This window comes from Burkholderia paludis (assembly GCF_000732615.1).
Classification (GTDB): Bacteria; Pseudomonadota; Gammaproteobacteria; order Burkholderiales; family Burkholderiaceae; genus Burkholderia; species Burkholderia paludis.
In genome coordinates this window covers 56,262-113,171 of the sequence record NZ_JPGL01000014.1, presented here as the reverse complement: position 1 = coordinate 113,171, position 56,910 = coordinate 56,262, and the positions used below count along the sequence as shown (strand labels likewise).

Here is a 56,910-nt window from a genome sequence, read left to right as displayed (position 1 = left end):
TGAGCGACGCCCTGCCGAGATTGACCGGCACGATCATGTTCGACTCGACTTCGCATTGTTTCGGCACCGGAATGCCCCCGCCGCCGCCGATCGTCAGGTTGCCGACGCCGGTATAGGTGATCGACTGCTTGCACAGGTTCGGCGGGTTCGGACGTTCGGGTACCGTCACGGCGCTGCCGAGCGATGCCGTCCCTTTCGGCAGCGCGAGCGCATACAGCACGATGCTCGGCGCACCGGGCAGGTCGTTGACCACGAGTTCGCCTTCCGGCAACCCGGCCGCCGAGCGGGTCAGCACGAGCTCCTGGAGAAAATAGGCCATCAGCGCATCGTCGGGGGCCGTCCCGTTCTTGACGATCAGCGTTTTCGCCACCGCCATCGGGTTGACCGCCTGGGTCAGCGTGCGGTTTTCCCCGTCGTTGCCGACGCCCGACCAGCGCAGCGCGATGCCGTCCACGTTCGTTTGCGCGGCGCCGGCCGGTATCACGGTGCCCGGCTTCCAGTGTCCGGCATTGACCATCTCGTACTCGGTCGAGGTTGCCGTGCCGTACTTGTACTGCACGACGAGCGACACCATCCGCTGGTAGAGCACCGCGCCGGCCGGCGTACTGTTCGTCAACCTCGTGACCTGCTTCCAGTCCGTCGCCTTGATGTTTTTGAACGTGCAGTCGACCGCCGTAGCGGCGGCAAACGCAGGGCCGGCTTGCCATATGCACGCCGCGCAGCAGGCTGCCGCGCCCAGGCGCGCGGGCGTCCGCCCCCATCGGTACGCTCGCCGTAGAATCGTCGTCATGCTGTCTCCCGTTTCCCGTTTCCCGTTGATGCCGGCGACGGGCGCCGCGTCGCCCGTCGCCAAGTGCGTTACTTCTCGATCACGCCCAGGTTGATGCCGGCGATCTGCTGCTGCGCGGCGGCGCCGACCGCATCGCTCCACCGGAACGTGCCGCGATTGACGCCGACGAGCCCGCCATACACCTGGCGCCACGAGGCATTGGTGCTGTTGTTGACGCGACCGCTCGCGGTCGAGATCTGGACGAGCCCCGCGTTCAGCCCGACGAGCCCGCCGAGCGTTGCCTGGCAACCGCCGCTGACCGTGCCCGACGACGCCGAGTTGGAGATCTCGCCGAGGTTGTCGCCGACGAGCCCGCCGACGACGCTGGACGTGTTGCCCAGGACGTTGCCGGTCGCGAGCGCGACGGCGATCACGCCCGACGTCGCGTTGGTGCCGGCAAAGCCGCCCACCGACGCATACGTCCCGCCGATCACATCGCCGCTCGCATCGTTGTTGGTCAATACGCTCTCGTTGTAGCCCGCGAAGCCGCCCGTCTTGCTGTAGTTGCCGCCGGTCGTCTTGCCGCGCGCGACCGAATGCTCGATCGTCCCGTTGAGGTGGCTTCCGACGAAACCGCCGACGTTGCCTTGCCCGCCGGCAACCGTACCGTGCGCCTCGGCGTGAGCGATCCACGCGTCGCGCCCCTGGTTGATGCCGACGAAGCCGCCCGTTGCACCGGACGACGCGCTGGTGACCGCGCCCAGTGCACGGCTGCCGACCACGGAACCCTGGTTCATCCCGACGAACCCGCCGATCGCCTGCGCGGACCGGCCGTCCACCACGCCCGTCGCCATCGAATCGGCAATCGCACCCGCGTTGTAGCCGACCAACCCGCCCGCCGTACCGCCGGTACCGCCCGTCGTGTTCCCGGAAGCCTTGCCCTGCACGACGCCGCCGGCCAGGTTCGTGCCGACCAGGCCGCCGACGTTGACGCCCGACAGGCCGGCGGCGGACGTCGAGCCGAGGCTCGTCCCGTTGCGGATCGTGCCGCCGCGGTTCACGCCGACGAGGCCGCCGAGCGACGCTGCGTTCGATGCGCCGCCCGATACGACGGCGTTCGCCGTGCTGTCGGAGATCGTCGCTTCGTCCGCGCGTCCGGCGGCCGCGGCATGCTCGCCGACGAGACCGCCGGCGGCGTAGGTCATGCCGTTGCCTTCCACCCTGCCGGCGAACGACGATTGCGCCACGCTGCCGCGATTGATGCCGACGACGCCGCCGAGCACGTTGCTGCGGCTCGCGCCGGCGCGCACCACCGTGTTGTCCGACACGACGACGTTCGCGATCTCGCCGCGGTTCTCGCCCGCCACCGCACCGATCGCGACCGGCCCGGGGCCCGCGGCCGCACCGACGTTCGACGACTTCACGATCAGGTTCGCGATGCGGCCCATGTTGAGGCCGAACAGGCCCGCGTACGGGCTGCCGCTCGTGATCGACAGCTTGCTGACCGAATGGCCGAGACCGTCGAACACGCCGTGGAACGGCGTGTCGGCGCCGATCGTCGTGAATGCGGTGTTGTAATAGCTGCCGACGAGGTCGTTGCCGAGCACGTACAGGCCGCCCAGGTTCGCGTTCATCGCCTGCAACTGCGCGAGGTTCTGGATCACGGTATAGAGAAAGCCGTTCGACTCGAACGCCACGCCCGCGCCGGACAGCGTGACGGAGGCGCCGTTGCCCAGCGAATACGTGCTGCCGTAGTCGAGCCTGAAACGGGCGTTCACGCCGGTCAGCGAGACCGGCGCGGCAATCCGCGCGCCCTGCGCCGCGTCGATCGTCACGCCGGCGTTCGCGCCCGTCGCCTGCAACGCGCCGTTCACCGCGACGTCGCCCTGCCGGCTCGTGAGCGTCAGTTGATTGCCGGTTGCCCAGGTCGCCGGGCCGTCGACCGACAGCTTGCCCTGCTCGGCGACGAGCTGGATATCCGTCATCCCCAGATTGCGTGAAAGCGTATCGGCGACGATCGTGCCCGGCCGGCTCGCGCCCGTCGTGACCGACACGTCGGACGACGCGATGCGCCACACCCCACCGCGTCCGTTGGTGGCGCGGGTGTCGACCGTCGCGCCGAGCGCGACCTTCATGTCCGCGCCGCGCGTGTCGATCGTGCCGCCGTTGCCGGGCGTCGACGCGCTGGCGTTCAGCGTGCCGGCAACGTTGACCGTGCCCGCGTCGTAGCCGTCCAGTGCGATCCGTCCGGCGGAATTCCTGAGCGTGCGCGCCTCGATGGCGCCCTGGTTGTTCACCACCGTCTGCAACAGCGTATCGGCGGTGCGCGCGCTCATCAACACCTGACCGCCGTCAGCCTTCAGCAGCCGTTCGTTGCTGGCCAGCGCGTTGACCGCACGCTCGTCGACCTGCAGGCTGAGCAGCTTCCTGCCGTCGAAATTCAGCGTGACGGCGCTGCCCGCCGCGAGTCCGACGGTGCCCATCTGGGCCTGGACGACCCCACGGTTCATCACCTGCGCGCCCAGCAGCGCAATCGCGCCGCCTTCGCTCGCGACGAGGTTGCCGCTGTTCTGCACGATGCTCGGCGACGCGCCGGAGAATCGGTAGTGCCCGGCGGCGAAATCGGCGTTCCCGATGTCGAGCGTCGACGCGACGAGGCCGCCCACGTTGACCTTCGCTCCGCTGCCGAACAGGATCCCGTTCGGGTTGACGAGGAACACGCGGCCGTTCGCGTCGATGCTGCCGTGAATCGCACTGCCTTGCTGCCCCGTGACCCGGTTCAGCGCGATCGACGACGCGGACGGCTGGTTGAACGTGACGCGCTGCCCCGCATCGACGTTGAACGACGACCATTCGGTCAGCAGCTTGTCGCCATGCTGGTTGATCGACATCTGCCGGCCGTTGTCGTAACGCAGGATGTCGGCACTCCCGGACACGACGTTCTCGCCGACCGGCAACGCATGCGCGGCGCTCATCGCACCGCCGGCGACACATGCGACGGCAAGCATCCTCGCGGTGCGCGTCGATGCCTTGCCTCGGCGACGCGCCCGTTCCCCCGCAACCTGCCAGATTCCCTGCCCGTTGTTCCATACCAGAGCGTAGGTCTTGTTCATTGTGAATTTGCCTTGTGATAGTTGATTCCCTGCCGGTATCCCCTGCAGGACGGGTATTGCACGGTTTGCCGGTTGCCTCGGCGATCAATGCGCATCGAGCCGCCCCCGGTGCTCGCGCGACCGGCCGCCGTCGTCGACCGCGTCGAAGACGATGTCGTCCGCCGGCGGGCCCGGCGGCGCATCGAGCGGAATCTCGGCGCGGCCGAACGGCTCGACGTCCACCGCGCCGCCGGCCAGCACGACGGGCCGCCCCTGCAGGACGACGCGCGTCAGCGTGACGTAGAACGGCGTCGGGTTCTTCGACACGAGGACGGGACGCGCCCGCGCGTCCGGATACGTCCAAGTCAGGCGATCCGGTGCGTCGCGCGGATCGCCGTCGATGCCGCGCGGCCGGTACAGCAGCTTCATGCGCAACCGGTACGCAATGCGCAGCATGTTGTCGGCCGGCCCGGCAGGCGGCACTTCGAGCAGATTGATCCAGAAGCGGGATTCCCGATCCGATGGCAGCTCGTCGCCCACCGCGCGCACGCGCACCGCCAGCGCGTGCTGCGGGTCGAGCCGCGCAAGCGGCGGCGCAACGACGAAAGGCACGCGCAGCCCGCTCGGATCGGCGTTCGCATTGCCGTCGTCGAGCCAGATCTGGACGAGGAGCGGCGTGCTGCCGGAATTGCGTGCGGTGATCGTTTCCGCACGCGCGCCGCCGGGATAAATGAAACGCGTGCCGACGACCGACAGCGCCGCCTGCGCGGGCAGGGAAACGATCGCGGGCGCGATCGCGGCGGCCGCGAGCAACGCGGCGCGAAGCGCACCGGACAGGAAGCGCCCGCCGCGCGGCATGGGCCGTCGCCGGGCCGGGAACGACGCGAAATGGAAAAAGACGACGCGCATCGACCTACGGCCTCCCGGCGGGAGCCGTCGCGGCCGACGGCGGCAGCGGCAGCGGCGGCAGCGACGCCGGCGAACGGCACACGCGCGTGAGCGTCACGTAGCCCGTGCCCGCGCGCTGCTCCGCCGGCACCGAATAGTCGATCGCACACTGCTGATCCTCGCGCGGGCCCCACTCGACCCGGATGTGCCCGTCGTGCTCGCCGCTGCGTACGAACAGGCGGCTGCCCTGACCGACTGCCCCGAGCAATGCGCCCGTCCGCGCATCGAGCGCGCGCGCGGCGAACGGCAACGGCCGGCCGTCCTCCATCGTCGTGTCGATCAGCAGCGCGCGCGCCTTCACCGTGTCGTAGGAAAGCAGCACGACCGCGCCGGCGCGGGGGGCGACGCTGCGCGAGACCGTCGTCATCTCGACGTCGTCGGGAATGTCTTTCGGATCGATGTCGATCCGGTTGAGCTGATAAGGCACGAGGCTCGGGACGATCGCATAGCCGGACCGGTTGACCCGGGCGTCCGACGTGCCGACCGACGCGCCCTGCGCGTCCGGCGCGCGCACGATGCCGACGGTCTCGCCCAGCGTCGGCCCGGGCGTCACGCCGCCCCGGTGTACGACCAGCCCGCCCGACGCGCTGAGCGACGCCTGCTGGTAGCCGCTGCCCATCCCGAAGTTGCCCGCGAGCGACGCCGTCGGCATCCGGTAGCCGACGCCGAAGCTGCCCGACGACGCGCGGTTGCTGCCGTCGTAGGTCGCCGACAGCGAGTACGAGCCGTCACCCTGTTCGCCGAAGCGCCCGGACACGCCGGCCATCGCACTGGTGCCCGCGCTGCTGTCGTGCGTGACGAGCGTGTTGAACGTCGGTGCGCGGCGCGCGTTCCGGTCGAGCGGAATCGACACGCTCACGCTCGCGAGCGTGTTGCCGGCCGGACGCCCGAACGACGACATGCCGGCGGACACGTTGCGCACCCGCTGCACCGACGCGTTCACCGTCACGTCGCGCCATTGCTTGCTGTAGCCGAGCGTGAAACTGAGCGTCTGGCCGCGCCCCGTCCAATAGCTGAGCGACGAGCCGTTCAGATAGACGTTGCCGGCCTGCCCGACCTGCTGGCTGAGGTTGAGATCGACTCGGTTGCGCAACCGCGGAAACGCGTCGGTGGATAGCCCCTGGGCGGTCCTGCCGGCCAGTTGCAGCGCATCGCTCAGGCCGAGATAGCCTTTGGTCGAATAGCGGTACGCGAGCAGCGAGAAGTTCGTGCCGCTGTTCGGCAAATTCTTGCTGTACGACACGCGGATGCTGGAGCCGTTCATCCGCCCGGCGCCGGCGGGCTGCGCCCGCGCGACCGTGACGTCGGCCGCGATGCCGCCGATCGGCGTGTTGAACGCGATGCCCGTCAGCACCGACTGGTAGCGTCCGGCAAATGCGCCGCCGCCGTATGCGGTCACCAGGTTGTTGATCCCGCGCTGCACGGTGAACTGGCCGACATATTGCGCACCGCCGCCCGCACTGGAACCGAAATCGATTGCACGGCCCGCCATCGCACTGAATCGCGTGCTCCCCGGGCGCAGCAACTGGACCGTCGTCGCGAACGGCACGACGAAGCTGTGCGCGTCGCCGTTCGATTCGGTCACCGTCACGTTCAGGTCGCCGCCGTAACTCATCGCCTGCAGGTCGTCGAGCTCGAACGGCCCCGGTGCGACCGTCGTTTCGTACACGAGATAGCCGCGCTGGCGGATCGTCACGCGCGCATTGGATTGCGCAACGCCGCGCACGACGGGCGCGTAGTAGCGCAGCGTGTCGGGCAGCATCCGGTCGTCGCTCGATATCTGGATGCCGCGAAACGATACGGCGTCGAACAGATCGCCGCTCGTCGAGCTTTCCCCGACGAGCAACTGCGCCCGCCATGCGGGCAGATCCGTCTGCGCATAGACGTTGCCGCGCTGATAGCGCATCGCTCCGCGCTGCGACCAGGTGAAATTGCCCGTATGGCGAATCCGGAACGGCCCGGCGTTCGCGCCCATCGTCAGCCCCGTATAGAGCTGCGCGAACTCGTAGCCGCTGGCGCGCGTCGTAAACGCCATCGCGTTGTAGTTCACGAGTGCGGCCGGCACGCCGTTCGTCCAGGTCGACGGATCGACGTAATTGCTGCGGCTCGCGAGCCGCATGTAGAACTGCGGAACGACCAGATACAGTTTCTGTTCGTCCTGGTCGAACGACAGCTCGGCCCCGGGCACATGGCGGGAGATTGGCTCGCAAAGCAGCCCGTCCGGCATCGGCTCGGGCGGCGCATCGCGATCCTGGCCGCGCTCGCTGCGCGCCAGATCGACGCCCGCGCGCTGCAGGATCGCGCGGTCGTAGCATGGCCGGACGCGGCCGTCGCCGGCGCGCCGGAACGTAATCTCTTCCACGCCGCGCCATTGCCCGTTGACGACGAAATCCACGCGGCGCAGCCCTTCCACCAGCACGTTCGGACGCTCGTAGGGCGTCGTGTCGATCGGTGTGGCTCCGGCCCCGTGCATCAGCATCGATTCGTCGAAGCGGATCGCGTCGCCGGCCGGCCATGCGGGCTCCACCGCAGCCGGTGCGTCGTGGCCGGCGCTGTCGCGCGCCGGCGCGGCAGTCGCCGCGGCCGCACGCTCCACGAGCATGCCCGCGCTCGCGACCGCGACCGCCACCCGCGTCAGTGCCGATGCGATCGCCCGCCGACGCGAACGCGACCGACGGCGCGGCGCGGGTACCGGGGCGCACAAGGAAGGAATTGCCGGTAAGGTCTGCATGAAAAACCATGTTGTTTCGCATGCCGAATCAACAGACCGTCGTATCGACGCGTGAAACGGCATGTTGAATCGTGCCTCGGTGCGGTGCTGCCTGACGGCCTGCTCAGTCCGCCAGTTTTTTCGTTATCGTGGTGCGTCCGCCATAGTCGTCGATGACCATGTACCGCACGGTTGCAGCCTTGTTCGCCGATGTCGCGACACCCGGCAGCACGAACTGCGCGTGGCCGAACGGCGCGACCATTCCGCCACCTGCCGATGCGAACGTGCCGCCCGCATCGCTCTCCACCTTGCCGAATGACACGTAGTACGGCGTCGGGTTGGCCACTTCGAGCACGAGCTTGCGTTCGTGCCCGCCTGGCGCTGCCGCGACCGTCTTCCACACCAGTTGATCGGGCGCGGCGTCCACGCCGTCGGCGAGCGCCGTCGGTCGAAAGAAAAGCTTGATGCGCGTGCGGAATCCGAAGCGCAGCTGGTTGTCGCTATCCTTCTGGCTGGCCGGCACCTCGAGGACGTTCAGCCAGTAGACCGATTCGCGATCGCCGGGCAGCGACGCCGGCGTGTGCGTAATGCGCAGCACGGCGCCGCGACCGGGCTCGACGCGCTTCAGGGCCGGCGCGACGACGAACGGCACCTGCAATTGCTCGGGAGGCACGTCGACGCGGCCGTCGTCGATCCAGCTCTGCGCCAGTACCGGCTGCTCCGACGTGTTTTCGACGCGCACCGTCACGTCGCGCTCGCGCTCCGGGAAGACGATACGCGTGCCGTTCAACACAAGCGCCGCCTGTGCCGGCGCGGCACAGGCAGCCCATGCCATGACACAGCACATCACTACATGATTAATAGTACGAAATAACAGGGTCATGGCACGGGACATGGACTGCGGCGATCAGTAATAGGCCAGCGTGTAGCGGATGAACGAATTGCCCGACCCGGTCTTGATTCCGGCCTGATCGACCGTCGACACGTAGACGGCCGAATAGGTCAGGGTCGCCGTATTGTTCTTCACGGTCGCGACCTGCGCATCCGCCAGGTTTTGCGGCTTGCCGAGCCAGATCTTGCCGGCCTTGCCGTTGCCGGCGTCGCTGACCTGGATCTCCACGCCTTCGGCGGGCTTGGTTCCGACGAGCTTCAGGTTGCCGGTTGCCGGATTGACGTTGACCGACGCCGGGTCGAAATCGATCACGACCTTGGTGTCGTCGGTACAACCCGCGTTGCCGCCGATATTCAGCGCGAACGGCACCGGCGTGGACGTCGAACCGGCCGTGGCGAACGTGCTCGGGTTGATATGGTTGCCCAGCGATACTTCGCGGATGTTGTCCACGCCCGGCGCCTGGCCGTTGATGTTGCACGTGACGTCCGAGATGCTTCCCTCGAACTTGATCGTCCCGTCATATGCATGGGCAACCGTCGGGGCCAGTACGGCGCCGGCGATACCGGCCGCAACCCAGCACCGAAGAAGTTTCATCTTCATTTCCACGTTCCTATGAGATTGATTGGCTTGTGGCATACCGGCCGACAGGCGCAATGCCGCTTGCTTCATTGGCACGACGCGAGATGACGGCCGCATCGTCATTTCCAAGGCAGCGAAATCTTTCCCGCCCCTTCGAATATTGACGACCCCGCAATTCTATTTATCCAGACTTGAAATGAATATCGTACAAGTAAGAAATTAGTAAAGCATATCGCGCTTCCGCAGAACCGGATTCGATAAATCAATTTTCCCGCCTGCTATCGAAACGGTTTTCCGAGAAATCATGTCGCCCCGAAACGCCCGACCCTCATGCGCTGCGGGCAATCGACGAAGCCGACCAAGCATGAAGAAAAAGGCGCGTCAATATACGCAATGCCGGGAATTTTTCAGATCACCCGAAAAATCAGATTCCGACGTATACGTTTAGGACAAGACCTAATCCGATAACCGAAACTGTCGGTTTAAATATAAAGCGCCACTGACAATTCAAAAGAAACCGCACGCTTGCTCGACGTTTTAGCTATGTTTCGATGACTGCGATACACGGGAATAACTCGCACGGTTCAGTTTCCGTCGGTCCGAACGGCCGGAACCGGATGGCAAGTAAAAATCGCGGCGCGGGCCGGAGCATGCATGCGCGGCCGAACAACCGCCGGAATGGCGGCGCGTATCGGCGGGCGTGGAGGATGCGTGGAAGAAACGTGGCGCCGTGGCAGATGGCACGCGCAAAAAAAGACGCCCGCTGCACGCAGCGGGCGCGAATCCCAGTCAAGGAGGTGTCACACGAACTACGGGTTCAGATTACGGAATTCGTGCGTGACGGACAACGAATCGATTTCCATATCGATATGACGGGACCTGCTCAGGCCGGTATTTCCCGCGTCGAGCAATGGATGCCGCCGCCGCCCGACGCGATGCCGAGGATGTCGACCTGCACGATTGCCCGGCTCCCCGCGTACGGGCGGACGGCCGCGACCGCGGCCGCATCGGCTGCCGCATCGTTGAATTTCGGCATCACGAGCGCGCCGTTGCAGGTGTAGAAGTTGATGTAGCCGGCCGCGAAATGCGACATCTGCCGGTCGTTCAGCGTGGTTCCGGCGGACGTGCCGAAATTGACCGGCGGCACGAGTTCGACGATCTGCAGCGGTCGTCCGCTGGCATCGGTCTGGCCCGCGAGGCGCTGCCGGTTCGCATCCGTCAACGCGCGCTCGCCGGTCGAATTCGACGCGTCGTAGCAGCACGCGACCACACCGGGTGCCAGGAAACGCGCGTAAAAATCGACGTGGCCGTTCGTGATGTCGCTCTCGCCGGCCGGTGTCGCCACGCCATCGGCGCCCCCGGCGCCGCTGCCGCGCGGATAGGTCGCCGTGCCCGGCAACCAGATGATCTTGCGCACGCCGAGCGTGCGCTGCAATTCGGCGAGCACGGTATCCTTCGCGGTCGGCAACAGCGTCGCGCGCGCAATCGCGCCGTTCGGAATGTCGAACAGTTGCGGATTGCGATTCACGTGCAGCACGGCCGACTCGGTCAGGATCGCCGTGGCGTCGCCGTCGAATTCGATCGCGCCGCCTTCGAGCGTCAGGGTGCTCCGGATCAGCGGCACGCCTTTCGTCTGCGCCATCCACCCCGCCACCGCGCTGTCGCGGCCGAACGGCTGGAAGAACTTGCCCGCCTTCGACCGGTTGCTCGCCGCCGCGATCTCCGGCGGGATCGTCGTCCCCGGACTCAGGCCGGCGCCGTCGGTGTTCGCGTTGCCCCAGCCGTTGAAATTGAAGCCGACCGCGTTCAGCGCGTTGCCGTTGGCCGTGTCCCTGACGAACAGGCACCCCGTATCGCGCACCCAGAAATCGTTGAAACCGCCGTCGAGCGGCACGAGGTTGACCCCGCCCGTGCCGGCCGCGCGCGCCGCATAACGTGCATGCAGGTCGGGATTCGCGGCGCTCGCGGTCGCGAGCAGCGCGCGCGCCGCATCCAGATCGGCCGGCAGCACCAGCATGTCGACCGGTTCGGTCGCGCCGATCGCCTTCGCGACGTCCATCAGGTCGGCCCGGACGCGATCGATGCCGGCGTCAGTACTCTGCGGCGTGACCGGTGTCCAGATGCCGTCCGCGCCGGATGCGAACGCCATGAGCGTCGACGCGTGCGGCGCGTCTTCGGCCGGCAGCCGGTAGGCGGCTTGCCGCACCGCCGGCGTCGACGGCGCCGTACGTGGCGTGGCGGCCGCCCCGGAACCGTCACCGCCGCCGCACGCGGCCAGGCTGCCCAGCAGCGGCATGCCGAGCCACGCGGCCGAACGGCGGATGAAGCCGCGCCGGCCGGCATCCGGCAGGTGCCGCACCAGCATGCCCGTGCCCGCACGGGTGTGTTTCTTCGTCATGTATTCAACTCCTTGGCGCGGCCGGCGTGCACGCGTGCGCGCCGGCGTCCGTCCCTCGGGACGGATTCCGCATTATTTTCAGTAGTCCGTAAAGACAGGGCGAGAAAGGCGGCCGCCGGGCTGGTCACGCGGACCGGTCCGGGGCCGTGCTCAGGCCGGCTGCTGTTGCGTCGTGCAGTGGATGCCGCCGCCGCCCGCGGCAATGGCGTCGATGTTCAGCTGAATGACCTCGCGGCCGGGGAACAGGTCGACGAGCGTATCGCGCGTATTGCGGTCGGCGCGGCTGTCGCCGAATTGCGGCGCGATTACCGCGCGGTTGCACACGTAGAAATTGATGTAGCCGGCCGCGAACTCGTCGTTCTCGTACGTATGCCGGACGGTCTTCGGCCCCGGCAGCACGACGACCTTCAACGGCCGCCCCTTCGCATCGGTGGATTTCCGCAGGATCTCCAGATGCTGCCGCGTCACCGCGTGATCGTACGACGACGGGTCCGTGTCGAGCCCGGCCACCACGACGCCGGGGCTCGTGAAGCGCGCGTAGAAGTCGGTATGCCCGTCGGTGATGTCCTTGCCGGCGATGCCGGGCAACCAGATGATCTTCTTCAGCCCGAGCAGGCGGCTCAGCTCGGCCTCGCACTGTGCCTGGCTGACGCGCGGATTGCGGTTCGGATTGAGCACGCAGCTGCGCGTAATGATCGCGGTGCCCTCGCCGTCCACCTCGATGCCGCCGCCTTCCAGCACCAGCCGCGTGTCGACCAGCCGCGCACCGGCGCGTTCGGCCACGAACGGCGCGACCTCCGCGTCCCGGTCGTGCTCCTGCTTGTTGCCCCAGCCGTTGAAATTGAAGCTCACGCCGCCGAGCTGGCCCGACGCGTTCTTCACGAACACGGGCCCCGTGTCGCGCATCCACAGATCGTCGACCGGATGCTGGACGAGTTCGACCGACGCGCCGCACAGCCGCGACGCGATCGCGTAGTCCTGCTCCCGCACCAGCATCTTCAGCGGCTCGTGCGCGGCGATCGCCTTCGCGACGGCCGCGAGATTCTCGCGCACCGCCGGCAGCAGCCGCGCGCCCCAGATGTCCTCGCTCGGGCCGAACGCCATCCAGGTCGCCGTGTGCGGCGCGCCCTCGTCCGGCATATGCCAGATCGCGCCCTGCTGCGCGTGCGCGGCGCGTCCGAGCAAGCCGCCCAGCGCGCTGGCGGCCAGCGCCGCACCCGATACGGACAGGCCGCGTTTCAACAGTTGACGTCGTGTGGTCATGGCATTCCTCTTTCTCTTGCCGGTTGCTTCGGTTGCTTCGGTTGCTTCGATGGTTTCGGGGCGGGCCGTCACGGTCGCGCCGTCTTGAAACCGAGCCAGGTCCGGCCCTCCAGGCGCATCACGGCCGGCGATTCGGCGATCGGCGTGAACAGTGTGCGCCGGGTGGCCTCGTCCGGATAGACGCCCGGATCGCGAACCAGCGCCGGGTCCATCAGCTTCAGCGCCCCCTGGTTCGCATTCGCGTAGCGCGTCGCGTTCGAGATCTTCGCGACCACGTCCGGACGCAGGATATAGTTGATGAACGCATGCGCGTTGTCCGGATGATTCGCGGACGCCGGGATCACCATCGCGTCGAACCACATCAGGCTGCCGATGCGCGGAATGTCGTACACGATGTCGCGCTTCGGGTCGCTTGCCTTCGCCTTCTGCGCGGCCAGGTTGATCGCGCCGGAGAAGCCGATCGTCACGCACAGCTCGCCGTCGATCAGCTCGTTGGCGTCGGACGAACCGACGAATTCGCGGATGAACGGCCGGACCTTCATCAGCATCGCCTGCGCGGCCGCGTAATCCTGCGCGGACGGGTGCATCGGATCGCGGCCGATGTAGCGCAGCGCCAGCGGCAGCACCGTGCTCGCCGAGTCCTGCAGGCCCAGCCCGCACCGGGCCGAGACGCGCGCCGCGAGCGCCGGGTCGAACAGCAGGTCGAGGCTGTCGGCCGGCATGTCCTTGCCGAGGATCGCGCTCACCTTCGCGCGGTCGTAGCCGACGCCGACGGTGCCCCACATGTACGGCACGCCGTACTGGTTGCCGGGATCGGATTGCGCCATCTGCTTCAGCAGCGAGGGATCGAGATACTTCAGGTTCGGCAGGCGGCTCTTGTCGAGCTTGCGATAGACGCCGGCCTGTATCTGCCTGGCCATGAAGTCGTTGGTCGGCCACACGAGGTCGTACCCGCTGTTGCCGGTCAGCAGCTTCGACTGCAGCGTCTCGTCGCTGTCGTACGCGTCGTAGCGCACCTTGATGCCGGTTTCCTTCTCGAACGACGACACCGTATCCGGCGCGAAGTAGTTGCTCCAGTTGTACAGGTTCAGCACCTTGTCCTCGTCGGCGCGGGCCGCGCCGGCCAGCGCGCACAGCGCGAGGCCCGGTGCCGCGAAACGCAGCCATCCCTTCCGTTTCATCGCGGCCCCCTTATCGATAGCAGGACGATACGCCGTCGCTGGTCAGCAACGTGCGATACATCTCCGGGCGGCGATCGCGGAAGAAGCCCCACGATTGCCGGTCGGCGCGTATCGCGTCGAGGTCGAACGCATGCACGAGCACGGCTTCGTCGGTGCGGTTCGCTTCGGCCCGCTTCTCGCCGGTGTGATCCGCGATGAAGCTCGAGCCGTAGAACACGCCGGTCAGCCCCTGCTGCTGCGGATTGTCGTTGCCGAAGCCGACCTCGCGGCCGATCCGGTTCGCCGCCACGACCGGCACCATGTTGGCCGCCGCATGGCCCTGCATCGTGCGCTGCCAGTGGCCGGCCGAATCGAACGCGCTGCTGAACGGCTCCGAGCCGATGATGGTCGGAAAGCACAGCAGCTCCGCGCCCATCAGCGCGAGGCTGCGCGCCGTCTCCGGATACCACTGGTCCCAACAGATGCCGATGCCGATCCGGCCGAAGCGCGTGTCCCACACCTTGAAGCCGGTGTCGCCGGGCGTGAAATAGAACTTCTCCGTATAGCCGGGCCCGTCCGGGATATGCGTCTTGCGATAGACGCCGAGCACGCGCCCGTCGGCGTCCGCCACGGCGACCGAGTTGTACGCGGCATTGCCCGCGCGCTCGAAGAAGCCGATCGGCAGCACGATGCCGAGTTCGCCGGCCAGCGCCGCGAACCGGGCGATCTGTGCGTTGCCTTCGAACGGCTGCGCGAGTTCGAGATGGCGCACGTTCTGGTCGAGGCAGAAGTACGGCATCGCGAACAGCTCCGGGCACAGCACGAGATTCGCGCCCTGCGCGGCGGCCGCGCGGATCAGGCGCTCCGCGGTGGCCATGTTGTCTTCGAGATGCCAGCTGCCCGACGCCATCTGCACGGCGGCGACGGTGATGTGTTTGGACGGCACGGCGAGTGCTCCCCGGTAGAACCGTAAGACCGCTGACGAAAGGCCGCTCAGTGCGGGATGGAAGGCTGCTGCTGCGTCGAACAGTGGATGCTGCCGCCGCCGATCGACAGCGTCGGGATCGGCAACATCTCCACCTTGCGCCCCGGGAACGCTCGACTGAATGCATCGTGCGCGGCCCGATCCTGTTCGACGCCGAACGCGGTCACGATCACGGCGCCATTCACCAGAATGTAGTTCGCGTAACAGTCGCAGTAGCGCTCGGAGCCGAAGCGTTCGCCGACGATCGGCGACGGCAGGTCGAGCAGCTCGAACCGGCGCCCGGCCGCATCGGTTGCGAGTTCCAGCGCACGGCGGTTCTCGCGCATCACGCGGTAATAGTCGCCCTGCTCGGGCAGCGCGGTCTGGCACAGCATCCGGCCGGGCGCGACGAACGACGCGATGCCGTCCACGTGCCCGTTCGTCTCGACTTCGTCCGGATTGCCGGGCAGCCATACGATCTTCTCGACGCCCAGCATGCGGCGGAGCTCCGCCTCGATCTCCGCGCGGCTCAGGTGCGGGTTGCGATTCGGATGCAGCAGGCAGCTCTCGGTGGTGACCAGCGTGCCTTGCCCGTCGACATAGAACGAGCCGCCCTCCAGCACCATGTGCGAGTTGAAGATGTCGGCGCCGGCCGCGCGTGCGATGTCCTGCCCGGCCTGCTGGCAACCGTCGTACGGCTGGTATTTCTCGCCCCAGCAATTGAAGCGGAACACGGCCGCGCCGAGCCCGTGTCGCTCGCTGACGAGGAAGACGGGCCCGCAATCGCGCAGCCAGTTGTCTTCGGCCGCGACCGGCAGCACGTCGACGCTCGCGCCCACCCGTTCGCGCGCGGCGTCGGCCTGACTGTGATGCACCGCCACCACGCAGCGCTGATAGCGGGCGATCGTCCGCGCGACCAGCGCGAATTCATCGCAAACCTGCGCGTAGTGGCTTCCCCACAGCGTTTCCCGATCGTCGAGAACCGGCCATCCGAGCCAGGTGGCGTCCATGGATTCCCATTCGGCGGGCATCCGGTAACCGCGCTGGCGAGCATCGAAGCGACCCATCGATCAGCCTCCGTTGTGATTGATGGCCGATTGTGCGTCAGGTTAAACTTGATGAATATTGATATTTTTTGGCTTAATTAATCAATTCACCTCATATCTCGATGCAACGCGTTCCGTCCCTCAAGTTGCTGACCGGCTTCGAATCCGCGGCACGGCTGGGCAATTTCTCGCGCGCGGCCGACGAGCTGCACCTGTCGCAATCGGCGATCAGCCACCAGATCCAGCAGCTCGAAGCCCAGCTCGGGCAACCGCTGTTTCGCAGGCGCGGCCGCGGCGTCGAGCTGACCATTGCCGGCGAGATCCTGCAGCGCAGCGTGCAGCGCGCGATGGACACGTTGCGCGGCGGGCTCGACCGCATCGCCACCTATCTGAACCCGGGGCTCGTCGTGCTGGTGTGTCCCGCGCCGCTGCTGCACGGCTGGCTGCAACCGCGCCTCGATGCGTTGCAGCAGGCCCTGCCCGACCTGTGCCCGCTGCTGTCGACCGACGAAACCGCGCGCTATGTCGACGAAATCGACGTCGACATGACGATCGGCACGCGGCCGATGCTGCAGCCCGGCCTGATCGATATTCCGTTCATGCGGGACGAATGGGTGACGGTGTGCGCGGCACCGCTCGCGGAGCAGCTCGACCGCCTGCCGCGCGCCGAACATCCGCGGCACGCGGGCGTCGTCTGCCTCGAAGCGAGCCTGACCGACGAGCGCATGGCGACGGTGTTTCGCGAGCAGTTGTCGGCGTTCCGGATGCAGGCGATCTACGACGACCAGCGGCTCGTGCTGGACGCCGTGCTGCGCGGCCGCGGCCTCGCGTGCCTGCCGCGCCTCGTCGCGCAGGCCGGCATCGACCAGCACGCGCTCGCCGTGCTCGACGACTACCCGCGCCTGCCCGGCACCACGTGGTGGCTGTCGCGCATGGAAGGCCCTTCGCGCTCGCCGATCGTCGAGCAGATGTTCGACTGGCTGGTCGAGCAAGGCCGCCGGTCGAGCGTGGCCGACCCGGCGCCCGCTTCCGGGCTGCCGCCGCTCGCGTAATCGCATGCCCCAAAAAAAACGTCCCGCCGGGCGGGCGGGACGTTCGTCATGACTCGGTGGCGCGCAATGCGCGGCCGATCACGGCTCGTGGCGCAGATACCCTTCCTTGCTCGGGTCGCGCATCCGCCACGACACGATGAGCGAGATCGCGCACAGCACGGTCACGTACCAGTAGAAGGTCTCCTCGCTGCCGACCGACTTGAACCACAGCGCGACGTATTCGGCCGAGCCGCCGAAGATCGCGTTCGCGACCGCATACGACAGGCCGACACCCATCGCGCGCACTTCCGGCGGGAACATCTCGGCCTTGATCAGGCCACTGATCGACGTGTAAAAGCTGACGATCGCGAGCGCAACCGTGATCAGCACGAACGCCGCGACGGGGCTCGTCACGTCCTTCAGCGCGTGCATCAGCGGCACCGTGCCGATCACCGCGAACGCGCCGAACAGGATCATCGACGTACGGCGGCCGATCCTGTCGGACAGCGCGCCGAACACCGGCTGCATCAGCATGTAGACGAGCAGCGCGACGGTCATCACGTTGCTGGCCGTCTTCGCATGCATGCCGGCCGTGTTCACGAGGTACTTCTGCATGTAGGTCGTGAACGTGTAGAAGATCAGCGAGCCGCCGGCCGTGAAGCCGACCACCGTGAAGAACGCGCCCTTGTGCTGCCACACGCCGCGAATCGTGCCCGCGTGCTTCTTGTCGCGCGATTCGTTCGTCGACGTCTCGTCGAGCGACTTGCGCAGGTACAGCGAAATCAGCGCGGCCGCCGCGCCGACCACGAACGGAATGCGCCAGCCCCACGCCTTCAGTTCGTCGGACGACAGCGTCTGCTGCAGGATCACGAGCACCAGCAGCGCGCACAGCTGGCCGCCGATCAGCGTCACGTACTGGAACGACGCAAAGAAGCCGCGGCGGCCCTTCAGCGCCACCTCGCTCATGTAGGTCGCGCTCGTGCCGTATTCGCCGCCCACCGACAGCCCCTGGAACAGCCGCGCGACCAGCAGCAGCGCCGGCGCGAGCGCGCCGATCTGCGCATAGGTCGGCAGCACCGCGATCACGAGCGAACCGCCGCACATCATCAGCACCGAGATCATCATCGCGTTGCGGCGGCCATGACGGTCGGCGATGCGGCCGAACAGCCAGCCGCCGATCGGACGCATCAGGAAGCCCGCCGCGAACACGCCCGCCGTGTTCAGCAGCTGCGTCGTCGTGTTGCCGCTCGGAAAGAACGCCGGCGCGAAGTACAGCGCACAGAACGAGTAGATGTAGAAGTCGAACCACTCGACGAGGTTGCCCGATGAGGCGCCGACGATGGCGAACACGCGCCGCCGGGTGTCATGCGCGGACAGCGCAGCTTGGTCGGTCTGGACGTCCATGGGTTGGTCTGTTCCTTATAGTACTTTCTGGGCGAGACGGCCGAGGCCGCCGCGTACGGTCGACGTGGCACCGGTTCCGGCGCACGGCGCTACGGAATTTTAGCGAAATGTAAAGTAACAGACTCTCCGGGTTCGTCCGGATGCAGAAAAATTTTCTCCTGCCACGTGTTCGTCATATGAAAACGCCAGCCCGCAGGCTGGCGTTCCATGCAAACTGTCCGGCGGAAGACGCTCAGACGCGCACCTCGGGCGGCACGTAGCGGCACTCGTAGCGCTTGCGCACGGTGCCGGCCTCGTCGACGCTTTCCAGGAACACGTCGAACTGCCAGAGCCGCGCCATGTGCTTGAGCACTTCGTCGCTGTCGTTCGACAGGTGGCGGTTGTCGGTCATGAAGTGGCGCAGCGTGAGGCTGCGGTCGCCGCGCGTGTTCACCGCCCACACCTGGATGTTCGGCTCGCGGTGATGGATGTCGTACTGCCTCGACAGCGCCTGCCGCACGTACTGGTAGCCGGAATCGTCGTGGATCGCCGACACCTCGAGCGAATCTCGCATGTCGTCGTCGAGCACCGAGAACAGCCGCATTTCGCGGATCAGGTTCGGCGACAGGTACTGCGCGATGAAGCTCTCGTCCTTGAAGTTGCGCATCGCGTAGTGCATCGCGGGCAACCACGGCGTGCCCGCGATCTCCGGGAACCACTTGTAGTCCTCGTCCGTCGGCGCTTCGCAGATCCGCCGGATGTCGCTCATCATCGAGAAACCGAGCGCATACGGGTTGATCCCGCTGTAGTACGGCTTCGTGACCGGCGGCTGGTAGACCACGTTGCTGTGCGAATGCAGGAACTCCATCATGAAGCCGTCTTCCAGCTTGCCCTGGTTGTACAGCGTGTTCAGCAGCGTGTAGTGCCAGAACGTCGCCCAGCCTTCGTTCATCACCTGCGTCTGCCGCTGCGGATAAAAATACTGGCCGATCTTGCGCACGATGCGGATCACTTCCCGCTCCCACGGCTCGAGCAGCGGCGCGTTCTTCTCCGCGAAATACAGCAGGTTCTCCTGCGGCTCGGGCGGATAGCGGCCTTCCTGCTCTTCCATCTGCTCGGGCTTCTTACCCGGCAGCGTGCGCCACAATTCGTTGACCTGCGACTGCAGGTACGCTTCGCGCTCGCGCCGCAGCGCGGCCTCCTTCGACAGCGACGGCTTCTGCGGACGCTTGTAGCGGTCCACGCCGTAGTTCATCAGCGCATGGCACGAATCGAGCAGTTCCTCGACGCGATCGAGGCCGTAGCGCTCCTCGCATTCCGCGACGTAGTTCTTCGCATACACGAGATAGTCGATGATCGCGTGCGCGTCGGTCCACAGCCGGAACAGGTAGTTGCCCTTGAAGAACGAATTGTGCCCGTACGCCGCGTGCGCGATGACGAGCGCCTGCATCGTCATCGTGTTCTCTTCCATCAGATAGGCGATGCACGGATTCGAGTTGATGACGATTTCGTACGCGAGGCCCATCTGGCCGCGGCGGTAGCTCTTCTCGGTCGACAGGAAATGCTTGCCGAACGACCAGTGACGGTAGTTGACGGGCATCCCGACCGACGCGTACGCATCCATCATCTGCTCGGCGCTGATCAATTCGAGCTGGATCGGGTAGATGTCGAGTTCGTATTGTTCGGCGACCTGCGAGATGTGCGTGTCGTACTCCTCGAGCAATTCGAAGGTCCAGTCGGACGGGCACGGCAGCGGCTTGCGTTCGGCAACGTTCATACGCGCTTCCTTTTGCCCGGAACCGGGCAAGTCGGCGGCCGGCGGCGACGGTTCGGCCTGCGCGCGTTGCTGCGATGCGGCAGGGCCGGCCGTGTCGTCGCCGGAAGGGCGCGGCTCGTAGCCGCGCGACTCGTTGTGCAGATGGCGCGTCGTCATGACATTTCCACCTGCTTTTCGAACAATTCGCGAAACACCGGGTAAATGTCGGCAGCCGATTCGACTTTCTTCATCGCCAGATGCGGCTGCGACAAGGCCAGTTGCGCGTATTCCAGCCACAGGTTCTGCTCTTCCGGCGCGACCTGGATATACGCGAAGTAACGCGTCTTCGTGAGGATATCCTCTTCCAGGATTTTGCGACACTTCGGCGAGTCGTCGGTCCAGTTGTCGCCGTCGGACGCCTGCGCACCGTAGATGTTCCACTCGGTCGGCGAGTAGCGCTCGTTCATCACCTTGCGCATCAGTTCGAGCGCGCTCGACACGACCGTGCCGCCGCTCTCCGTCGAATGGAAGAAGGTGTCCTCGTCGACTTCCTCGGCGCGCGTGTGGTGCCGGATGAACACGACCTCGATGCGCTCGTAGTTGCGCTTGAGGAACAGGTAAAGCAGGATGAAGAAGCGCTTCGAGAGATCCTTGCGCTGCTCGTCCATCGAGCCCGACACGTCCATCAGGCAGAACATCACGGCCTGGCTCGACGGTTGCGGCTGCTTCACGCGGTTGATGTAGCGCAGGTCGAACGGATCGATGAACGGAATCCGCCAGATGCGCCCCTTCAGGTGATGGATCTCGGCCTCGAGCACCGCGATTTCCGCGCGACGGTCTTCCGGGTCGCTCTGCAGCGCTTCCAGCTGCGCCTCGAGCTCGCGCAGCTCGTTGACGAGCGGCGAGCCGAGCGCGATGCGCCGCCCGAGCGCGCTGCGCAGCGAGCGCACGACGTCGATGTTGTTCGGCGTGCCTTCCGCCGACCAGCCCGCGCGCACGTTCTTCCAGCTCGGCACCGTCAGCAGGTGCGTCTTCACGAGGCGCGGCAGTTCGAGATCGTCGAAGAAGTACTGCATGAACTCGTCGCGCGACAGCTCGAACACGAAGTCGTCCTGCCCGTCGCCCTCGTTGCTCGCCTGGCTGCCGCCGCCGCCCGCGCCGCCCTGCGGGCGCGGGATCTTGTCGCCGCGCACGTAGTCCTCGTTGCCGGGGTGCACGTGTTCGCGGCGCCCGCCCGGCCCGTGCCGGAAACTCGGCTCCGCGATGTCCTTGCGCGGGATCGTGATGCTCTGCGTGCTCTGGATGTCCTTGATGCTACGGTCGCGCACCGCGTCCGACACGGCGCGACGAATGTAGTTCTTGACGCGACGCAGAAAGCGTTCGCGGTTGGCGATACTCTTGTTTTTGCCGGCCAGCCTGCGGTCGATGATTTGATGAAGCACTCCCGGTCTCCCGCTCGAATGTCGATATGCCGGGACGCTCGCCGCACATGCCGTCTGCCGTCATGCGGGCGGCGTCTCTGAAGACGCCCGCACGGCACCGCCGTACGGGCGCGGTACCGCGCGCGTCATGAGGACTTGCGCACGCGCAGGTACCAGTCGCAAAGCAGCCTCACCTGCTTCGGCGTATAGCCCTTCGCGACCATCCGGTTCACAAAGTCCTCATGCTTGCGCTGCTCCTCCGCCGAACCCTTTGCGTTGAACGAAATCACCGGCAGCAGTTCCTCGGTGTTCGAGAACATCTTCTTCTCGATCACGACGCGCAACTTCTCGTAGCTCGTCCACACGGGATTCTTGCCGGCATTCGCCGCCCGTGCGCGCAACACGAAGTTCACGATCTCGTTGCGGTAATCCTTCGGATTGCTGATTCCCGCCGGCTTCTCGATCTTCTCCAGCTCCGCGTTCAGCGCGGCGCGGTCGAAGCTCTCGCCGGTATCGTGATCGCGGAATTCCTGGTCCTGGATCCAGAAGTCGGCATACGTGACGTAGCGGTCGAAGATGTTCTGGCCATACTCCGAATACGACTCGAGGTACGCCGTCTGGATCTCCTTGCCGATGAACTCCGCGTAGCGCCCGGCCAGCACGTCCTTCACGAAGGACAGGTACTTCTGTTCGGTTTCCGGCGGGAACTGCTCGCGTTCGATCTGCTGTTCGAGCACGTACATCAGGTGCACGGGGTTGGCCGCGACCTCGCTCGAATCGAAGTTGAACACGCGCGACAGGATCTTGAACGCGAAGCGGGTCGACACACCCGTCATCCCTTCGTCCACACCCGCGTAGTCGCGGTATTCCTGATACGACTTCGCCTTCGGATCGGTGTCCTTCAGGTTTTCGCCGTCGTACACCTGCATCTTCGAGAACAGGCTCGAATTCTCCGGCTCGTGCAGGCGCGACAGCACCGAGAACTGCGACATCATCTTCAACGTGCCCGGCGCGCACACGGCCTCGGCCAGCGACGAGTTGCGGATCAGCTTCTCGTAGATCTTGGTCTCTTCCGACACGCGCAGGCAGTACGGCACCTTCACGACGAAGATCCGGTCGAGCAGTGCCTCGTTGTTGCGGTTGTTGCGGAACGCCTTCCATTCCGACTCGTTCGAGTGCGCGAGGATGATCCCGTCGAACGGAATCGCGCCGAAGCCCTCGGTGCCCTTGAAGTTGCCTTCCTGCGTGGCGGTGAGCAGCGGGTGCAGCACCTTGATCGGCGCCTTGAACATTTCGACGAACTCGAGCAGGCCCTGGTTCGCGAGGCACAGGCCGCCCGAGTAGCTGTAGGCGTCGGCATCGTCCTGCGCGTACTGTTCGAGCTTGCGGATGTCGACCTTGCCGACCAGCGACGAGATGTCCTGGTTGTTTTCGTCGCCTGGCTCGGTCTTCGCGATGCCGACCTGCCGCAGGATCGACGGATAGCGGCGCACCACGCGGAACTGGCGGATGTCGCCGTTGTATTCATGCAGGCGCTTGACGGCCCACGGACTCAGGATGCTCTTCAGGTAGCGGCGCGGAATGCCGTACTGTTCCTCGAGGATCGGGCCGTCTTCGTCGTAGTCGAACAGCCCGAGCGGCGATTCGTTGACGGGCGAGCCCTTCAGCGAATAGAACGGCACGCGCTCCATCAGTTGCTTCAGACGCTCGGCGATCGACGACTTGCCGCCGCCCACCGGGCCAAGCAGATACAGGATCTGCTTCTTCTCTTCGAGCCCTTGCGCGGCGTGACGGAAATACGCGACCACCTGCTCGATCACTTCCTCCATTCCGTAGAACTCACGGAATGCGGGATAGACCTTGATGACCTTGTTCGCAAAGATCCGCGACAGGCGCGGCTCGTTGCGGGTATCGATGTGTTCAGGTTCCCCGATTGCTTCCAGCATGCGTTCACCAGCCGTCGCGTACGCGGATGGATCGTTCTTGCAGAGCGCGAGGTACTCCTCCAGCGAGAGCTCTTCCTCTCGCGTCTTTTCGAAGCGGTTCGCGAAGCTGCTGTAAATATCCATGCTACCTCCCTCGCCTGAGTCTGAAGACGTGCCTGCCTTCGTACGACTGCGCAGAAGCAAGCGCGTTCGAATTCATCCTAAACCCTTTCTTATTTTTTTTCACGAACTCTTCGTATGAAGTTCGTCATTCTCGACAACACCGCTTGGACAACGCATTTCGTCGCTTTACAATCGATCTCCCGAGCCGCAGAAACTGCATCCGCCGCGTCTCGTCGAACACCGGAACGTCTTGTGCGTTGGACACATCCGACGTCGTCGCTTCTCCCCTTCTTCCCTATACGTTCGAGCGACCGTTTGCGACGACACGTTGCGCACGCCGTTACAATTTTTTTTCGCACACCCCTTACGGAGATACCCGTATCACGGTTGCGAAAACATCGGGCGCACCTGTGCACATCTCTGTCGAGACCTGTCGCGCGATGCACGCGACGATGCGCGATCGTCAATCATGCGCATCGCGCCGTCACATTTTTCTGTCGCGAAAACAACAACGCCCGCATGTCGCGGGCGTCGTTCGTCACCAAATGGGGATAGATGCGCGGCGCGCGCGAATCAGAAGGTTTCCCAGTCGTCGGCGCCGGCCGTCGCCGCAGCCTGCGCGGGCGCTGCGGGCGCAGCGACCGGCTTGCGTGCCGGCGTCGCCGCGGCCACGCGTTTCGGCGCCGCATCGCGATCCTCGCGCGCTGCCGCCTGAGCGGGCGCCGCAACCGGCGCAACGGGCGCGGCAGGCGCACGCGCCACGTGACGCGCCGGGACCGGTGCCGCGGCGCCCGGGCGCGCCGCCTCGTCGACGAGCTGGAACACCGCGGCCGTTTCGCGCAGGCGTCCGGCCTGTTCGTCGAGCGACTGCGCGGCGGCCGCGGCTTCCTCGACGAGCGCCGCATTCTGCTGCGTGACCTCGTCCATCTGCGCCACCGCGCGCGCCACCTGGTCGATCCCGCCGCTCTGCTCCTCGGACGCGGCCGCGATCTCGCCCATGATGTCCGTCACGCGCTGCACGGCGCCGATCACGTCGCTCATCGTGCGTCCGGCTTCGTCGACCAGCGTCGACCCCGAGCGGATGCGCTCGACCGACGCATCGATCAACACCTTGATCTCCTTGGCGGCGGTCGACGAACGCTGCGCCAGGCTGCGCACCTCGCCCGCGACGACCGCGAAACCGCGACCTTCCTCGCCGGCGCGCGCGGCTTCGACGGCCGCATTCAGCGCAAGAATGTTGGTCTGGAACGCGATTCCCTCGATGATCGCAATGATGTCCGCGATCTTCGCCGAGCTGTCGTTGATCTCACCCATCGTGCCGACCACCTGACCAACCACCGTATTGCCCTTGTTCGCAATCTCCGACGCATTCGCGGCCAGCGCGCTCGCCTGGCGCGCATTGTCCGCGTTCTGCTTCACGGTGCCGGTCAGCTGTTCCATGCTCGACGCGGTTTCCTGCAACGCCGCGGCCTGCTCCTCGGTGCGCGACGACAGGTCGATGTTGCCGGCCGCGATCTGGCGCGCCGCGGTCGCGATCGATTCGCTGCCGCCGCGTACGGTACGCACCGTGTCGACGAGCCCGCGCTGCATCTTCGCGAGCCCCTCGAGAAGCTGGCCCATCTCGTCGTGCCGCTCGACGACGATCGGCCGGCGCAGGTCGCCGGCGGCGATCGCGTCGAAATGCGTGAGCACGTCGGTGATCGGACGGTCGATCGCGCGGCTCAGCGTCAGCCACGACGCCAGCGCGGCGCCGAAGCCCGCCACCAGCGCGACGATCGACAGCACCCGCAACAGGTCGTATACCGATTCCGCGCGATCGAAGCGGGTTTGCGCATCGGTGAACTGGAAGTTGCGCAGCGCCTCGCTCGCGGTCGCGAGGTCGTTGTAGCGCACCTGGAGCTGCTTCGCGCCGTCGCCGATCTGGTCGTGCTGGTTCGCCCCGACCACGCTCGCAAACGCGTCGCACTCGTGCTGCAACGCCTGACGCTTCGCGGCAACATCCTGCGCAAGCCGGTCCTCTTCCGGGCCGCGCGGCAACGCAAGGTACTTCTGCCACCAGGTATCGGACTGCGCGCGCATCGCGCGGCTTCGCTCGATGGCCTCGGCCGCATCGGGCGTGCCGGCCAGCAGCGCTGCGCGGTCGAGCGCCAGGCGCTCGCGGGCGGCGTAGACCTCGGCCACCGAGACGTCGACCGCGCTGGGCATCTGGTTCGTGAAGATATCGCGCGTCGCGTCGTTGGCGCGTGTCATTCCGTACACGCCGAGCGCACCGATCACGCCCAGGAGTACCGCCAGAAACGCCATCGTGAAACCGATGCGCGCACGAATCGTCAGGTTTTTGAACACCATCATCCTTCCTGTGTTGCGTCGTGATAACGGGACAGGCCCGTCGCGTCGAAGAATTGCTCCGCTCGGTGCATTTACGACAGCACACTGCACAACTTGATGGTGTTTACGCGCTTTTTAAGAATTATTCGTCTGTTTATTACAATTGTCTGAACAAAAATTCGCGCTTTCATGAACGGCGAACGCGACACGACGGCACGCCGGCCGTCTGCGGCGACGGGCCGGTCGCGCCATGTGATCAGGCCCTGTCAGGCCAGCTCGGCCAGTGTCGGAATCGACGGCTGCGCGCCCGCTCGCGTGACCGACAGCGCCGCCGCGCGTTGCGCGAAGCGGATGGCCGTGTCGATGTCCGCGCCGGCCGCGAGCCGTGCGGAAAAGGCGCCGATGAAGGTATCGCCCGCCGCCGTCGTATCGACGGCCTGTACGGCCGGGGCCGGATAGTGCCGTGCGGCGCCGTCGGCCGTCAGCGCCAGCACGCCGCGCGCGCCGAGCGTGACCAGCACGTTGCGCGCGCCGCCCGCCTGCAGCGCCCGCGCCGCGATCTCCGCCTCCGCCGGATCGCGCACCGGCAGCGCGGTCAGCGCGGCCGCCTCGACCTCGTTCGGGATCAGGTAATCGACGAGCGGCAGCCAGCCGTCCGGCAGCGGCGCGACGGCCGGCGCCGGATTGAGCACCACGGTACGGCCGAGCCGACGGCCGGCCGACAGCGCCGCGAACACCGCGTCCGGCGGCGTCTCGAGCTGGCAGATCAGTACGTCGGCCGACGCCAGCGCGGCTTCGTGCCGCGCAACCGTGTCGGCCGTCACCTCGCCGTTGCCGCCCGCAACGATCACGATCGCGTTCTGGCTTGCATCGTCGACGACGATCAGCGCAACGCCGGTCGATGCCGACGGGCTCGTCGCGAGCCCCGTGCAGTCGATACCCTCGGCTTCGAGGCCCGCACGCAGCGCGGCGCCGTGCGCATCCGCGCCGACGCAGCCGATCATCGCGACCTGCGCGCCGAGCCGCGCGGCGGCGACGGCCTGGTTGCCGCCCTTGCCGCCCGCAGCCTGGGCGAACGCATGCCCGGCGAGCGTTTCGCCCGGCAGCGGCAGCCGCGACGCGCGAACGACGAGATCCATGTTGAGACTGCCGACCACCGTCACGCGGCCGGCGCCTGTCGCGGGCGCCGTCATGCGCGCCCGCCCGGGGCCGGCGGTTCGCGGTAGATTGCCGTCGATTCGCGCAGCACGAGGCGCGGCGACACGACGCGACGGCGGCTCGGCGCGGCCGTCGATCCGCCGCCGATCCGCTCGATCAGCGTCTGCGCGGCCATTTCGCCGAGCGCGCGCACCGACTGGCCGACCGTCGACAGCGCCGGATACGTGTAGCGGGAAAACTCGATGTCGTCGAAACCGATGATCGAGCAGTCGTCGGGCACGCGCATGCCGCGCTCGGCCGCCGCGCGCAGCGCGCCGACGCCCATCAGGTCGTTGCCCGCGAAGATCGCGCTCGGCCGCACCGATTCGAACAGCCGCGACGCCGCGTGATAACCGCCGAGGCACGAGAAATCGCTCTCCGCGATCGCGCCCGGCACGATGTCGATCCCGCGCTCGGCCATCGCGCGGATGAAGCCGTGCACGCGCATCGCGCTGACGGCCGTGTCGGTCGGCCCCGTGATGCAGCCGATCTTCGCGTGTCCGAGTTCGAGCAGATGGCGCGTCGCCAGGTACGCGCCGCGCTCGTGGTCGATCTGCACGAGGTCGGCGGCGAGCCCCTCGATGTTGCGATCGACGACGACGAGCGGCGCATGGGCGTCCGCGAGCGTCTCCGCCAGCACCGCGTCCTCGCCGGCCGACGCGACGATCAGCCCGTCGATCCGCTTTTCCTGCAGCACGCGCAGGTAGTTGCGCTGCTTCACGGGATCGTCGTCCGAGTTGCAGAAGAACACGCAATAGCCGTTGGCCGCGCACTGATCCTCGATGCCGCGCGCAAGCTCCGCGAAGTACGGATTCGTGCTGTTCGGCACGACGAGGCCGATGGTCGCCGTCGCGCGCGCCTTCAGCGAGCGCGCCACGGCCGACGGCACGTAATTCAGCTCGCGGATCGCGCCTTCGACCTTCGCACGCACATCCGCGGACACCGGCCGCGAATTGTTCACCACGTGCGAGACGGTCGTAAACGACACGCCCGCCATGGCCGCCACATCCTTGATCGTCGCCATTTCCCGTTTCTCTCTGGTCTGTTCTGTCTGACTTTCTACCGCACGCGCGTGCGCCGGCTGCGATATGTATCGAGCACGACCGCCACCACGATCACTGCACCAGTGATGATCCGTTTCGTCGGCTCGTTCGCGCCGATCTGCGCCAGCCCCGCGGCCAGCACGGAGATGATCAACACGCCGAAAAACGTGCTGATCACCGAGCCGCGCCCGCCCATCAGGCTCGTGCCGCCGATCACGACGGCGGCGATCACCTGCAGTTCGAGGCCCACGCCCGCATTCGGGTCGGCCGCCTCGAGCCGCGAAATCTGGAACAGCGACGCAAGCCCCGCGAGCGCGCCCATCAATGCGAATACGAGAATTTTATACGGCCTCGGGTTAACCCCTGCAAGTCGCACCGCTTCCTCGTTCGTGCCGATCCCGACCAGGTAGCGTCCGAATACGGTGCGCGTCAGCACGAACTGGGCCGCGAGCATCACCGCGACCGCGATCAGGAACGCCGGCGAGATGCCCAGCGCGATCGGGTTCGACAGGAAATCGAACGCGTCGCCGATATAGGCCGTGCGCGAATTCGTCAGCTGGTACGCAAGGCCGCGCGCGGCCTCCAGCACGCCGAGCGACACGATGAACGACGGAATCCGCCAGCCGACCGTGACCGCGCCCGTCAGTGCACCCGTCGCGGTTCCGACCGCGATGCCGATCAGCGCGGCCGGCAGCGGCCCCCATTGCCATTTCAGCGCGGCGACGCTCACCATCGACGCGGCGAGCGCAAGCACCGAGCCGACCGACAGGTCGATCCCGGCGATGATCAGCACGAAGGTCATCCCGACCGCCATCACGACCAGATCGGGAATCTGGTTCGCGATCGTGCTGAACGTATCGTAGGTCAGGAAATGCGAGCTCAGCACCGAGAACAGCACGATCATCGCGGCCAGTGCGCCGGCGAGCCCGAGATAGTTCGACAGGCCGAGCCGCGTGCCGGACAGCATGCGCGCGCCGCGCCCGGTCGCGGTCTGCCGCGCGTCTGCGTCGGCCGGGGATACGGGAGGCTGGGTCATTGCTGTCGTCCTGTCGTCGAAGTGCCTGGAGCGGCGCCCGGCGCCTGCCCCGCGTCCGGATGCCGCGTGCCGTCCAGCGGCGTCTCGCGGCCGAAGCCGGCGAATGCCGCGGCCAGCAGCGCATCCTGGGTCCAGTTGCCGCGCTCGAACACGGCGGTCATGCGGCCGGCCGACATCACGCCGATCCGGTCGCAGATCAACATCAGCTCGCGCAGGTCGCTCGACACGACGACGAGCGCGCGGCCCTCGCGCGCGAGCGCACCCATCAGCGTGTAGATCTCGAACTTCGCGCCGACATCGATCCCGCGGGTCGGCTCGTCGAACAGCAGCACGCCCATGTCGCGCGCGAGCCAGCGGCCGATCACGACCTTCTGCTGGTTGCCGCCCGACAGTTCGCCGACCGTTTGCGTCGCGCCGTGCGTGCGGATCCGCAGCGCGTCGATCTGCTGCTCGGCGAGCGCGGTTTCGCGCGCGGTGTCGACGATGCCGCCGCGCGCGAGCCGGTCGATCTGACCGAGCGACACGTTCGCGGAGATCGACTGCGACAGCAGCAGCCCTTCGCCCTTGCGGTCCTCGGTGATCAGCGCGATGCCCTGCCTCACCGCATCGACGGGCGAACCGATCCTGACCGGCTGCGGCGGCTGGCCGACCGCGATCGTCCCGGCGTCCGGCGAATCGGCGCCGTAAATCAACCGGAGCAGCTCGGTGCGCCCCGCGCCGATCAGCCCCGAGATGCCGAAGATCTCGCCCGCGCGTACTTCGAGCGAGACATCGCGCACCGCCGTCCCGCGTGCGAGGCCCGACACGACGAGCCGCGGCGCGCCGATCCGGCGCTCGCCGAGATCGATGTGCTCGCCGAGCTCGCGCCCGACCATCAGCGTGACGAGCCCGTCGGACGTCGTCGCCGCCATGTCGCCCGCATGCACGAGCCGGCCGTCGCGCAACACCGCGACACGCTCGGCGACGCGCGCCAGTTCCTCGAGCCGGTGCGAGATATACACGATCGCGACACCGCGCGCCTTCAGCCGGTCGATCTGCTCGAACAGCAGCTCGACTTCGCGCGCGCTCAGCATCGCGGTCGGCTCGTCGAGAATCAGCACGCGGCAGTCGCCGATCAGGTTGCGCGCGATTTCGACCATCTGTTGATGACCGATGCCCAGCGCGCCGACCGGCGTATCGGGATCGATCGCGTCGAGCCCGACCTGCGCCATCGCGGCGCGTGCGTCGTCGCGCAACCGCGCGCGGTCGATGATCCCGAAGCGCCGCGGCAGGCGGTTCAGGAACAGGTTCTCGGCGACGGTCAGCGTCGGCAGCAGGTTCAGTTCCTGCATCACCATGCGCACGCCGAGCGCCTCGGCCTGCGCGCGGCTCGCCGGCGCATACGGCTGGCCGCCGAGCTGCATCGTGCCGGCGGTCGGCTCGACGAGCCCGCCGATGATCTTCGACAGCGTGCTCTTGCCGGCGCCGTTCTCGCCCGTCAGCGCCAGCGCGTGGCCCGGCTCGAGCGTCAGCGTGACGTCGGCGAGCACGGGTTCGGCGTAGGTCTTGCCGATGCCGGATACGGACAGCACGGGAACGGCTGCACGGGAGGGTTGGAAGGTCGGGTCCATCGCGATCCTGGTTGCGGCCGCGCGCACGCGGCGCGCGGGTGTGACGCTCACAAGTGCATGTGCATGCAGTGGCCGTGATCGCGCTCACCCCGGATAACGGCCGCCGTGCCGGATTCTTGAGGATGGCGGCGGCCGCACCCGGGCCGCGTCACTTCGTGACGAGATCCACCGGCGTCTCGACCACGCCCGACATGTCGGCCTGCTTGCGATGCTCGGCGATTGCCTTGAGCGCCGTATCGATGCCGAACACGGCCTGCTTCGCCGCGTACTGGTCGGCGGTCGCGAGCACGCGGCCGTCCTTCAGCATCGGCTTGATCGCGTTGATGTTGTCGTAGCCGACCACGAGCACCTTGCCCTGCTTGCCGGCCGCGCGCACCGCCGACACGGCGCCGATCGCCATGTTGTCGTTGCCGCACAGCAGCGCCTTCAGGTTCGGGTATTCGTTGAGCATTGCAGCGGCGACCGCATTGCCCTTGTCGATTTCCCATTCGCCCGACTGCACCGACACGACCTTCATCCCGCCCGCCTTCATCGCGTCCTGGAAGCCGGCCGTGCGCTGCTGCGCGTTGGTCGTCGTGGATACGCCCTCGACGATGCCGACCTGGTCGCCCGCCTTCAGCCGCTTCGCGAGATAGTCGCCGATCTTGCGCGCGCCCTTGCGGTTGTCCGGGCCGACGAACGGCACGTTCAGGTTCTTCGACTTCAGCACGTCGGGATCGAGCCGGTTGTCGATGTTCACGACGATGATGCCCGCATCGACCGCCTTCTTCACGACCGGCACGAGTGCCTTCGAATCGGCCGGCGCCAGCACGATCGCGTCGACCTTCGACACGATCATCTGCTCGACGATGCGGATCTGGTTCGCGGTGTCGGTCTCGTCCTTGATGCCGTTGGTGATCAGGTCGAACTGGTTCGCGTTGTGTTTCTGGTATTCCTTCGCGCCGGTTTCCATCGTCAGGAAGAACTCGTTGGCGAGCGACTTCATCACGAGCGCGACCTTCGGCTTGGCCGTGGATTGCGCGTGGACGGCCGGGGTGGCGGCAACCGCGACGGCGGCAAGCGCGGCGGTCAGGAAGCGACGGCGAAAGAGGACATTCATACACATCTCCTGGCGACTGGCCCGAGTGGGCCGGATGTTGTTTTAATGTGAGCAAACGTTTGCGCCACACTACCCGGGCAATGGCCATCGATGCTGCTGTCGGTACCACGGAATGGAAGCGAGGCAGACGGCCGACTGCCTGGCGCGTGCTGTCGTCAACGCGCCGCCGCCGGCGGGCCGCCGGCGGCGTGACGGCTATGCTGTACCGATTCGCTTCGGCGCGCAACCTGTCTGATCAATATTTAAGGGTTTTTCTGAGTGCGTATCACACCGGGCCCTGCTGCGCCGGCTCGTCCGCATCGGCCGACGGCGCGTCGCCGAAGCGGTTCGCATGAGGCGTGCCGGCGATGAAGCCGTTCATCACGAACAACGCGAGCACGCCGACGATCGGCACGAACAGCAGCAGCATCCACCATCCCGACTTGTCGATGTCGTGCAGCCGTTTCACACCGACCGCAATCGACGACCACACCGCGACGACCGCGATGACGAGCAGGAGCAATATCGCCGGCAGCGGCAGATTGTCATTCGGCGCACCGCTGGAGCCCGCATCGAAAAGCGCGCCGAGCACCGTGGAAGCCAGCGCGTAGATCCACCACGGCAGGCGCCCGACCCGGCCTTTGAAGGAAAAGAGAAACCATTTCAGATTCATTGCGTTCACCTCATCGTCACGCGTGTTGCGTGCTGCACGCTGCGCGACCGGCTGTCGGGTGTGCCGGTGCGGACACGCAGCGCGCGTTGCCCGATGAATGCGGGCTGGCCGACATTCACGCGCATTGAATCATATCCGCGGACAAACGACCCGCGCGACAGGGCGATGGGGGAAACCGGAACGGCGCGTTCGAACCTGCTGTCTTGTTCTTTTGATGGCAGCGGTACGCGTATCGATCGTCGCCTGGCGCGACGATCCGGGTTGGCAACCGCAATGCGGTCGATGGTTCGACGAACCGGACGACCGCGGAAGGCCGCCCGGCGGGTGGACTGGAGATGCGCGCCCTCCGCGCCGACGGCACGGAGGGTGCGGCCGTCAGACGGCTTCGCGCAACAGCCCTGCGATTTCCGCTTCGTTCAGGTGCGGCGCGAACATCTCGATCAGCCGGTACGCGTACGCACGCAGGAACGCGCCCTTGCGCAGCCCGACCCGCGTCGTGCTCGCTTCGAACAGGTGCTGCGTGTCGAGCGCGACGAGCCCCGTGTCGCGCTGCGGATCGTACGCCATCGCCGCGACGACGCCGATCCCCATCCCGAGTTCGACGTAGGTCTTGATCACGTCTGCATCGATCGCGGTCAGCACGACGTCGGGCACGGCGCCAGCCTGCGTGAACGCCTGGTCGATGTGCGAACGGCCCGTGAAATCCTGGTCGTACGTGATGATCGGATACTCGGCGATTTCCTCGAGCGTCAGGTTCTCGCGGCCGACGAGCGGATGGCCCTTCGGCACGACGACCGTGTGGTGCCACGAATAGCACGGGAACGTGACGATGTCCGGATAGCGGTCGAGCGCCTCGGTCGAGATGCCGAGATCGGCCTCGCCGTTCAGGATCATCTGCGCGATCTGCTGCGGGCTGCCCTGGCGCAGCGCCAGATGCACCTTCGGGAACACGTCGGTGAACTGCCGGATCACCTTCGGCAAGGCGTAGCGCGCCTGCGTGTGGGTCGTCGCGACGACGAGGTGGCCGCTGTCCTGGTCGGCGAACTGGCGCGCGACGCGGCGCAGGTTCTCGGCGTCGAGCAGCATCCGTTCGATCAGCTGGTGCACGGCCTTGCCGGGCTCCGTGAGCCCCGTCAGCCGCTTGCCGCGCCGGATGAAGATGTCGACGCCCAGCTCATCCTCGAGATCCTTGATCTGCTTCGACACGCCGGACTGCGACGTGTACAGCACGTTCGCGACTTCCGTCAGGTTCATGTTCTGGCGCACTGCTTCGCGCACGAACCGCAATTGCTGAAAATTCATGGGTATGCCTCTTAGGCTGTCGTTGTTTGATTGTCGAAACGGAGCGCGTTCCGCCCCCTGCCCCGCATGCCGGCGTCAACGCGCGGGAAACACGCGCACCGCGCGCGGCACGGCCGTCGCACCGTCGCCGACCTGCAGCGACAGCGCCCGCCATGCATCGCGATCGAGTTCCGCCTCGAGCGCGCCGCCAGCCCTCGCCTCCAGTTCCACGCGCACCGACCCGCCGAGCGGAATCACGCGGCGCACGTCCACCGCGATGCCGTCGCGGTGGTCTTCGCCCGCCGGCCAGAGCTGCAGGTCGTGCGGCCGCACGTACGCGTTCGCCGGCCCGGCAAAATCGGCGTCGACCTCGATCGGTGCGGCCGCGCCCTCGGCGACGAAACCGCGCCCGGCGACCGTGCCCGGCAACCGGTTGGCCGCGCCGAGGAACTCGTACACGAACGCACTCTGAGGATGATCATAGACGTCCTGCGGGCTGCCGACCTGCTCGACGTGGCCGCGGTTCAGCACGACGATGCGATCGGCGACTTCCAGCGCCTCTTCCTGATCGTGCGTGACGAAGATCGTCGAGATATGCAGGTCGTCGTGCAGGCGACGCAGCCACCCGCGCAGTTCCTTGCGGACCTTCGCGTCGAGCGCGCCGAACGGCTCGTCGAGCAGCAGCACCTTCGGCTCGACCGCGAGCGCCCGGGCCAGCGCGATACGCTGGCGCTGGCCGCCCGACAGCTCGGACGGATAGCGCTGCGCGAGCCAGTCGAGCTGCACCAGCTTCAGCAGCTCGTGCACCTTGTCGCGAATCGCGGCCTCCGACGGCCGCTCGCGGCGCGGCTTCACGCGCAGCCCGAACGCGACGTTCTCGAATACCGTCATGTGACGGAACAGCGCATAGTGCTGGAACACGAAGCCGACCTGACGGTCGCGCGCGCCGACCGACGCGACGTCGAGCCCCTGCAGCACGACCTGGCCGGCGTCCGCGTGCTCGAGGCCCGCGATCACGCGCAGCAGCGTGGTCTTGCCGCAGCCCGACGGCCCGAGCAGCGCAACCAGTTCGCCGGGCGGGAAGTCGAGCGATACGTTGTCGAGCGCCGTGAAATCGCCGAAGCGCTTCTGAAGGTGACGGACGGTGATACCCATTCTGGTTGCCTCTTTACGATTTCGACGAAACGGCGGCGACGGGGCCGGCGTGTGCGGGAGCGGCGTCGCGCGTGCCGGCCAGTTCGGCGGCAAGGTGACGCTCGGCGATCAGCTTCAGCATGAGCGTGACGAGCGCCAGCAGCGCCAGCACCGACGCCACCGCGAACGCCGCCGCGAAGTTGTATTCGTTGTACAGGATCTCGACGTGCAGCGGCATCGTGTCGGTCTGGCCGCGGATATGGCCGGACACGACCGACACCGCGCCGAACTCGCCCATCGCGCGCGCGTTGCAGAGGATCACGCCGTACAGCAGGCCCCACTTCACGTTCGGCAGCGTCACGCGGCGGAAGATCTGCCAGCCCGACGCGCCGAGCACGCGTGCAGCCTCCTCCTCGTCGGTGCCCTGCGCCTGCATCAGCGGAATCAGCTCGCGCGCGACGAACGGGAACGTGACGAAGATCGTCGCGAGCACGATGCCCGGCACCGCGAAGATGATCTGCACGTCGTGATCCTGCAGCCACGGCCCGAGCCACCCTTGCGCACCGAACATCAGCACGTACACGAGGCCCGAGATCACCGGCGACACCGAGAACGGCAGGTCGATCAGCGTCGTCAGCAGCGCCTTGCCGCGGAATTCGAACTTCGCGATCGCCCACGACGCGCATACGCCGAACACGAGGTTCAGCGGCACGGCGATCAGCGCGACGGTGAGCGTCAGCTTGATCGCCGACCACGCGTCGGGATCGGCCAGCGATTCGAGATAGAAGCCGATGCCCTTGCGCAACGCCTCGACGAACACCGCGGCGAGCGGCACGACGAGGAAGAACGCGAGGAACGCCAGCGCGATGCCCGTGAGCAGCCAGCGCACGACGCGCGACTCGCTGACGGGATCGAGCCGTTTCGCGGCACGCGTGGCCGCCGACGGGTTTTTCAGCACGGCGCTCGTCTCCTGGCTCATTGCTGGCCTCCTGTTGCGACGGCGGTGACGGCGGCGGGCGCGGGGCCGCTCGCGCCCTTGCTCGTCCGGCGCTGCAGATACCACTGCAGCGTGTTGATCAGCAGCAGCATCAGGAACGACACCACGAGCATGACGACCGCGAGCGCGGTCGCGCCCGCGTAGTCGTACTGCTCCAGCTTGGTAATGATGAGCAGCGACGTGATCTCGGATTTCATCGGCACGTTGCCGGCGATGAAGATCACCGAGCCGTATTCGCCGAGCGCGCGCGCGAACGCCAGCGCGAAACCGGTCAGGAGCGCCGGCAGCACGGCCGGCAGCACCACGCGGCGGAACGTCAGCCAGCGCGACGCGCCGAGGCACGCGGCCGCCTCTTCCTGCTCGCGCTCGAAATCCTCCAGCACCGGCTGCACCGTGCGCACGACGAACGGCAGCCCGATGAAGGTCAGCGCGACCAGCACGCCGGCGGGCGTGAACGCGATCTTGATGCCGAGCGGCGCGAGATACTGGCCGACCCAGCCGTTGGTCGCATAGACGGCCGCGAGCGAAATGCCGGCGACCGAGGTGGGCAGCGCGAACGGCAGATCGACGATCGCGTCGACGATGCGCTTGAGCGGGAACGTGTAGCGCACCAGCACCCATGCGACGAGGAAGCCGAACACGGCGTTGATCAGTGCGCCGCCGAGCGCGGCCGAGAACGTCAGCCGGTAGGACGCGAGCACGCGCGGCGACGTGACGGCGGTGACGAACTGGTCCCACGACAGCGTCGCGGTCTTCAGGAACGTGGCGGCGAGCGGAATCAGCACCACGAGGCTCAAATAGGCCACCGTGATGCCTAGCGTCACGCCGAAACCGGGCAGCGCGCTCGGCTTGCGAAAGGTGTACGTCGTCATCGGATGCTCTTGCTGGGTCGATGCAGCTCATGGGTCCGACGCAAACGCCGGCGCAATGCAATTGCGCCGGCGGCCCGTCGGGGATGCGGCGCGCTGTCGTGGCGCGCCGCTGTCGTTATGGCGTTACTGCGGCTTGTAGATCGAATCGAACACGCCGCCGTCCGCGAAATGCGTCTTCTGCGCATTCGTCCAGCCGCCGAACGTGTCGTCGACCGTGTACAGCTTCAGCTTCGGGAATTGCTTCGTGAGCTCCGCCGGCACGTTCTTCGAACGCGGGCGATAGTAGTTGCGCGCCGCGATCTCCTGGCCCTGCGGGCTGTACAGGAAGTTCAGGTACGCTTCGGCCAGCTTGCGCGTGCCCTTCTTGTCCACCACCTTGTCGACCACCGCGACGGGCGGTTCGGCCAGGATGCTCACCGACGGCACCACGATCTCGAACTTGTCGGTGCCGAATTCCTTGACCGACAGGAACGCCTCGTTTTCCCACGCGATCAGCACGTCGCCGATCCCGCGCTGCACGAAGCTCGTCGTCGCGCCCCGCGCGCCCGAATCGAGCACGCCCGCATTCTTGTAGAGCTTCGTGACGAATTCCTTGGCCGTCTGCTCGTTGCCGCCCGGCTTGTGCTGCGCGTACGCCCACGCGGCCAGGTAGTTCCAGCGCGCGCCGCCCGACGTCTTCGGGTTCGGCGTGACGATCGAGATGCCCGGCTTGGTCAGGTCTTCCCAGTCCTTGATCCCCTTCGGATTGCCCTTGCGCACGAGAAACACGATCGTCGACGTATACGGCGACGCGTTGTCCGGCAGGCGCTTCTGCCAGTCCTTGTTGACGAGCCCCTTGTTCGCGAGCGCATCGATGTCGTAGGCCAGCGCCAGCGTGACGACGTCGGCCTGCAGGCCGTCGAGCACCGAGCGCGCCTGCGCGCCCGAACCGCCGTGCGACTGCTTGAAGTTGACGGTCTCGCCCGTCTTCGCCTTCCACTCCTTGCCGAACGCCTGGTTGAAGTCCTGATACAGCTCGCGCGTCGGGTCGTACGACACGTTCAGGAAAGTCGTATCGGCCCACGCATGCGACGCGACGCCCAGCACCGCCGCCGCGCCCAGCGCGAGTGTTGCGATCAGGCGGCCCACTCCGCCCACCAGCCCCGTATTGCGCTTCGCCATCCTTGGTTCTCCAGTGTTGTCGGTATTGCGATGTCGGGCCAGTCTAACGAACGGGTTACATGATTAAAAATAATCGTTCCTTATTTTTTAATACTCAAAAGTGCTAACGCAGACGGGATGGACGGTTGCGGCAGATGAACCGGCGTCAGGACGTCGCGAAATCGCGGCGGAACCGGCGCGATCGCGTCGAACCTCACGTAACACTTGAAATTCGCGGAGTACTGTATAAAAATACAGCTCACTGTCTATCCATACAGTTGAGCCATGACCAAACTCACCGCCCGTCAGCAGCAAGTGTTCGACTTGATCCGCCGCGCGATCGAGCGCTCCGGATTCCCGCCCACCCGCGCCGAGATCGCGGCCGAACTGGGCTTCAGTTCGCCGAATGCGGCCGAGGAGCACCTGCGCGCACTGGCGCGCAAGGGCGTCATCGAGCTGGCCGCCGGCGCGTCGCGCGGCATCCGCCTGCTCGGCATCGACGACGCCCCGCACCAGTTCACGCTGCCGCACGCCGGCCTGATGCAGTTGTCGCTGCCGCTCGTCGGCCGCGTCGCAGCCGGCAGCCCGATCCTCGCGCAGGAACACATCTCGCAGCATTACGCGTGCGATCCCGCGCTGTTCTCCAGCAAGCCCGACTACCTGCTGAAGGTGCGCGGCCTGTCGATGCGCGATGCCGGCATTCTCGACGGCGACCTCCTCGCCGTGCAGAAACGCACGGAAGCGAAGGACGGCCAGATCATCGTCGCGCGTCTCGGCGACGACGTCACGGTCAAGCGCCTGATGCGCCGGCCGGGCGGTCTCGAGCTGATCGCGGAGAACCCCGATTACGAAAACATCTTCGTCAAGGCCGGCAGCGCGGAATTCGCGCTGGAAGGCATCGCCGTCGGGCTGATTCGCTCGGGCGAACTCTGACATTCCGTCTCGCTGAGGAGAACATCATGGAACGCCTTGCCCGCCTGCTGCCTTTCCGCCAATTCGGTCGCCTGCGTCATCTGCGCGGCCGCACGCCCTGCGCGCCGCTATCCGCGGCCGCGCCGGTGCAAGAAGAAATCGCAGTCGAACGGCAGGCGCCCCTGCTGCCGTCGGCGCTCCCCGCTTTCGCTCGGGTGTCGCTGAACGCCGGCCTGAATCACGCGGAACCCGCGCGCCGCGCGCCGGTACGCGTGTATCACGGCCGTTCCCGCCTGATCATGGTCGGCACGATCGATGCCGTATGCCGCATGATCGACCGCTGCATCGCAGAGGAACGATCGGCCGCGCAAAACGGTCTCTGATTGCGGAACATTCCCGCACCGGAGGCAACGTGACCGTATCGCCGGGCCGCGCATCGCGGCTCAAGCCCCTGCTGATCGTCGTGCTGGCCGTCGCGGTCATTGCGGCGATCGGCTATGCGTACGCGTCGCCGTATGTCGCGCTCGGTCGCCTGAAATCGGCGATCGATGCGCGCGACGCGCAGGTCATCAGTGAATACGTGGATTTTCCGTCGCTGCGCATCAGCCTCAAGCAGCAGGTCACGGAAGAACTGATGCGCCGGATCGACGCGGTGAAGAAAGACAATCCGCTCGCGGTGATCGGTGCACTGATCGGGTCCGCGCTGATCGGCCCGCTGGTCGATGCGTATACGACCCCGGAGGGCGTGGCCGCACTGATGAGCGGCTTGCCGCCGCGCGGCACGCCGGACGAGCGTCCACCTGAATGGTCGAATCTGCCGTCTGGCCATGCACCGGGCAACACGTCGGCCAGCCCGGCCCCGGCAAGTGCCGCCGTTGCGGGCAGCAATACGGGCGCCGCGTCATTGCCGGCTCCGGCCTCTGCTGCACAGGCCGGCCCGGGCGATCCGGAGACTCCGCCGCACCGGCAGCAAACCAGCGCCGGCTACCGGAACATCGACGAGTTCGTCGTGACCTACCAGCGCAGTGCCGACGGCACACGCTATGCGGCTATCTTCCACCGCTTCGGCCTGTTCTCGTGGAAGTTGTCCGCGATCGACCTGCACGCGTAACGGCTCGCGGTCGGCGCCCGCGCGGTTGATCCGGCGTGGCGCCCGACCCGCGCGAATCGCCGGCCAGGCCGCCATCGCATCAGACGATCATTTGCCGCTCGCCGTGGCCGCTTCACGCTCGCGCGCCATCTCGGCCTTCTGCTCCTGCGCCGACGAACACGCCACCAGAATGCTGCAGTTCACGCGATCGAGCAGTTGCGTGTTGCCCGACCCCATCCACCATCTCGAGAGCCCGCTGCGGCACCGGTGGCCGACGACGACGAGGTCGACGTTCAGCTCCGTCGCGAGATTCGCGATTTCATCGATCGGATAGCCGAACGCGAAATGGCCCTCGGCTTGCACCCCGCGCTCGCGTAGCCAGTTCACGCCTTCCTGCAGGATTTCGCGTGCCGTTTCCTCGAACCGGCCGCACGCGACGTCGGTCAGCAGACCCGCGCTCTGCGCAATGCTCGAACGCATGTCGACCACCGACAGCAAGTGCGTTTCCGCCTTCAGGTCCATGGCGAGATTGGCGCCGCAGCGCAGTGCCTTGCGCCCTTCGAGCGAGCCGTCGTAACACAGCAGAATCTTGTTGTAGCTAGCCATGTAACCTCCCTATCGCAATACGAGCCCACGCCTTCATCATGGTGCGCCGCAATTCAGGACGCAAGGGATGGAAAACGCTGATTCGCCCCGCCTGGCATGTGCGCGATGATGCGGTGCACGATCGGTGCGCGCATGCATCGCACCGTGCACGCATGCGCTGAAGCGACGCAGCCGATGCACTAGAATGGCCCGTTCGTACTCCCGCGTGCCGTCAGGCGCACGGGGCGCACGCTTCGGTCATGCCCGTGTGACACGCATTCGTCCGATCCGTTCGCCCGCCGGCCACGCATCCGGCGCCGGAACGCTTCCGCGCCCGCACACAACGACAAACTGCCCATGTCCGTTGCACCGATCGATTTCCGGAACGTCGTCAAGCACTACGGCGACAAGCGCGTCGTCAACGGCCTGTCGTTCACCGTGCAGGCCGGCGAATGCTACGGCCTGCTCGGGCCGAACGGCGCCGGCAAGACCACGACGCTGAAGATGCTGCTCGGCCTCGCCCAACCCGATGCTGGCAGCATTTCGCTGTGCGGCGAACCGGTCCCATCGCGTGCGCGGCATGCGCGCCAGCGCGTCGGCGTGGTGCCCCAGTTCGACAATCTCGACCCCGACTTCAGCGTGCGCGAAAACCTGCTCGTGTTCGGCCGCTATTTCGGCATTCCGACGCAGGCGGCACGCGCGCTGGTACAGCCGCTGCTGGAATTCGCGAAGCTCGAGAACAAGGCCGACGCGAAGGTCGGCGAGCTGTCGGGCGGCATGAAGCGCCGTCTCACGCTTGCCCGTGCGCTCGTCAACGATCCCGACGTGCTCGTGCTCGACGAGCCGACCACCGGCCTCGATCCGCAGGCGCGGCACCTGATGTGGGAGCGGCTGCGTTCACTGCTCGCGCGCGGCAAGACGATCCTGATCACCACGCACTTCATGGAAGAGGCCGAACGGCTGTGCGACCGCCTGTGCGTGATCGAGGAAGGCCGCAAGATCGCCGAGGGCGCGCCGCGCGCGCTGATCGAATCGGAGATCGGCTGCGACGTGATCGAGATCTACGGGTCCGATCCGGTTGCACTGCGCGACGAGCTGTCGGCCTTCGCGAAACACACCGAGATCAGCGGCGAAACGCTGTTCTGCTACGTGAGCGACCCCGAGCCGCTCAACGCGCGGCTCAAGGGTCGTACGGGATTGCGCTATCTGCATCGCCCGGCCAATCTGGAAGATGTGTTCCTGCGGCTCACGGGCCGCGAAATGCAGGACTGATCGAACATGGATGTCCGCAACTATTCCGCCGCCGCACCGTCCGCGCCACAACGCGAGTCGCGCTTCGCGATCGCGCTGCCGGCAAACGCGACCAACTGGGCCGCCGTCTGGCGACGCAACTATCTCGTGTGGCGCAAGCTCGCGCTTGCATCGATGTTCGGCAATCTTGCCGATCCGATGATCTATCTGTTCGGGCTGGGTTTCGGGCTCGGCCTGATGCTCGGCCACGTCGACGGCGTGTCGTATATCGCGTTTCTCGCGGCCGGCACGGTCGGGTCCAGCGTGATGATGTCCGCGAGCTTCGAATCGATGTACTCGGGTTTCTCGCGGATGCACGTGCAGCGCACGTGGGAAGCCATCATGCATACGCCGCTCGCGCTCGGCGACATCGTGCTCGGCGAGATTGTCTGGGCAGCCAGCAAGGCGATGCTGTCCGGCGCCGCGATCATGCTCGTCGCGGGCGCGCTCGGCTACGCACGGTTTCCGTCGATGCTCGCCGCGCTGCCCGTGATCGCGCTCGCGGGCCTCGCGTTCGCCGCCGTCGCGATGATCGTCACGGCGCTCGCGCCGTCGTACGATTTCTTCATGTTCTATCAGACGCTCGTGCTGACGCCCATGCTGCTGCTGTCGGGCGTGTTTTTCCCGACCTCGCAGTTGCCGCCGATCGCGCAGCACGCAGCGCATGCGCTGCCGCTCGCGAACGCGGTCGAGCTGATCCGGCCCGCGATGCTGGGCCGGCCGGCGACGGATGTCGCGTTGCACGTCGCCGTACTGGCCGGCTACGCGGTCGGCGGCTTTCTGCTGTCCGCGTGGCTGTTCCGGCGACGGATGATGCGCTGACGGCCGGCGCACGCGGCGCCGGCATCATGCGACGACGTTACTCGTCGTCGTCGCTCCACGGGATCTCGACGTCGGTCAGGAACGCGACGGTCGCGAGCGGGCCGCCTTCCTGGCGGCCGAGCTTGCCGTCCGCGCGGTGCCATTCGACGCGGAACTGCGTGCCCGGATCGTCTGCCACCAGATACACCGTACGCAGCTCCTCCTTCTCGGCTTCGTCCACCGGGCCGTCGAACGACACCAGCATCTTCTGCGGCCACAGGCCGTTGACCGGATCGTAAATGCGGTCGCCCTGCGGGATCTCGATGCTGGCCTCGACGCCGATCGTTGCGGAGGCCTCGATGATCATCGTGCCGAGTGCGTTCAGCACGGCGGTCGCCCGCGCGGAATTGGCCTGGCGGATCGAGAGATCGCCGCGCGTCAGCGCCTTTTCGAGTCGAGGATGGATCTTCGGTTGGGTCATGCGTTTTCCTGTTTGCTTCTTGTAAAGGGCACCGCACGCGCGAAACGGCGGCGCCGGATGAATACGACGATGGCGCCGGTCGGCGCACCGCTCGCGCGTGTCAGAACCCGAGCGCGACCGCGAGCAGGCCGCTCGCGATCCCGAATACGACGACGAGGATCGCGACGATGGCCAGCATGTACGGCTTGAACGAACGCGCGAGCATGGCGAGCGACGGCACGCTGATCGGCGGCAGCGTCATCAGCAGGGCCGCGGCCGGGCCGACGCCCATGCCGAGCGACAGCATTGCCTGGATGATCGGCACTTCCCCGGCAGTCGGGATCACGAACAGCATGCCGGCAATCGCAAACGCGACGATCCAGCCGAGATGGTTGCCGATGTCCGGACCGATATGCGGGAACAGCCATGCACGCGCGGCGCCGAGCAGCAGCACGAGCACGATGTATTCGGGCACGAGCCGCACGACCATGCGCGCGAGCAGCTTCATCCAGCGGACGAACGGATTGCCGGCCGCGGCCTGCCCGGCCGCCAGCGCGGCGAGCTGCGCATCGTCGACGCTGGCGTCGCCCGGGCGCGCAAGCCGGTTCAGCAGATAGCCGATCCCGAACACCATCGCGATGCCGAGCACGAGGCGCAGCATGCTCCAGTGCCAGCCGAGCACGAAGCCCATGAAGACCAGCGCCGCCGGGTTCAGCACCGTGTTGCCGAGCCAGAACGCGACCGCGCCGCCCGGCGATGCGTTGCGAGCCCGCAGGCCCGCGACGACCGGCGCCGCGCAGCACGTGCACATCATCCCGGGCAGCGACAGCAGGCCGCCCGCGGCGACGCTGCCGAACCCGGTACGGCCGAGCACGCGCGCGACCCAGTGCGCGGGTAGCAACGCCTGCACGGCCGAACCGAGCAGCAGGCCGAGCACCATCGCCTGCCAGATCGCCTTGCCGTACGCCCATGCGTAGTCGAGCGCCGCCTTCAGCGACGGCTCGGGCGCGGCCGCCGACGTGCCCATCAGGATCGACTGGCCGATGGAATGATGCTCGGCGGCAACGAACGCCTTGTTGTAGTACGGAAACCATTTCACATAGAACAGGCCCGCGACTGCGATCAGCAGGAAGGTCATCCAGCCAAGGGCCGGGCCGGGTTGGGTGCGTGTGGTCGTCATCGTGTGGTCGTCGATTGGTTTTTGTCGATTACGGATTCCGCGCCCGTCGCGAGCGCGGCCGACGCGGGCAGCCCGGCTTGCGCGAGCCGGGCCAGCAGCGTGCGCGCCTGCTCGCCCACGTCCGCCGCGTTGGGCCGGAACGTGAGCGTCAGCACCCGGTTCGGCGTGCCGTACGTCGCGCGGTAGGTACGCGCATAGGCGGGATCGTAATGCCTGTCGATCAGTTCGGCGAACAGGTCGGCGCGCGCATCTGCATCGATCAGCGCGTTCCAGCGCGTCACCTCGTCGCGGCTGTGCAGGCCGATCAATCGATGCAGTTGCGCCTTGAAGGCCGCCGGATCGTCGAACAGATGGCCATAGTCGTCGAGGAGGAAGTCGATGCGCTCGTCGTGCGTCGCCTCGACCTGCACCCACGGCCCCGCGTGAAACGCGTCGACCAGCGCGATCGGCAACTGCACGAGCCCGATCTTGCGGCTTTCCGATTCGACGAACACCGGCCATTGGGGGTCGAAACGCTCGAGCGCCCCGACGAGCCCCGAATCGAACCCTTTCTGCGTCGGCTGCGGCTTGCCAGGCAACGCGCCGAGCAGCGAGCCGCGGTGACACGCGAGCGCTTCGAGATCGAGCGTTTGCGCGCCCACGTCGCCCAGGGCGTTCAGCAGGCGCGTCTTGCCGCAGCCCGTATGGCCGACGAGCGCGATGTAGCGAAAGCGCGTCGGCAGCAAGTCGAGCGTCGCGCACACCGAGCGGCGGTAGGTCTTGTATCCGCCTTCGAGCTGGCGCGCCTTCCAGCCGATCAGGTTGAACCAGGTCGTCATCGAGCCCGAACGCATGCCGCCGCGCCAGCAGTAGATCAGCGGCCGCCAGTTGCGCGGCCGGTCGGCGAACGTGGTGTCGAGATGGCGCGCGATGTTGCGCGCGACGATCGCCGCGCCGACCCGCGTCGCCTCGTAGGGCGAGACCTGACGGTACATCGTGCCGATCAGCGCGCGCTCCTCGTTGCCGAGCACGGGCGCGTTCAGCGCGCCGGGAATATGATCCTCGGCGAACTCGAGCGGCGTGCGCACGTCGATGAGCTCGTCGAACTCGCCGGCGCGATCGAGGGTGGCAATCAGGTTCTTCAATTCGGTGTCGAACAGGGGCGATGCGGCTCGATGAGCCGCACGGGCGCGGAAGGCGGATTGGCGATTATCTCACGGGCCGGCGTCTCGGTCCGCGCGCGACGGCCGGCGGCGGCGCGGCGGCCTGCATCGCGTCGATCAGGTGATCGCGAAAAGCCCGTACCGACGTGGGCAGGTCGCGCCCCGCCATCGTCTGCACCTGGATGCTGCGCTCGCGAAGCTGCGGGTTCGTCACGGGCACGACGACGAAGCCGTCCGCGTCGCAGCGGTCGCGCACCGACAGCAGCCCCGTGAACATCACCGCGCCCGTACGCCGCGCGTAGCCGTACATCGCCGCCGTGTTGTTGCTCGTCAGCTCGGGCTCGAGCAGCAGCCCGTCGAGCGCGCATGCGATGTCGATCAGCTGGCGCACCGTCGTGCCGGCCTCGGGCAGCACGTGCGGGTGACACGCGACATCGGCGAGCGATACCGCGCCGCGTGTCGCGAGGGGATGGTCGTGACGCACCAGCGCGAAGATCGGCGCGCGCTCGGTATGCTCGACGCGCACGCCCTTCTCCGGCGCTAGGCTGAAGGTCAGCGCGATGTCCGCATCGCCGTCGCGCACGCGCCGCGTCGCGTCCGCCGGCGACACGACCCACACGGAGAAGTCGACGCCCGGGTGACGCGCCTTGAAGCTCGCGAGCGCGCCGGGCAGGAAATCGATCGCGAACCCTTCCGAGCACGCGATCTTCAGCAGGCTGCCGTGCAGCGCGTCGAGCCCGCCGATGTCCTTCATCACGTGCTCGGCCTCGAGCAGGCTGCGCTGCGCGAACGCCAGCAGCCGCTCGCCCGCCTCCGACAGCGCCATCCCGCGCGGCCGGCGCTCGAACAACGGCGCGCCGAGCTCGCCCTCGAGCTTCGCGATCTGGCGGCTGATCGCCGACACGGCCACATGCAGCCGCGCGGACGCGTCGCTGATCGAGCCGGTACGCGCCACCTCCACGAAATACCGCAACGCCAGGCCATGCAGGAAAGCCGCCATCGTTCCGTCTCCACGCCGCGCTTGGTCAGTCTGCTTTGCCTTTTCGGCAAAGAAAGGTTCGAAATTCGATCATTGTGACAAAAAAAACGGCTTTCTAGAATCGATCGCACTTCCCGCTGCATGCGCGTCGCGCGCGTGCAGCCCTCGACCCAGGAGACACGACTTGAGCCGTACCGCCGCCATCCAGCACGCGCTGAACCAGTTCGAATCCGGTGCGTTCTTCACGACCCTGAGCCGCCGCGTCGGCCTGCGCACCGAAAGCCAGGACAGCGGCAACGAAGCCGCGCTGCGCGCCTACCTGAGCGACGAAATCGCGCCCGAGGCTGCCCGTCTCGGCTTCGCATCGCGGATCGTCGACAACCCCGTCGACGGCGGCGGCCCGTTCCTGCTCGCGTCCCGCCACGAAGACGACGCGCTGCCGACCGTGCTGATCTACGGTCACGGCGACGTCGTGCGCGGCTACGACGCGCAATGGCGCGCGCCGCTGTCGCCGTGGACGCTGACGGCCGACGGCGACCGCTGGTACGGCCGCGGCAGCGCCGACAACAAGGGCCAGCACACCATCAACCTGGCCGCGCTGGCGAGCGTGCTCGACGCGCGCGGCGGCCGGCTCGGCTTCAACGCGAAACTGCTGATCGAGATGGGCGAGGAAACGGGGTCGCCGGGCCTCGACGCGATGTGCCGCCGGGAGCGCGACGCGCTCGCGGCCGACGTGCTGATCGCATCCGACGGTCCGCGCATCGCCGCTGCGCGCCCGACCGTGTTCCTCGGCTCGCGCGGCTCGGTCAACTTCAGGCTGGGCCTGCGCGCCCGCGACGGCGCGCACCATTCCGGCAACTGGGGCGGACTGCTGCGCAACCCGGCGATCGTGCTTGCCCATGCCCTCGCGAGCCTCGTCGATGCCCGCGGCGCGATTCGCGTCGCGGGGCTGCGTCCGCCGCCGATCCCGGCCGCCGTGCGCGACGCGCTCGCCGATCTTGCCGTGGGCGGCGGCCCCGGCGATCCGGCGCTCGACGCGGACTGGGGCGAGCCCGGCCTCTCCGCGGCCGAGCGCGTATTCGGCTGGAACACCTTCGAGATCCTCGCCTTCAAGGCGGGCAATCCCGAGCACCCCGTCAATGCGATCCCGCCCGTCGCGTATGCGCACTGCCAGTTGCGCTTCGTCGTCGGCACCGACTGGGAAGCGCTGCATGCGCACCTGCGCGCGCACCTCGATGCGCACGGCTTCGCCGACGTCGAGATCGACGTCGAGCGCGGCGCACCGGCGACGCGCCTGTCGCCGGACGATCCGTGGGTCCGCTGGGCCGTCGCGTCGCTCGCACGCACCACCGGCAAGCGGCCCGCGATCCTGCCGAATCTCGGCGGCACGCTGCCGAACGAGGTGTTCGCCGAGACGCTCGGACTGCCGACGCTGTGGGTGCCGCATTCGTACCCGGCGTGCTCGCAGCACGCCCCCGACGAGCATCTGCTTGCAAGCGTCGTCCGCGAAGGGCTGCAGATGATGGCCGGCCTCTTCTGGGATCTCGGCGACGACGCGCCGACCGTTCGCCAAGCGGCGCCCGCCACGGCTGCCGCCGCCCTGTAACGCGCGCTTCGCCCCCTTTCAAGGAAGCTGCCCACACGATGAACACGACCACCCTGACCTCGCACGAAGTCGCCCGCCCCAGCGCCGCGCAGATCCGGCGCATCATCTTCGCGGCGTCGATCGGCAACGCGCTCGAATGGTTCGACCTGATCGTCTACGGCTTCTTCGCGGTGACGATCGCCAGGCTGTTCTTTCCCGCCACGAGCGAAGCGACGTCGCTGATGCTCACGCTCGGCACGTTCGGGCTGTCCTACCTGATCCGGCCGATCGGCGGCTTCGTGCTCGGTGCGTACGCGGATCGCGCAGGCCGCAAGGCGTCGCTGCTGCTGTCGATCGCGATGATGATGGCCGGCACGCTGCTGATCGCGCTGATGCCGACTTACGCGTCGATCGGCATACTCGCGCCGCTCGGGATCATGCTGTCGCGACTGATGCAGGGCTTTTCCGCGGGCGGCGAATTCGCGAGCTCGACCGCGTTCCTCGTCGAGCACGCACCGCAGCGGCGCGGCTTCATGTCGAGCTGGCAGTTCGCGAGCCAGGGCCTCGCGACGCTGCTCGCATCGGGCTTCGGCGCGCTGCTGACGGCCACGCTGACCACCGCGCAACTCGAAAGCTGGGGCTGGCGCGTGCCGTTCCTGTTCGGTCTCGCGATCGGCCCGGTCGGGCTGTACATCCGCCGCTACGTCGACGAAGGCGTCGAGTTCAAGGCGCAGGCCCGCTCCGAGGCGCCCGTGCGCGAATTGTTCGCGGATCAGAAGTTGCGGCTGCTGCTGTCGATCGGCGCGCTCGTGATCTCGACCGCGCTCAACTACATGGTGCTGTACATGCCGACCTACGCGATCCGGCAGCTCGGGCTGCCCGCTTCGACGGGCTTCGCCGCGACGCTCGCGACCGGCTTCGTGCTCACGCTCGTCACGCCGGTCGTCGGGCACCTGTCCGATCGCACCGGACGGATCCGCATGATGGCGGTCGCGGCCCTCCTGATGCTCGTCACCGTCTGGCCGACGTTCGCATGGCTCACGCGCCACGCATCGTTCGCGGCAATGCTCGCGGCACTGGTGTGGATCGGCGCGTTGAAGGCGATGTACTGCGGCGCGCTGCCGGCGCTGATGGCCGAGCTGTTTCCGTCGCAGACGCGCGCAACGGGGCTCGCCGTCAGCTACAACACGGGCGTCACGCTGTTCGGCGGTTTCGCGCCGTTCGTCATCACCTGGCTGATCAGCGCGACCGGCAACCGGCTGGCGCCGGCGCTCTACCTGATGGGTTGCGCGCTGTTGAGCCTCGCCGCGCTGTTCGTCGCGCGCACGCGGCTCAAGATGCGGTAGCCGAACCGGCGGCGGTGCGGCGATCCGCCGCCGGTGCGGCCCGTTGCGGCATCGCTGCCGCACGGGCCGTGCGCCGTTTACGGCGCCGGGTTCGGCTGCAGTTCGTGCAGCGCGTCGATCTCGGCGAGCACCGCGTCGGACAGCTTCACGTCGATGCTGCCGATGTTCTCCTTCAACTGCTCGAGCGACGTCGCACCGATCAGGTTGCTGTGCACGAACGGCCGGCTGTTGACGAAGGCAAGCGCGAACTGCGCGGGCGACAGCCCGTGACGCCGCGCGAGCGCGACGTAGCGCGACGTCGCCTCGACCGCCTGCGGCTTGCTGTAGCGCTGGAAGCGCTCGAACAGCGTGATGCGCGCGCCGGCCGGGCGCGCACCGTTCTCGTACTTGCCGGACAGCCAGCCGAACGCGAGCGGCGAATACGCGAGCAGCCCTACGCCGTCGCGATGCGTGAATTCCGACAGCCCGTTCTCGAACGTGCGGTTCAGCAGGCTATACGGATTCTGGATGCTGGCGATGCGCGGCAGCCCGAGCTTCTCTGCCGCATGCAGGAACTGCGCGACGCCCCACGGCGTTTCGTTCGACACGCCGATCGCGCGCACCTTGCCGGCCTTCACGAATTCCGCGAGCACGCCGAGCGTCTCCTCGATCGGCACCGTGTATGTGTCGTCGACCCACGGATAGGCAGGACGGCCGAACGTGGTCGTGCTGCGGTCCGGCCAGTGCAGTTGATAGAGATCGACGTAATCGGTCTGCAGGCGCTTGAGACTGCCGTCGAGCGCTTCGGTCAGGTTCCTGCGGTCGAACTGGTTGCCTTCGCCGCGAATATGGCGCGGATTGTGCGGCTGCCGCGCCGGCCCCGCGATCTTCGTCGCGAGCACGACGCGGTCGCGCTGCGCGCGATGCCGTGCAAGCCAGGTGCCGATGTATTGCTCGGTGCGGCCTTGCGTGTCGGGCTTCGGCGGCACGGGATACATCTCCGCGGCGTCGATCAGCGTCACGCCCTGCGCGATCGCGTAGTCGATCTGCTCGTGCGCGTCGCGCTCCGAGTTCTGCTCGCCCCACGTCATCGTGCCGAGACCGATCAGGCTGACCTCGATGCCCGAATCGCCGAGTGTGCGGTATTCCATGCTGTTCCTGTCGCGTCGGTGGAAAGCAGAAACGCTATCACACTGAAGCGGCCGCTTCAGACGGGCGCCGCGCAGGCTTACATTTCCCCTTCGACGCCGAAACCGGCGGATACGCACCTGCGAGGACGGCCGCCCTGCCGTGGTCCGTTACTGCGGACGCTGAATGAAACAGGTCGCCGACGCATGCGCGACGATCTTGTCGTCGGGCGTCTTCAGCGTTCCTTCCGCCACGCCCAGCGAGCGCGACAGGTGAATCACGCGCCCTTCCGCGATCAGATCGACGTCGCGCGGCACGGGCCGCAGCATCTTCACGTGCAGATCGACCGTACCGTAGCCAACGCCCGCGTCGAGCATCGAATGCACCGCGCACCCCGTGACCGAATCGAGCACCGTCGCGGCGAAGCCGCCGTGCACGCCGCCGAGCGGGTTCAGATGACGGCCGTCCGCCCGCGCCGAAAACTTCACGTAGCCGAGTTCGACGTCCAGCGGCCGCATCGGGATCGTTTCGGTGATCGACGCGAGCGGCGCATCACCCGCGATCGCATTGCGCAGCAGATCGAGGCCGGACAGGGGAAGCGAATTCATCGGGTTGTCTCCGGATTGAAAGCGCGTGGTCGCGCTAGTAAGTTCTAAATTGGAACTCATTATCGACAGGGAGGCCGGCCGTTGTCAACGCGGCCGGGCCCGTCGCAACCGAAGGCGGGTTCTATAATCGAGCCCGCTATTTCGCTGAACCGCTGCAAGAGACTCGACGATGAAATGGGATGACATCGGCACGCTGAACTGTTCGGTCGCGCGTACGCTCGCCGTGCTCGGCGACCGCTGGACCATGCTGATCCTCCGCGACGCGTTCCTCGGCTGCCGCCGCTTCGACGCGTTCCAGGCACGGCTCGGCCTGACGCGCCACGTGCTGGCGGACCGGCTCGCGCGGCTCGTCGACGAAGGCGTGCTGATCAAGCACACGTACCAGGAGCGCCCGCCGCGCTTCGAATACCGGCTGACGGACAAAGGTCTCGACCTCTACCCGGCCCTGCTCGCGCTGATGGCGTGGGGCGACCGCTGGAAGAACGACGGCCAGGGGCCGCCCGTGCAACTGCGCCACCGCACCTGCGGCCAGCTGATGCATGCGGTCACCATCTGTTCGGCGTGCGGCGAACCGCTCGACGCACGCGACGTGCAGCCGGAGCCCGGCCCGGGATGGAGCGCACCCGGCGAAGGCGCGGCGCCCCCCGTCGACGATTGACGCATCGCGCGCCCGACCGCCTGACACACACCAATCGCGCGTACGTTCGCACTATTGCCGCGGGACGCACCGAGCCCGTTGGACCGCGTGCGTGCCCGACTTGCTCGATACCCTGCCGCCGCACTCGCCACCGCACGTCGCCCTCGGTCGCAGCCGGCACGCAAGCCGAACCGGATCGCACACGCGGATTGCGCACGACGCGATCCTTCTTCATGCGCCCCGCCACCGCCGACCGTTGCGATCACATCACTCAACCTGGCGAACCCTGCGCCGCCGCACGTGACCGGGCCGCCGCGTCTGCGTTACACTCACGGCCCGCTGTCTCGAAATTGTTCGCTGTCCAAGATGTTGTCGCGCAATCGCCTCGCCGCCGCCTGTCTCGCCGCCTCCCTGCTTGCCACACCGTTCGCCGCCTTCGGCAAGACGCAAAGTGAATCGCTGCTTCAGCAGGCGATCGACCTCGTGTCGCGGTGGCTGCCGGCGCCCACCCACGAAGCCCCCGCGACACAGGTTGTCGAATCGGCGTTCTCGCCCGACGGCGGCGCCGAAGCGCTCGTGCTGAAGGCGATCGGCGCGGCGCGCAGCTCGATTCGCGTCGCCGCCTATTCGTTCACGTCGCCGCCCGTCACGCGTGCGCTGCTCGCCGCCAAGCAACGCGGCGTCAATGTCGAGGTGGTCGTGGACGACAAGGGCAATCGGGCCAAGAGCAGCAAGCAGGCGTTGAACCTGCTCGTCAATGCCGGCATCCCGACGCGCACGATCGACACCTATGCGATCCATCACGACAAGTACCTCGTGATCGACGCGGAGCACGTCGAAACGGGCTCGTTCAACTACAGTGCGTCGGCGGCCAGCCGCAATTCCGAGAACGTGGTCGTGGTCTGGAACAATCCGCGACTCGCGGCGCGCTACCTCGCGCACTGGCAAAGCCGCTTCGACCAGGGCGTGCCGTACCGCTCCAGCTACTGACGCACGTCGCGCGGCCGCGCATCGTTCGACATTCCGCCTTCAGTCGCCGCATTGCCGATGATCGGCGATGCGTGGCGCAAGCTTCAATTCGGCCGAATGGCCAGCACGGCGCCTGCTTATCGAACACCCCGCGCGACACTCCGCCACACTCAATGAATGCCGGGCATCCGTCCGGTCGACACACCGGTGCGCGCCGCGGGCCCGCAGCGGCCCGCATGCCGGCCCAAGCCGTTCGCCGCAGGCGTCGACAAACCGCTCGCGCCGCCCGGCAGCGCGCTGCCGATACAGACCATGCCCAACGTCAGCGTGTCATGAACCATCGGGTAGAGGAAATACAGCGCAAAAGCGAGATAGCCCGCGTACAGAATTCGAACCATGGTGCGATGGGATGCGATGAACGATTGGACTCGTCCTGTTTACGGCACTGCGCCCGGCACCTTGAGACGTCGCGCCTCCGGCTGCGCGCCCGACCGGAACGCAGGGCCGGCTGCGCCCGCCTCCAGCCGCGCGTGCAGCGATCCGGGCCGTGCCGAACACACCCGTCGCCGGGACTGTACGTTGGCGATGCACCGGATAATGCGCGATACTGTCCGGCATACGATCCCGAGCCCGGCCTGACAGCCGGGACAAAAGACAAGGCCCATGCAAATCGCACCGAAACCGGCCGATGAGGCGGCCCGGCTCGATACGCTTCATTCGCTCTCGATCCTCGATACGCCCCCCGAAGAGCGTTTCGACCGCCTGACGCGTCTCGCGCGCCGGCTGTTCGACGTACCGATCGCACTCGTCAGTCTCGTCGACGAGGATCGCCAGTGGTTCAAGAGCCATGCGGGGCTCGATGTCGCGCAAACGTCGCGCGATGCGTCGTTCTGCGCACACGCGCTGCTCGAGGGCCATACGATGGTGATCCAGGACGCGCTGAACGACGATCGCTTCCACGACAACCCGCTCGTCACCGGTGCGCCCGGCATCCGCTTCTACGCCGGCCGCCCGCTCGCCGCGCCGAACGGCGCACCGATCGGCACGCTGTGCCTGATCGACACGCGGCCGCGCTCGCTCGAACCCGACGAACTCGCGCTGCTCGGCGATCTCGCCCACATGACCGAGCGCGAGATCGCCGCGCTGCATTTCGCGACCACCGACGAGCTCACGCAACTGACGAACCGGCGCGGCTTCGAGATCCTGGCCCGCCACGTGCTGAGCCTGTGCGATCGCCTCGATCGTCATGCCGAGCTGCTGTTCTTCGACCTGAACGACTTCAAGTCGATCAACGACCGCTTCGGCCATGCCGAAGGCGACCACGCGCTCAGGGCATTCGCCGACACGCTGACGGGCACGCTGCGCGACAGCGACGTGATCGCACGGCTCGGCGGCGACGAGTTCGTCGTGCTGCTGAGCGCCACCGAGCCGGCCGACCTGGCCGGGCCGATCGAACGCGTGACGCAGGCGCTCGCGCAGCGCAACGCGGCCGACGCCCGCGGCTACGCGATCCGGTTCAGCGTCGGGCATGTCGCCTACGATCCCGCGCACCATCGCGACGTGGCCGATCTGCTCGCGTTGGCCGACCAGCGGATGTACGAGGACAAGCAGCGCCGCAAGGCGGCCGGCGCATAGGCTCGGACGATCCGGGCGCCGGCGCAGGCCGCCGCCCGGCCGTTCAACGCCGGTTGCGCGGCTGCGTCAGTTGCCGCACGGCGGCGCGCTGGCCATGGCCTGCGCGATCTGCTCCGGCGTCAGGTCGCGCAGATGCGTCGCGATCGACCAGCGATGCCCGAACGGATCCTCGACCTGCCCGTAGCGATCGCCCCAGAACATGTCGGAAGCAGGCATCGTGACCGTCGCGCCGGCCGCGACCGCCTTCGCGATAGCCGAATCGGCGTCCGGCACGTACAGGTGCAGGCAGACCGCCGTACCTTTCAGCGCCTTCGGCCCGAACGCGCCGTGCTCGGGCATTTCATCCATCAGCATCAACGTCGAATCGCCGATCGCGAGGCACGCATGCGCGAGCCGGCCGTCGGGCGTCGCGAGGCGAAACCGTTCGTGCGCATCGAATGCCCGCGTGTAGAAGTCGATGGCCGATGCTGCGCCGGCGCAGATCAGGTGCGGCGTCAGCGTGCGCATCCCTTCCGGGATCGGTTTGGCGGACGTGGACATGGGTGTCGCTCCTTCGGTCAGTTGTCTTGTCGGAATCGGGACGCACGCACGAAGCGCACGCCTCCGATCCCACGACGAACGACCCCGACGGAAATCGACACGATGCCCGACATTTTTTCCGGAGTACGCGAGTGCGCGGATTCCCGGTATCGGGCGCCATCGGCCCGTTCGGTCGGTCGCCCCGATCATCCGGCCCCCGCGCCGGGCGATCGGCCCCGTCGCACCACCCGACGTCTACGCACGACGAACGCATCGGGTATGGATCGCCAGGATAACGAAAGCCGGTGATGTTCCTGAAGCCTGTCGGCAGGCACGGATCGAGATCGGGAGAACGCATCGACGACGCGCGCAAACGCGCCTTCATCCGGGCAGAACAGTCACCATCGGCAATTTCAATTGCACACCTTGACGGTACCGTTGGTCGTGCATTGACCGGTGGACCAATGGCTCTGCCCTGCCAGATGAGGCGCCAGACCGTTGCCGCGAATCGGCACGACGGGCGACGATGCCGGAACGGCCACGGCCGCCGACGCGGTCTCGGGCGACGGCAGCGTAGGCGGCGCGGACGCGGTCTGGCAAGCCGACAGCGCAAGACAGCACGCGGATGCCAACGGGGCGATGAGAGGTCTGGACATGGTCTCGTACGCGTTTGCGCCGCACGCCTCCTGCACCGACACCGGCTCGCCGGAAACACGCGGCCCGTCAAACCGTTCGGTGCAACCGGCAATGCAGGACGCCGATCGTCCGATACTACGCCTCCCGATCGACGCTGTGCGCGAGTCCGTTCGGCCGGGTCTCGCGAGCGCTACCGCCGGTCGCACCTGCCGCCTGCGCATGCCGCGCCGGTCAGATTTGCGGAAGATCGCGCAACGTGCGTGACTCGCTCGTCGCATCGATGTCGAGTTCGATGCCCTCCGAGGCATCGCGGTACAGCACGCGTTTCAGCCTGGGCCCGATCGCCGTGGCATCCGATGCCGAGAAGATCGCGCGAACGTCGTCGCCGGACGCGAGCGCCCGCGCGACGTCCGCCACCGGCGCCTCGCTCGGCGCCGCCGCCCACGATCGGTCGGCCGGATTCACGGCCGCCCAGCGCACATGCGTCACCCGCGCGCTGCGCGGATCGATACGCACACCATTCACCGCAAACATCGACATCGGCTTCTCCTTCGAACTTGTTGCGGCCCGCTGCGCCCAGGCGCGGGTCACGGACGGCCCCAGATCTCGCAGACGTTTCCCGCCGGGTCCGCCACGGAAATCGCCACCGTGCCGTCGCCGTAGTCCCACGCATTCAGGAGGCCGACGCTGCACGATTCAAGTCGCTCGACGGCTTGCGAAACGCACGCCACCTCGATCGCCAGCGCGATTCCATGACCGGTCGGCCGAAATTCCGGATACGGAAACTCGCCGCCCCGGCCCGTATGAACAGTCAGCGTCGCACCGCCCGCGACGAAGCGATGCCACGGATTCCCCGCGGCCGACACGCCGCTGGAATGCACCGGCAGCGCGAGCGCCAGACGATAGAAATCCACCACCGCCCGGAAACGATCATCCTCGACCGGCACCAGGATGCCCAGACTTGCAATCATGTGCGCTTCTCCAGCCAATGCGATTTTCGATGATACATTGGGGCGCTTTGCAACCGTCAACAGACAATCGTGTACGGGAGAAACACATGACCGACGCCTGGGGAACCTTCCCTGCCAGAATGGGCGACCATCAGGCCTTCATCAGCTTCAACCACAGCTTTGCGGAAATCGCGGAGGGCGATCCGCGCACGTCGCTGCTCAGCGTGCGCGTCCCGCTGGCACGTCCGACGCCCGAAGGCCTGCCGGCCGGCGACGAGTTCGCCGATCTCGCGAAGATCGAGGATCTGCTGGACGCCGCGATCGCCGCGAAAGGCGGCGTGCAGGTCGGTCGCATCACCGCCGACGGCAATCGGGATTTCCTCTTCTACGTGCCGTTCGACGAGGCCGAGGCGGCGGAAATCGTCGACGCGCTCGCCGAACAGACAACCTACTCGCTCCAGTACGCGCACCAGGACGATCCGGACAAGGAAGCGTACTGGCAAACGCTCTACCCGACCGACGACGACCGGCAGATCATGCACGACATGCAGGTGCTCGACGAATTGCGGAAGAAAGGCGACGCCGCCAACGTGAGCCGGCGCGTGATGCACTGGGCGTTCTTCCCCGACC

General features: G+C 67.0%; 52 protein-coding genes (2 of these 52 running past the window's edge). 13 read left to right on the top strand and 39 right to left on the bottom strand.

All coding sequences use genetic code 11. The features are described from left to right. From GQ56_RS0110740 to GQ56_RS0110725, 4 genes are all read right to left on the bottom strand, one after another. Nucleotides 1-853, bottom strand: partial view of a fimbrial protein gene (locus tag GQ56_RS0110740; protein ID WP_235212681.1) — the 5' portion only. The gene continues 380 nt to the left of window position 1, outside the view; the window shows 853 of its 1,233 coding nt (coding positions 1-853); its start codon is at nt 851-853; the stop codon falls past the left edge of the window. A 5-nt stretch (nt 854-858) separates the two neighbouring features. Continuing rightward, nucleotides 859-3,882: a two-partner secretion domain-containing protein gene (locus GQ56_RS0110735; protein ID WP_031398653.1), complete on the bottom strand. Its 3,024-nt coding sequence runs from the start codon at nt 3,880-3,882 to the stop codon at nt 859-861. An 84-nt stretch (nt 3,883-3,966) separates the two neighbouring features. After that, nucleotides 3,967-4,719, bottom strand: a complete 753-nt coding sequence (locus GQ56_RS0110730) for a fimbrial biogenesis chaperone (protein WP_052007245.1) — start codon at nt 4,717-4,719, stop codon at nt 3,967-3,969. 55 nt (nt 4,720-4,774) lie between these two features. Then, nucleotides 4,775-7,411 carry a fimbria/pilus outer membrane usher protein gene (locus GQ56_RS0110725; RefSeq protein ID WP_031398651.1) on the bottom strand — a complete coding sequence of 879 codons (2,637 nt, stop codon included), beginning with the start codon at nt 7,409-7,411 and terminating at the stop codon, nt 4,775-4,777. Here GQ56_RS0110725 and GQ56_RS44140 point away from each other — a divergent pair. Further along, nucleotides 7,410-7,595 (top strand): hypothetical protein, encoded by a 186-nt coding sequence (locus GQ56_RS44140; RefSeq protein WP_152601715.1) that lies wholly within the window; start codon nt 7,410-7,412, stop codon nt 7,593-7,595. The genes GQ56_RS0110725 and GQ56_RS44140 overlap by 2 nt on opposite strands. 48 nt (nt 7,596-7,643) lie before the next feature. Here the strand turns inward: GQ56_RS44140 and GQ56_RS0110720 are convergent, their stop codons facing one another. The 7 genes from GQ56_RS0110720 to GQ56_RS0110690 all read right to left on the bottom strand — a co-directional run bounded on the left by GQ56_RS0110720 (nt 7,644) and on the right by GQ56_RS0110690 (nt 15,842). Further along, nucleotides 7,644-8,402 (bottom strand): fimbrial biogenesis chaperone, encoded by a 759-nt coding sequence (locus tag GQ56_RS0110720; protein WP_043301276.1) that lies wholly within the window; start codon nt 8,400-8,402, stop codon nt 7,644-7,646. Nucleotides 8,403-8,426: 24 nt separating this feature from the next. After that, a complete protein-coding gene (locus GQ56_RS0110715) occupies nt 8,427-9,011 on the bottom strand; it encodes a fimbrial protein (protein WP_031398649.1) in 585 nt (194 codons plus the stop codon). Nucleotides 9,012-9,873: 862 nt separating this feature from the next. Then, the gene (locus tag GQ56_RS0110710) at nt 9,874-11,388 is read right to left on the bottom strand and encodes an agmatine deiminase family protein (protein ID WP_031398648.1); all 1,515 of its coding nucleotides are present in this window, start codon (nt 11,386-11,388) and stop codon (nt 9,874-9,876) included. Nucleotides 11,389-11,538: 150 nt separating this feature from the next. Then, nucleotides 11,539-12,651, bottom strand: coding sequence for an agmatine deiminase family protein (locus GQ56_RS0110705; RefSeq protein WP_031398647.1), 1,113 nt, complete (start codon nt 12,649-12,651; stop codon nt 11,539-11,541). A gap of 68 nt (nt 12,652-12,719) precedes the next feature. Then, entirely contained in the window at nt 12,720-13,832 is a 1,113-nt protein-coding gene (locus tag GQ56_RS0110700; RefSeq protein WP_031398646.1) for a polyamine ABC transporter substrate-binding protein, read from the bottom strand. A 10-nt stretch (nt 13,833-13,842) separates the two neighbouring features. After that, a complete protein-coding gene (gene aguB / locus GQ56_RS0110695; RefSeq protein WP_031398645.1) occupies nt 13,843-14,757 on the bottom strand; it encodes an N-carbamoylputrescine amidase in 915 nt (304 codons plus the stop codon). Between the two features lie 47 nt (nt 14,758-14,804). Beyond that, nucleotides 14,805-15,842, bottom strand: coding sequence for an agmatine deiminase family protein (locus tag GQ56_RS0110690; protein ID WP_031398644.1), 1,038 nt, complete (start codon nt 15,840-15,842; stop codon nt 14,805-14,807). A gap of 101 nt (nt 15,843-15,943) precedes the next feature. Here GQ56_RS0110690 and GQ56_RS0110685 point away from each other — a divergent pair, with 101 nt between their 5' ends. Then, nucleotides 15,944-16,873, top strand: a complete 930-nt coding sequence (locus GQ56_RS0110685) for a LysR family transcriptional regulator (RefSeq protein WP_031398643.1) — start codon at nt 15,944-15,946, stop codon at nt 16,871-16,873. Nucleotides 16,874-16,951: 78 nt separating this feature from the next. Here GQ56_RS0110685 and GQ56_RS0110680 read toward each other — a convergent pair whose 3' ends face one another. The 16 genes from GQ56_RS0110680 to GQ56_RS0110600 all read right to left on the bottom strand — a co-directional run bounded on the left by GQ56_RS0110680 (nt 16,952) and on the right by GQ56_RS0110600 (nt 37,870). Next, nucleotides 16,952-18,256: an MFS family transporter gene (locus tag GQ56_RS0110680; RefSeq protein ID WP_031398642.1), complete on the bottom strand. Its 1,305-nt coding sequence runs from the start codon at nt 18,254-18,256 to the stop codon at nt 16,952-16,954. A gap of 232 nt (nt 18,257-18,488) precedes the next feature. Beyond that, the gene (locus GQ56_RS0110675) at nt 18,489-20,168 is read right to left on the bottom strand and encodes a SpoVR family protein (protein WP_031398641.1); all 1,680 of its coding nucleotides are present in this window, start codon (nt 20,166-20,168) and stop codon (nt 18,489-18,491) included. Further along, nucleotides 20,165-21,433: a YeaH/YhbH family protein gene (locus tag GQ56_RS0110670; protein WP_031398640.1), complete on the bottom strand. Its 1,269-nt coding sequence runs from the start codon at nt 21,431-21,433 to the stop codon at nt 20,165-20,167. Before GQ56_RS0110670 ends, GQ56_RS0110675 begins: the two co-directional genes overlap by 4 nt. A gap of 125 nt (nt 21,434-21,558) precedes the next feature. Then, nucleotides 21,559-23,481: a PrkA family serine protein kinase gene (locus tag GQ56_RS0110665; protein WP_031398639.1), complete on the bottom strand. Its 1,923-nt coding sequence runs from the start codon at nt 23,479-23,481 to the stop codon at nt 21,559-21,561. Between the two features lie 552 nt (nt 23,482-24,033). Continuing rightward, nucleotides 24,034-25,809, bottom strand: a complete 1,776-nt coding sequence (locus GQ56_RS0110660; protein WP_031398638.1) for a methyl-accepting chemotaxis protein — start codon at nt 25,807-25,809, stop codon at nt 24,034-24,036. Between the two features lie 245 nt (nt 25,810-26,054). Further along, nucleotides 26,055-26,981, bottom strand: a complete 927-nt coding sequence (rbsK, locus tag GQ56_RS0110655; RefSeq protein ID WP_031398637.1) for a ribokinase — start codon at nt 26,979-26,981, stop codon at nt 26,055-26,057. After that, a complete protein-coding gene (locus tag GQ56_RS0110650; RefSeq protein WP_031398636.1) occupies nt 26,978-28,009 on the bottom strand; it encodes a LacI family DNA-binding transcriptional regulator in 1,032 nt (343 codons plus the stop codon). Before GQ56_RS0110650 ends, rbsK begins: the two co-directional genes overlap by 4 nt. A gap of 35 nt (nt 28,010-28,044) precedes the next feature. After that, nucleotides 28,045-29,064, bottom strand: coding sequence for an ABC transporter permease (locus GQ56_RS0110645; RefSeq protein WP_031398635.1), 1,020 nt, complete (start codon nt 29,062-29,064; stop codon nt 28,045-28,047). After that, a complete protein-coding gene (locus tag GQ56_RS0110640) occupies nt 29,061-30,674 on the bottom strand; it encodes a sugar ABC transporter ATP-binding protein (protein WP_031398634.1) in 1,614 nt (537 codons plus the stop codon). The genes GQ56_RS0110645 and GQ56_RS0110640 overlap by 4 nt, the downstream gene beginning before the upstream one ends. Nucleotides 30,675-30,822: 148 nt before the next feature. Further along, entirely contained in the window at nt 30,823-31,773 is a 951-nt protein-coding gene (locus GQ56_RS0110635) for a sugar ABC transporter substrate-binding protein (RefSeq protein ID WP_031398633.1), read from the bottom strand. Nucleotides 31,774-32,038: 265 nt separating this feature from the next. Beyond that, complete coding sequence (locus GQ56_RS0110630) at nt 32,039-32,425, bottom strand: DUF805 domain-containing protein (protein ID WP_052007244.1); 387 nt, start codon at nt 32,423-32,425, stop codon at nt 32,039-32,041. A 375-nt stretch (nt 32,426-32,800) separates the two neighbouring features. Next, nucleotides 32,801-33,727, bottom strand: coding sequence for a CysB family HTH-type transcriptional regulator (locus GQ56_RS0110620; protein WP_006484201.1), 927 nt, complete (start codon nt 33,725-33,727; stop codon nt 32,801-32,803). 75 nt (nt 33,728-33,802) lie between these two features. Continuing rightward, nucleotides 33,803-34,861, bottom strand: coding sequence for a sulfate/molybdate ABC transporter ATP-binding protein (locus GQ56_RS0110615; RefSeq protein WP_031398631.1), 1,059 nt, complete (start codon nt 34,859-34,861; stop codon nt 33,803-33,805). Nucleotides 34,862-34,874: 13 nt separating this feature from the next. Continuing rightward, the gene (cysW, locus tag GQ56_RS0110610) at nt 34,875-35,819 is read right to left on the bottom strand and encodes a sulfate ABC transporter permease subunit CysW (protein WP_031398630.1); all 945 of its coding nucleotides are present in this window, start codon (nt 35,817-35,819) and stop codon (nt 34,875-34,877) included. Continuing rightward, nucleotides 35,816-36,709, bottom strand: a complete 894-nt coding sequence (gene cysT / locus GQ56_RS0110605; protein WP_031398629.1) for a sulfate ABC transporter permease subunit CysT — start codon at nt 36,707-36,709, stop codon at nt 35,816-35,818. Before cysT ends, cysW begins: the two co-directional genes overlap by 4 nt. A 123-nt stretch (nt 36,710-36,832) precedes the next feature. Continuing rightward, on the bottom strand, nt 36,833-37,870 hold the full coding sequence (locus GQ56_RS0110600; RefSeq protein ID WP_031398628.1) for a sulfate ABC transporter substrate-binding protein: 1,038 nt from the start codon (nt 37,868-37,870) through the stop codon (nt 36,833-36,835). Nucleotides 37,871-38,134: 264 nt separating this feature from the next. Here GQ56_RS0110600 and lexA point away from each other — a divergent pair, with 264 nt between their 5' ends. The 3 genes from lexA to GQ56_RS0110585 are packed head-to-tail and all read left to right on the top strand — an operon-like array spanning nt 38,135 to nt 39,872. After that, complete coding sequence (lexA, locus tag GQ56_RS0110595; protein WP_009689103.1) at nt 38,135-38,782, top strand: transcriptional repressor LexA; 648 nt, start codon at nt 38,135-38,137, stop codon at nt 38,780-38,782. Nucleotides 38,783-38,808: 26 nt separating this feature from the next. Beyond that, the gene (locus tag GQ56_RS0110590; RefSeq protein WP_031398627.1) at nt 38,809-39,144 is read left to right on the top strand and encodes a hypothetical protein; all 336 of its coding nucleotides are present in this window, start codon (nt 38,809-38,811) and stop codon (nt 39,142-39,144) included. 29 nt (nt 39,145-39,173) lie between these two features. Further along, on the top strand, nt 39,174-39,872 hold the full coding sequence (locus GQ56_RS0110585; RefSeq protein WP_031398626.1) for a DUF2939 domain-containing protein: 699 nt from the start codon (nt 39,174-39,176) through the stop codon (nt 39,870-39,872). An 87-nt stretch (nt 39,873-39,959) separates the two neighbouring features. Here the strand turns inward: GQ56_RS0110585 and GQ56_RS0110580 are convergent, their stop codons facing one another. Further along, complete coding sequence (locus tag GQ56_RS0110580) at nt 39,960-40,457, bottom strand: universal stress protein (RefSeq protein ID WP_031398625.1); 498 nt, start codon at nt 40,455-40,457, stop codon at nt 39,960-39,962. 336 nt (nt 40,458-40,793) lie between these two features. On the opposite strand from GQ56_RS0110580, the gene nodI reads away from it, so the two are divergent. Beyond that, nucleotides 40,794-41,708, top strand: coding sequence for a nodulation factor ABC transporter ATP-binding protein NodI (gene nodI, locus GQ56_RS0110570; protein WP_031398624.1), 915 nt, complete (start codon nt 40,794-40,796; stop codon nt 41,706-41,708). A gap of 6 nt (nt 41,709-41,714) precedes the next feature. After that, nucleotides 41,715-42,548: an ABC transporter permease gene (locus tag GQ56_RS0110565; RefSeq protein WP_031398623.1), complete on the top strand. Its 834-nt coding sequence runs from the start codon at nt 41,715-41,717 to the stop codon at nt 42,546-42,548. A 37-nt stretch (nt 42,549-42,585) separates the two neighbouring features. On the opposite strand, the gene GQ56_RS0110560 is transcribed toward GQ56_RS0110565, so the two are convergent. The 4 genes from GQ56_RS0110560 to GQ56_RS0110545 form a co-directional block, all read right to left on the bottom strand. Further along, nucleotides 42,586-43,008 (bottom strand): hypothetical protein, encoded by a 423-nt coding sequence (locus tag GQ56_RS0110560; protein ID WP_031398622.1) that lies wholly within the window; start codon nt 43,006-43,008, stop codon nt 42,586-42,588. Nucleotides 43,009-43,108: 100 nt separating this feature from the next. Next, complete coding sequence (locus tag GQ56_RS0110555; protein WP_031398621.1) at nt 43,109-44,167, bottom strand: permease; 1,059 nt, start codon at nt 44,165-44,167, stop codon at nt 43,109-43,111. Continuing rightward, complete coding sequence (gene mnmH, locus GQ56_RS0110550) at nt 44,164-45,291, bottom strand: tRNA 2-selenouridine(34) synthase MnmH (protein ID WP_031398620.1); 1,128 nt, start codon at nt 45,289-45,291, stop codon at nt 44,164-44,166. Before mnmH ends, GQ56_RS0110555 begins: the two co-directional genes overlap by 4 nt. Nucleotides 45,292-45,355: 64 nt before the next feature. Continuing rightward, nucleotides 45,356-46,309 (bottom strand): LysR substrate-binding domain-containing protein, encoded by a 954-nt coding sequence (locus GQ56_RS0110545; RefSeq protein WP_031398619.1) that lies wholly within the window; start codon nt 46,307-46,309, stop codon nt 45,356-45,358. 163 nt (nt 46,310-46,472) lie between these two features. Between GQ56_RS0110545 and GQ56_RS0110540 the strand changes: the two genes are divergently transcribed. Together GQ56_RS0110540 and GQ56_RS0110535 are read left to right on the top strand one after the other, a co-directional pair. Further along, nucleotides 46,473-47,894, top strand: coding sequence for a M20 family metallopeptidase (locus tag GQ56_RS0110540; protein ID WP_031398618.1), 1,422 nt, complete (start codon nt 46,473-46,475; stop codon nt 47,892-47,894). Nucleotides 47,895-47,932: 38 nt separating this feature from the next. Then, complete coding sequence (locus GQ56_RS0110535; protein ID WP_031398617.1) at nt 47,933-49,219, top strand: MFS transporter; 1,287 nt, start codon at nt 47,933-47,935, stop codon at nt 49,217-49,219. Between the two features lie 77 nt (nt 49,220-49,296). On the opposite strand, the gene GQ56_RS0110530 is transcribed toward GQ56_RS0110535, so the two are convergent. Together GQ56_RS0110530 and GQ56_RS0110525 are read right to left on the bottom strand one after the other, a co-directional pair. Beyond that, nucleotides 49,297-50,349, bottom strand: coding sequence for an NADP(H)-dependent aldo-keto reductase (locus GQ56_RS0110530; protein WP_031398616.1), 1,053 nt, complete (start codon nt 50,347-50,349; stop codon nt 49,297-49,299). Nucleotides 50,350-50,496: 147 nt separating this feature from the next. Further along, nucleotides 50,497-50,934 carry a PaaI family thioesterase gene (locus GQ56_RS0110525; protein ID WP_031398615.1) on the bottom strand — a complete coding sequence of 146 codons (438 nt, stop codon included), beginning with the start codon at nt 50,932-50,934 and terminating at the stop codon, nt 50,497-50,499. A gap of 169 nt (nt 50,935-51,103) precedes the next feature. Between GQ56_RS0110525 and GQ56_RS0110520 the strand changes: the two genes are divergently transcribed. Both GQ56_RS0110520 and GQ56_RS0110515 read left to right on the top strand, forming a co-directional pair. Further along, the gene (locus GQ56_RS0110520) at nt 51,104-51,592 is read left to right on the top strand and encodes a winged helix-turn-helix transcriptional regulator (protein ID WP_031398614.1); all 489 of its coding nucleotides are present in this window, start codon (nt 51,104-51,106) and stop codon (nt 51,590-51,592) included. Between the two features lie 345 nt (nt 51,593-51,937). Further along, complete coding sequence (locus GQ56_RS0110515; RefSeq protein WP_031398613.1) at nt 51,938-52,561, top strand: phospholipase D family nuclease; 624 nt, start codon at nt 51,938-51,940, stop codon at nt 52,559-52,561. 149 nt (nt 52,562-52,710) lie between these two features. On the opposite strand, the gene GQ56_RS0110505 is transcribed toward GQ56_RS0110515, so the two are convergent. Further along, a complete protein-coding gene (locus tag GQ56_RS0110505; RefSeq protein ID WP_031398612.1) occupies nt 52,711-52,938 on the bottom strand; it encodes a hypothetical protein in 228 nt (75 codons plus the stop codon). Nucleotides 52,939-53,203: 265 nt separating this feature from the next. Here GQ56_RS0110505 and GQ56_RS0110500 point away from each other — a divergent pair, with 265 nt between their 5' ends. Beyond that, the gene (locus GQ56_RS0110500) at nt 53,204-54,175 is read left to right on the top strand and encodes a GGDEF domain-containing protein (RefSeq protein WP_031398611.1); all 972 of its coding nucleotides are present in this window, start codon (nt 53,204-53,206) and stop codon (nt 54,173-54,175) included. A 66-nt stretch (nt 54,176-54,241) separates the two neighbouring features. Here the strand turns inward: GQ56_RS0110500 and GQ56_RS0110495 are convergent, their stop codons facing one another. The 4 genes from GQ56_RS0110495 to GQ56_RS0110485 all read right to left on the bottom strand — a co-directional run bounded on the left by GQ56_RS0110495 (nt 54,242) and on the right by GQ56_RS0110485 (nt 56,361). Beyond that, complete coding sequence (locus GQ56_RS0110495) at nt 54,242-54,715, bottom strand: VOC family protein (RefSeq protein ID WP_031398610.1); 474 nt, start codon at nt 54,713-54,715, stop codon at nt 54,242-54,244. Nucleotides 54,716-55,107: 392 nt separating this feature from the next. Then, the gene (locus GQ56_RS47030) at nt 55,108-55,350 is read right to left on the bottom strand and encodes a hypothetical protein (RefSeq protein ID WP_075122916.1); all 243 of its coding nucleotides are present in this window, start codon (nt 55,348-55,350) and stop codon (nt 55,108-55,110) included. Nucleotides 55,351-55,561: 211 nt separating this feature from the next. Then, nucleotides 55,562-55,870 carry a hypothetical protein gene (locus tag GQ56_RS0110490; RefSeq protein WP_031398609.1) on the bottom strand — a complete coding sequence of 103 codons (309 nt, stop codon included), beginning with the start codon at nt 55,868-55,870 and terminating at the stop codon, nt 55,562-55,564. Nucleotides 55,871-55,917: 47 nt separating this feature from the next. Next, on the bottom strand, nt 55,918-56,361 hold the full coding sequence (locus tag GQ56_RS0110485; protein WP_152601713.1) for a VOC family protein: 444 nt from the start codon (nt 56,359-56,361) through the stop codon (nt 55,918-55,920). 26 nt (nt 56,362-56,387) lie between these two features. Between GQ56_RS0110485 and GQ56_RS0110480 the strand changes: the two genes are divergently transcribed. Continuing rightward, nucleotides 56,388-56,910 carry the 5' portion of a DUF695 domain-containing protein gene (locus GQ56_RS0110480; protein WP_031398607.1) on the top strand. It continues 221 nt past the right edge of the window, so the window shows 523 of its 744 coding nt (coding positions 1-523); it begins with the start codon at nt 56,388-56,390; its stop codon lies beyond the right edge, outside the window.

Excerpts from the sequence above, each read along its gene's own strand:
- GQ56_RS0110720 (WP_043301276.1), bottom strand. The coding sequence starts at position 8,402 with ATGACCCTGTTATTTCGTACTATTAATCATGTAGTGATGTGCTGTGTC.
- GQ56_RS47030 (WP_075122916.1), bottom strand. The coding sequence starts at position 55,350 with ATGTCCAGACCTCTCATCGCCCCGTTGGCATCCGCGTGCTGTCTTGCG.
- GQ56_RS0110530 (WP_031398616.1), bottom strand. The coding sequence starts at position 50,349 with ATGGAATACCGCACACTCGGCGATTCGGGCATCGAGGTCAGCCTGATC.
- GQ56_RS0110535 (WP_031398617.1), top strand. The coding sequence starts at position 47,933 with ATGAACACGACCACCCTGACCTCGCACGAAGTCGCCCGCCCCAGCGCC.
- GQ56_RS0110735 (WP_031398653.1), bottom strand. The coding sequence starts at position 3,882 with ATGAACAAGACCTACGCTCTGGTATGGAACAACGGGCAGGGAATCTGG.
- GQ56_RS0110650 (WP_031398636.1), bottom strand. The coding sequence starts at position 28,009 with ATGGCGACGATCAAGGATGTGGCGGCCATGGCGGGCGTGTCGTTTACG.
- GQ56_RS0110725 (WP_031398651.1), bottom strand. The coding sequence starts at position 7,411 with ATGCTCGTGGAGCGTGCGGCCGCGGCGACTGCCGCGCCGGCGCGCGAC.
- GQ56_RS0110500 (WP_031398611.1), top strand. The coding sequence starts at position 53,204 with ATGCAAATCGCACCGAAACCGGCCGATGAGGCGGCCCGGCTCGATACG.
- GQ56_RS0110520 (WP_031398614.1), top strand. The coding sequence starts at position 51,104 with ATGAAATGGGATGACATCGGCACGCTGAACTGTTCGGTCGCGCGTACG.
- GQ56_RS0110620 (WP_006484201.1), bottom strand. The coding sequence starts at position 33,727 with ATGAATTTTCAGCAATTGCGGTTCGTGCGCGAAGCAGTGCGCCAGAAC.
- GQ56_RS0110710 (WP_031398648.1), bottom strand. The coding sequence starts at position 11,388 with ATGACGAAGAAACACACCCGTGCGGGCACGGGCATGCTGGTGCGGCAC.
- GQ56_RS44140 (WP_152601715.1), top strand. The coding sequence starts at position 7,410 with ATGCCCGCGCTCGCGACCGCGACCGCCACCCGCGTCAGTGCCGATGCG.
- GQ56_RS0110730 (WP_052007245.1), bottom strand. The coding sequence starts at position 4,719 with ATGCCGCGCGGCGGGCGCTTCCTGTCCGGTGCGCTTCGCGCCGCGTTG.
- GQ56_RS0110675 (WP_031398641.1), bottom strand. The coding sequence starts at position 20,168 with ATGACGACGCGCCATCTGCACAACGAGTCGCGCGGCTACGAGCCGCGC.
- GQ56_RS0110545 (WP_031398619.1), bottom strand. The coding sequence starts at position 46,309 with ATGGCGGCTTTCCTGCATGGCCTGGCGTTGCGGTATTTCGTGGAGGTG.
- GQ56_RS0110700 (WP_031398646.1), bottom strand. The coding sequence starts at position 13,832 with ATGAAACGGAAGGGATGGCTGCGTTTCGCGGCACCGGGCCTCGCGCTG.
- GQ56_RS0110660 (WP_031398638.1), bottom strand. The coding sequence starts at position 25,809 with ATGGTGTTCAAAAACCTGACGATTCGTGCGCGCATCGGTTTCACGATG.
- GQ56_RS0110665 (WP_031398639.1), bottom strand. The coding sequence starts at position 23,481 with ATGGATATTTACAGCAGCTTCGCGAACCGCTTCGAAAAGACGCGAGAG.
- GQ56_RS0110565 (WP_031398623.1), top strand. The coding sequence starts at position 41,715 with ATGGATGTCCGCAACTATTCCGCCGCCGCACCGTCCGCGCCACAACGC.
- GQ56_RS0110715 (WP_031398649.1), bottom strand. The coding sequence starts at position 9,011 with ATGAAGATGAAACTTCTTCGGTGCTGGGTTGCGGCCGGTATCGCCGGC.
- GQ56_RS0110705 (WP_031398647.1), bottom strand. The coding sequence starts at position 12,651 with ATGACCACACGACGTCAACTGTTGAAACGCGGCCTGTCCGTATCGGGT.
- GQ56_RS0110640 (WP_031398634.1), bottom strand. The coding sequence starts at position 30,674 with ATGGACCCGACCTTCCAACCCTCCCGTGCAGCCGTTCCCGTGCTGTCC.
- GQ56_RS0110690 (WP_031398644.1), bottom strand. The coding sequence starts at position 15,842 with ATGGGTCGCTTCGATGCTCGCCAGCGCGGTTACCGGATGCCCGCCGAA.
- GQ56_RS0110635 (WP_031398633.1), bottom strand. The coding sequence starts at position 31,773 with ATGAATGTCCTCTTTCGCCGTCGCTTCCTGACCGCCGCGCTTGCCGCC.
- cysT (WP_031398629.1), bottom strand. The coding sequence starts at position 36,709 with ATGACGACGTACACCTTTCGCAAGCCGAGCGCGCTGCCCGGTTTCGGC.
- GQ56_RS0110525 (WP_031398615.1), bottom strand. The coding sequence starts at position 50,934 with ATGAATTCGCTTCCCCTGTCCGGCCTCGATCTGCTGCGCAATGCGATC.
- GQ56_RS0110490 (WP_031398609.1), bottom strand. The coding sequence starts at position 55,870 with ATGTCGATGTTTGCGGTGAATGGTGTGCGTATCGATCCGCGCAGCGCG.
- lexA (WP_009689103.1), top strand. The coding sequence starts at position 38,135 with ATGACCAAACTCACCGCCCGTCAGCAGCAAGTGTTCGACTTGATCCGC.
- GQ56_RS0110680 (WP_031398642.1), bottom strand. The coding sequence starts at position 18,256 with ATGGACGTCCAGACCGACCAAGCTGCGCTGTCCGCGCATGACACCCGG.
- GQ56_RS0110580 (WP_031398625.1), bottom strand. The coding sequence starts at position 40,457 with ATGGCTAGCTACAACAAGATTCTGCTGTGTTACGACGGCTCGCTCGAA.
- rbsK (WP_031398637.1), bottom strand. The coding sequence starts at position 26,981 with ATGACGGCGCCCGCGACAGGCGCCGGCCGCGTGACGGTGGTCGGCAGT.
- GQ56_RS0110630 (WP_052007244.1), bottom strand. The coding sequence starts at position 32,425 with ATGAATCTGAAATGGTTTCTCTTTTCCTTCAAAGGCCGGGTCGGGCGC.
- GQ56_RS0110505 (WP_031398612.1), bottom strand. The coding sequence starts at position 52,938 with ATGGTTCGAATTCTGTACGCGGGCTATCTCGCTTTTGCGCTGTATTTC.
- GQ56_RS0110555 (WP_031398621.1), bottom strand. The coding sequence starts at position 44,167 with ATGACGACCACACGCACCCAACCCGGCCCGGCCCTTGGCTGGATGACC.
- GQ56_RS0110615 (WP_031398631.1), bottom strand. The coding sequence starts at position 34,861 with ATGGGTATCACCGTCCGTCACCTTCAGAAGCGCTTCGGCGATTTCACG.
- GQ56_RS0110515 (WP_031398613.1), top strand. The coding sequence starts at position 51,938 with ATGTTGTCGCGCAATCGCCTCGCCGCCGCCTGTCTCGCCGCCTCCCTG.
- GQ56_RS0110685 (WP_031398643.1), top strand. The coding sequence starts at position 15,944 with ATGCAACGCGTTCCGTCCCTCAAGTTGCTGACCGGCTTCGAATCCGCG.
- cysW (WP_031398630.1), bottom strand. The coding sequence starts at position 35,819 with ATGAGCCAGGAGACGAGCGCCGTGCTGAAAAACCCGTCGGCGGCCACG.
- nodI (WP_031398624.1), top strand. The coding sequence starts at position 40,794 with ATGTCCGTTGCACCGATCGATTTCCGGAACGTCGTCAAGCACTACGGC.
- GQ56_RS0110590 (WP_031398627.1), top strand. The coding sequence starts at position 38,809 with ATGGAACGCCTTGCCCGCCTGCTGCCTTTCCGCCAATTCGGTCGCCTG.
- GQ56_RS0110560 (WP_031398622.1), bottom strand. The coding sequence starts at position 43,008 with ATGACCCAACCGAAGATCCATCCTCGACTCGAAAAGGCGCTGACGCGC.
- GQ56_RS0110495 (WP_031398610.1), bottom strand. The coding sequence starts at position 54,715 with ATGTCCACGTCCGCCAAACCGATCCCGGAAGGGATGCGCACGCTGACG.
- GQ56_RS0110600 (WP_031398628.1), bottom strand. The coding sequence starts at position 37,870 with ATGGCGAAGCGCAATACGGGGCTGGTGGGCGGAGTGGGCCGCCTGATC.
- GQ56_RS0110645 (WP_031398635.1), bottom strand. The coding sequence starts at position 29,064 with ATGACCCAGCCTCCCGTATCCCCGGCCGACGCAGACGCGCGGCAGACC.